General features: G+C 66.9%; 43 protein-coding genes and 1 pseudogene (1 of these 44 running past the window's edge). 10 read left to right on the plus strand and 34 right to left on the minus strand.

Annotated features, from left to right (window positions below; all coding sequences use genetic code 11):
* The 19 genes and pseudogenes from ACIBTM_RS41465 to ACIBTM_RS41555 all read right to left on the minus strand — a co-directional run.
* Positions 1–122: pseudogene (locus ACIBTM_RS41465) on the minus strand (acyl-CoA dehydrogenase); the annotation flags it as partial.
* A 3-nt stretch (positions 123–125) separates the two neighbouring features.
* Positions 126–1,010 carry an LLM class F420-dependent oxidoreductase gene (locus ACIBTM_RS41470; protein ID WP_395882612.1) on the minus strand — a complete coding sequence of 295 codons (885 nt, stop codon included), beginning with the start codon at positions 1,008–1,010 and terminating at the stop codon, positions 126–128.
* Positions 1,007–2,629: a hypothetical protein gene (locus tag ACIBTM_RS41475; RefSeq protein WP_395882613.1), complete on the minus strand. Its 1,623-nt coding sequence runs from the start codon at positions 2,627–2,629 to the stop codon at positions 1,007–1,009. The genes ACIBTM_RS41470 and ACIBTM_RS41475 overlap by 4 nt, the downstream gene beginning before the upstream one ends.
* Before the next feature lie 64 nt (positions 2,630–2,693).
* Entirely contained in the window at positions 2,694–4,172 is a 1,479-nt protein-coding gene (locus ACIBTM_RS41480) for an aldehyde dehydrogenase (protein ID WP_395882614.1), read from the minus strand.
* Complete coding sequence (locus ACIBTM_RS41485) at positions 4,169–5,407, minus strand: CoA transferase (RefSeq protein WP_395882615.1); 1,239 nt, start codon at positions 5,405–5,407, stop codon at positions 4,169–4,171. Before ACIBTM_RS41485 ends, ACIBTM_RS41480 begins: the two co-directional genes overlap by 4 nt.
* Positions 5,404–6,435 (minus strand): alcohol dehydrogenase catalytic domain-containing protein, encoded by a 1,032-nt coding sequence (locus tag ACIBTM_RS41490; RefSeq protein WP_395882616.1) that lies wholly within the window; start codon positions 6,433–6,435, stop codon positions 5,404–5,406. Before ACIBTM_RS41490 ends, ACIBTM_RS41485 begins: the two co-directional genes overlap by 4 nt.
* On the minus strand, positions 6,417–7,799 hold the full coding sequence (locus ACIBTM_RS41495; RefSeq protein ID WP_395882617.1) for an FAD-binding oxidoreductase: 1,383 nt from the start codon (positions 7,797–7,799) through the stop codon (positions 6,417–6,419). Before ACIBTM_RS41495 ends, ACIBTM_RS41490 begins: the two co-directional genes overlap by 19 nt.
* On the minus strand, positions 7,793–11,260 hold the full coding sequence (locus tag ACIBTM_RS41500; RefSeq protein WP_395882618.1) for an indolepyruvate ferredoxin oxidoreductase family protein: 3,468 nt from the start codon (positions 11,258–11,260) through the stop codon (positions 7,793–7,795). The genes ACIBTM_RS41495 and ACIBTM_RS41500 overlap by 7 nt, the downstream gene beginning before the upstream one ends.
* On the minus strand, positions 11,257–12,177 hold the full coding sequence (locus ACIBTM_RS41505; RefSeq protein WP_395882619.1) for a TIGR03620 family F420-dependent LLM class oxidoreductase: 921 nt from the start codon (positions 12,175–12,177) through the stop codon (positions 11,257–11,259). Before ACIBTM_RS41505 ends, ACIBTM_RS41500 begins: the two co-directional genes overlap by 4 nt.
* Positions 12,174–12,575, minus strand: a complete 402-nt coding sequence (locus tag ACIBTM_RS41510; protein WP_395882620.1) for a Zn-ribbon domain-containing OB-fold protein — start codon at positions 12,573–12,575, stop codon at positions 12,174–12,176. The genes ACIBTM_RS41505 and ACIBTM_RS41510 overlap by 4 nt, the downstream gene beginning before the upstream one ends.
* A 5-nt stretch (positions 12,576–12,580) precedes the next feature.
* Positions 12,581–13,753, minus strand: coding sequence for a thiolase family protein (locus tag ACIBTM_RS41515; RefSeq protein ID WP_395882621.1), 1,173 nt, complete (start codon positions 13,751–13,753; stop codon positions 12,581–12,583).
* A 21-nt stretch (positions 13,754–13,774) separates the two neighbouring features.
* Entirely contained in the window at positions 13,775–14,728 is a 954-nt protein-coding gene (locus ACIBTM_RS41520; protein WP_395882622.1) for a cyclase family protein, read from the minus strand.
* Positions 14,725–16,296: a class I adenylate-forming enzyme family protein gene (locus ACIBTM_RS41525; RefSeq protein ID WP_395882623.1), complete on the minus strand. Its 1,572-nt coding sequence runs from the start codon at positions 16,294–16,296 to the stop codon at positions 14,725–14,727. Before ACIBTM_RS41525 ends, ACIBTM_RS41520 begins: the two co-directional genes overlap by 4 nt.
* A 20-nt stretch (positions 16,297–16,316) precedes the next feature.
* Positions 16,317–18,341 (minus strand): hydantoinase B/oxoprolinase family protein, encoded by a 2,025-nt coding sequence (locus tag ACIBTM_RS41530; RefSeq protein WP_395882624.1) that lies wholly within the window; start codon positions 18,339–18,341, stop codon positions 16,317–16,319.
* On the minus strand, positions 18,338–20,449 hold the full coding sequence (locus ACIBTM_RS41535) for a hydantoinase/oxoprolinase family protein (protein ID WP_395882625.1): 2,112 nt from the start codon (positions 20,447–20,449) through the stop codon (positions 18,338–18,340). The genes ACIBTM_RS41530 and ACIBTM_RS41535 overlap by 4 nt, the downstream gene beginning before the upstream one ends.
* Before the next feature lie 87 nt (positions 20,450–20,536).
* Entirely contained in the window at positions 20,537–21,862 is a 1,326-nt protein-coding gene (locus ACIBTM_RS41540; RefSeq protein ID WP_395882626.1) for an MmgE/PrpD family protein, read from the minus strand.
* Between the two features lie 3 nt (positions 21,863–21,865).
* Complete coding sequence (locus ACIBTM_RS41545; RefSeq protein ID WP_395882627.1) at positions 21,866–23,164, minus strand: MFS transporter; 1,299 nt, start codon at positions 23,162–23,164, stop codon at positions 21,866–21,868.
* A 280-nt stretch (positions 23,165–23,444) separates the two neighbouring features.
* Positions 23,445–24,074 (minus strand): TetR/AcrR family transcriptional regulator, encoded by a 630-nt coding sequence (locus tag ACIBTM_RS41550; RefSeq protein WP_395882628.1) that lies wholly within the window; start codon positions 24,072–24,074, stop codon positions 23,445–23,447.
* Positions 24,075–24,338: 264 nt separating this feature from the next.
* Positions 24,339–25,757, minus strand: a complete 1,419-nt coding sequence (locus tag ACIBTM_RS41555) for an FAD-dependent monooxygenase (RefSeq protein ID WP_395882629.1) — start codon at positions 25,755–25,757, stop codon at positions 24,339–24,341.
* A gap of 87 nt (positions 25,758–25,844) precedes the next feature.
* Here ACIBTM_RS41555 and ACIBTM_RS41560 point away from each other — a divergent pair, with 87 nt between their 5' ends.
* The 5 genes from ACIBTM_RS41560 to ACIBTM_RS41580 all read left to right on the plus strand — a co-directional run bounded on the left by ACIBTM_RS41560 (position 25,845) and on the right by ACIBTM_RS41580 (position 36,136).
* Positions 25,845–32,924: an SDR family NAD(P)-dependent oxidoreductase gene (locus tag ACIBTM_RS41560; RefSeq protein WP_395882630.1), complete on the plus strand. Its 7,080-nt coding sequence runs from the start codon at positions 25,845–25,847 to the stop codon at positions 32,922–32,924.
* Between the two features lie 67 nt (positions 32,925–32,991).
* Complete coding sequence (locus tag ACIBTM_RS41565) at positions 32,992–33,801, plus strand: class I SAM-dependent methyltransferase (protein ID WP_395882631.1); 810 nt, start codon at positions 32,992–32,994, stop codon at positions 33,799–33,801.
* 156 nt (positions 33,802–33,957) lie between these two features.
* Positions 33,958–34,812, plus strand: a complete 855-nt coding sequence (locus ACIBTM_RS41570; protein ID WP_395882632.1) for an SAM-dependent methyltransferase — start codon at positions 33,958–33,960, stop codon at positions 34,810–34,812.
* Between the two features lie 71 nt (positions 34,813–34,883).
* On the plus strand, positions 34,884–35,321 hold the full coding sequence (locus ACIBTM_RS41575; protein WP_395882633.1) for a hypothetical protein: 438 nt from the start codon (positions 34,884–34,886) through the stop codon (positions 35,319–35,321).
* Between the two features lie 14 nt (positions 35,322–35,335).
* The gene (locus tag ACIBTM_RS41580) at positions 35,336–36,136 is read left to right on the plus strand and encodes an NAD(P)/FAD-dependent oxidoreductase (RefSeq protein ID WP_395882634.1); all 801 of its coding nucleotides are present in this window, start codon (positions 35,336–35,338) and stop codon (positions 36,134–36,136) included.
* A 202-nt stretch (positions 36,137–36,338) separates the two neighbouring features.
* On the opposite strand, the gene ACIBTM_RS41585 is transcribed toward ACIBTM_RS41580, so the two are convergent.
* The 8 genes from ACIBTM_RS41585 to ACIBTM_RS41620 are packed head-to-tail and all read right to left on the minus strand — an operon-like array spanning position 36,339 to position 43,571.
* Positions 36,339–36,689 carry a hypothetical protein gene (locus ACIBTM_RS41585; protein WP_395882635.1) on the minus strand — a complete coding sequence of 117 codons (351 nt, stop codon included), beginning with the start codon at positions 36,687–36,689 and terminating at the stop codon, positions 36,339–36,341.
* Between the two features lie 24 nt (positions 36,690–36,713).
* Complete coding sequence (locus ACIBTM_RS41590; RefSeq protein WP_395882636.1) at positions 36,714–37,667, minus strand: pyruvate carboxyltransferase; 954 nt, start codon at positions 37,665–37,667, stop codon at positions 36,714–36,716.
* 13 nt (positions 37,668–37,680) lie between these two features.
* Positions 37,681–39,297 carry an AMP-binding protein gene (locus ACIBTM_RS41595; RefSeq protein WP_395882637.1) on the minus strand — a complete coding sequence of 539 codons (1,617 nt, stop codon included), beginning with the start codon at positions 39,295–39,297 and terminating at the stop codon, positions 37,681–37,683.
* On the minus strand, positions 39,294–40,316 hold the full coding sequence (locus ACIBTM_RS41600) for an LLM class flavin-dependent oxidoreductase (RefSeq protein WP_395882638.1): 1,023 nt from the start codon (positions 40,314–40,316) through the stop codon (positions 39,294–39,296). The genes ACIBTM_RS41595 and ACIBTM_RS41600 overlap by 4 nt, the downstream gene beginning before the upstream one ends.
* Before the next feature lie 10 nt (positions 40,317–40,326).
* Positions 40,327–40,791 (minus strand): PaaI family thioesterase, encoded by a 465-nt coding sequence (locus ACIBTM_RS41605; RefSeq protein ID WP_395882639.1) that lies wholly within the window; start codon positions 40,789–40,791, stop codon positions 40,327–40,329.
* Positions 40,784–41,773 carry an Ldh family oxidoreductase gene (locus ACIBTM_RS41610; protein ID WP_395882640.1) on the minus strand — a complete coding sequence of 330 codons (990 nt, stop codon included), beginning with the start codon at positions 41,771–41,773 and terminating at the stop codon, positions 40,784–40,786. Before ACIBTM_RS41610 ends, ACIBTM_RS41605 begins: the two co-directional genes overlap by 8 nt.
* A complete protein-coding gene (locus tag ACIBTM_RS41615) occupies positions 41,770–43,059 on the minus strand; it encodes an MFS transporter (protein ID WP_395882641.1) in 1,290 nt (429 codons plus the stop codon). The genes ACIBTM_RS41610 and ACIBTM_RS41615 overlap by 4 nt, the downstream gene beginning before the upstream one ends.
* A gap of 32 nt (positions 43,060–43,091) precedes the next feature.
* The gene (locus tag ACIBTM_RS41620) at positions 43,092–43,571 is read right to left on the minus strand and encodes a flavin reductase family protein (protein WP_395882642.1); all 480 of its coding nucleotides are present in this window, start codon (positions 43,569–43,571) and stop codon (positions 43,092–43,094) included.
* Between the two features lie 78 nt (positions 43,572–43,649).
* Here ACIBTM_RS41620 and ACIBTM_RS41625 point away from each other — a divergent pair, with 78 nt between their 5' ends.
* Together ACIBTM_RS41625 and ribB are read left to right on the plus strand one after the other, a co-directional pair.
* Positions 43,650–44,171, plus strand: coding sequence for a MarR family winged helix-turn-helix transcriptional regulator (locus ACIBTM_RS41625; RefSeq protein ID WP_395882643.1), 522 nt, complete (start codon positions 43,650–43,652; stop codon positions 44,169–44,171).
* A 38-nt stretch (positions 44,172–44,209) separates the two neighbouring features.
* A complete protein-coding gene (ribB, locus tag ACIBTM_RS41630; protein WP_395882644.1) occupies positions 44,210–45,427 on the plus strand; it encodes a 3,4-dihydroxy-2-butanone-4-phosphate synthase in 1,218 nt (405 codons plus the stop codon).
* A gap of 1,726 nt (positions 45,428–47,153) precedes the next feature.
* Here ribB and ACIBTM_RS41635 read toward each other — a convergent pair.
* The 7 genes from ACIBTM_RS41635 to ACIBTM_RS41665 form a co-directional block, all read right to left on the minus strand.
* On the minus strand, positions 47,154–48,128 hold the full coding sequence (locus ACIBTM_RS41635) for a carbohydrate kinase (RefSeq protein ID WP_395882645.1): 975 nt from the start codon (positions 48,126–48,128) through the stop codon (positions 47,154–47,156).
* A gap of 333 nt (positions 48,129–48,461) precedes the next feature.
* Complete coding sequence (locus tag ACIBTM_RS41640) at positions 48,462–49,499, minus strand: class I mannose-6-phosphate isomerase (RefSeq protein ID WP_395882724.1); 1,038 nt, start codon at positions 49,497–49,499, stop codon at positions 48,462–48,464.
* 129 nt (positions 49,500–49,628) lie between these two features.
* Positions 49,629–50,828: a sedoheptulose 7-phosphate cyclase gene (locus ACIBTM_RS41645; RefSeq protein WP_395882646.1), complete on the minus strand. Its 1,200-nt coding sequence runs from the start codon at positions 50,826–50,828 to the stop codon at positions 49,629–49,631.
* 32 nt (positions 50,829–50,860) lie between these two features.
* Complete coding sequence (locus ACIBTM_RS41650; RefSeq protein ID WP_395882647.1) at positions 50,861–51,442, minus strand: DUF4916 domain-containing protein; 582 nt, start codon at positions 51,440–51,442, stop codon at positions 50,861–50,863.
* A 4-nt stretch (positions 51,443–51,446) separates the two neighbouring features.
* The gene (locus ACIBTM_RS41655; RefSeq protein WP_395882648.1) at positions 51,447–52,148 is read right to left on the minus strand and encodes an NTP transferase domain-containing protein; all 702 of its coding nucleotides are present in this window, start codon (positions 52,146–52,148) and stop codon (positions 51,447–51,449) included.
* Positions 52,136–52,690 (minus strand): hypothetical protein, encoded by a 555-nt coding sequence (locus ACIBTM_RS41660; protein ID WP_395882649.1) that lies wholly within the window; start codon positions 52,688–52,690, stop codon positions 52,136–52,138. The genes ACIBTM_RS41655 and ACIBTM_RS41660 overlap by 13 nt, the downstream gene beginning before the upstream one ends.
* The gene (locus ACIBTM_RS41665; RefSeq protein WP_395882650.1) at positions 52,678–53,562 is read right to left on the minus strand and encodes a hypothetical protein; all 885 of its coding nucleotides are present in this window, start codon (positions 53,560–53,562) and stop codon (positions 52,678–52,680) included. The genes ACIBTM_RS41660 and ACIBTM_RS41665 overlap by 13 nt, the downstream gene beginning before the upstream one ends.
* Before the next feature lie 656 nt (positions 53,563–54,218).
* Between ACIBTM_RS41665 and ACIBTM_RS41670 the strand changes: the two genes are divergently transcribed.
* From ACIBTM_RS41670 to ACIBTM_RS41680, 3 genes are all read left to right on the plus strand, one after another.
* A complete protein-coding gene (locus ACIBTM_RS41670; RefSeq protein WP_395882651.1) occupies positions 54,219–55,274 on the plus strand; it encodes a zinc-dependent alcohol dehydrogenase family protein in 1,056 nt (351 codons plus the stop codon).
* Between the two features lie 1,371 nt (positions 55,275–56,645).
* Positions 56,646–57,449 (plus strand): NAD(P)/FAD-dependent oxidoreductase, encoded by an 804-nt coding sequence (locus ACIBTM_RS41675; protein ID WP_395882652.1) that lies wholly within the window; start codon positions 56,646–56,648, stop codon positions 57,447–57,449.
* An 8-nt stretch (positions 57,450–57,457) separates the two neighbouring features.
* On the plus strand, positions 57,458–57,671 hold the beginning of the coding sequence (locus ACIBTM_RS41680; protein WP_395882653.1) for a condensation domain-containing protein. It continues 1,727 nt past the right edge of the window; the window shows 214 of its 1,941 coding nt (coding positions 1–214); the start codon lies at positions 57,458–57,460; its stop codon lies off the right edge, out of view.

The raw sequence follows: 57,671 nt of genomic DNA on the forward strand, positions 1-57,671 counted from the left end.
GTGTCGGAGTGCTCGAGCTCCTGCGCGCGCGGGATGACCTCCTTGTCCACGAACTGGCGGACCGTGGCCAGGATTTCGGACTGCACGTCGGTCAAACCGGCGGTGCGTGCCAAACGGAACATGCTTCAACCTCTCAGTGCGGTGACAACACGGGCGAATTCGCGCATCGCGGGCTCAGACACCGTGAAGTAGGTGAACCCGAACTCCTCGCGATACCGCTGAAGTCTTTCCGCGATTTCAGCGGGGTGTCCCGAAAGGACGGTGGGAACCCGTGCCAGGTCGCGGTCGGACAGCTGGTGATCGAACCGGGGCAACCGGTCGACCGCTTCCCGGCGATCACCGTCGATCGCGACTGCATGGACGAGCAGGTTGAGCTCCAGGTCGGCGAATCGGTGCGGCGCGGCTTGCCGCACGTGTGCCACACGCCGGGCGAGCGCGTCCGGGCCGAGGAACCGGAGCATGCCAGGGTTCCGGCCGGGTGCGGCACCACTGAACGCGACGATGTCGGCGTGCGTCGCGGCGATCCCGAGTACCCGGTCCCCGTTGCCCGCGATGCTCACCGGCGGCATCGGCTCTTGGACCGGTCGCGGCCGGTGCCGGGGATCGGCGAGCAGCCGACGCACCTCGAGCACGGTGTGCTCGAGGTGGTCGACTCGCTCGGCCGCGCTGCGCCAGGGAATCCCGGCTGTGTCGAACTCGGTTTTGACGTAGCCCGTCCCGAGCGCGATCTTGAGGCGTCCGTTCAGCAACGCGTCCGTGCCGGCGAGGTCGCGGGCGAGCACGGCCGGGTGGTAGAACCCGGTGTTGAGGACGAAGGCCGAGAGACGAGGGCGGGTCGTGGCTTCGGCTGCCGAAACGAGGGCGGACAGCGGTGCCGGCATGCCGAGATGGTCGGGCACCGCGATGACGTCGTAGCCGAGGTCTTCGGCTTCCCGGCAGCGCGCTTGCCATTCGGTGCGTGACGATGGGGTGAGGAGGTTGACGCCGAAGCGGAAAGGCCGTTGGGTCATCGATCCGTTTTCTGGATCTTGTCGATGGCGTTGTCCCGGTCCGCTGCGATGTAGACAGTCCCGTCGGGGCCGACCGCGATTCCTCCGGACCGGGCATACGGCACTGTCAGGTAACCGGTCGCGAGGCCGTCGGCCAGCACGCGCTGCTCTCCGCGCGCGTCGACCGAGATCGCCCGGCCACCGGCAGCGTCGAGGACGACCACCGATCCGTCCGGCCGGACGGCAATCGCCCGGGGTGCGCCGAGTCCACGGGCGATCTCGGTGACCGCACCGGTCGTGGGGTCGACCTCGAGCAGCCGGCCACCTGTGGTGTCGGTGGCGAGTATCCGGCCCTGCCGGGTGAGGGCGAGACCGGCCGGGGCGCCGAGCTTCTCGGCGAGCGGGCGAGGGGTGTCGCCCACAACGTGGAGTATCCGGCCGTTCGAGGGCTCGGAGACCACGAGACTGCCGTCCGCCAGCTCGACGGCGTCGGAGGGCGTGGTCAGGCCGTGTACTTCGCGGACAGGGTGGCCGGTCGTGCGATCGATCACCTGGATGGTCCCGATCAGTTCGGAGGTGAGCACGATGTGGCGGGCGGTGACGCTGATCCCGGACGGGAATTCCAGTTCGGAAGACAACCGCCGCGCGATCTCGCCGACCTCGCCGGTGGCCGGGTTCACCGTGCGCAGCGCCGTGCTGTCGGCGACGAAGAGGGTATGCCCGTCGAAGTCGATGTCTTGGGGAAAGGCGAGTGGGCTCGACGTCAGGGTCTTGGTAGCGCCGGTGGTGAGGTCGACGTCGGTGATCGCGCTGTCGGCCATATTGCTGACGTAGGCGTGGTCTCGCGGCCCCATGACCATGTTGTCCGCGGCGGCGGGCAATGTCGAGACGGTGTCTTTCGTACCGGTCGCGGGGTCGATCCGGATCAGCTGTCCGGCCGCTCCGTCGAGGGCGTAGAGGCGATCGCGGGAATCGAAGCGGACCGACACCGGTTGCCGGAATCCGGTGGCGATGGTCGAGGCAGCACCGGTCCTCGGATCGATACGGGCCACTTGCCCGCGCTTGCCGAGCGGGCCGTAGATCATTCCGTCCGGTCCGAACGCGAAGGCGTTGAGCGAACCGAGATCGCGCGCGACGAGTCGAGGCACGGCGTCACCTCGCGGGTCGATCTCCCAGAGCGCGTCGGCGAAAAAGGTCTGCCCTACATACAGATGCTGCCGGGATCGGTCGAAAGCGATGGAGTTGACGCCGGGAAGGTCGCGGGCGACGGTGCGGATCCGGCCGTCGGGGGTGCGTCCCTTCACGGCTCCGGCCAGCGGGTCGGTCCAGAAGATCTCGCCCGAGGGGCCGACGACGAGGTCGTCGGAGCGGCCTTCACGCGGGCCTACCAAGCCGCTTGTCGTTCCCGTCTCGGGATCGAATGTGGAGATGGTTTCACTGGCGAGGCCGGTGGCGAGGAAGTCGCCATCGGGGGTGAGAGCGAGGCCGTTGATCGTGTGCAGGGCGGTGCCGTCGACGAGTCGCTCGACTCGGGAGGCGGCCGAATGGTCGGCGGTGGCACGGTTGTCGGTGGCGCAGGCCGTCGTCAGAGCGAGTGAGGCGATGAGCCCGGCGGTGGTCACACGTCGGTGGGTGAGCACGATTCTGTCCTCCAGGGTCGTGGGTCTCCGGGGCCGCGGGGGAGCGGCCCCGGAGACGTGGTGCTCAGTGGTCGAGGTGGTCGGCGCTGGCGTAGATGGACTGGAATTCCAGGTAGTTGCCGAGTGCCTCGGGTCCGAGTTCGCGGCCGATGCCGCTGCCTTTCATGCCGCCGAAGGGCGCACCGAGGTCCTGCAGGTAGTAGTTGACTCCGATCGTTCCGGTCCGCACTCGGCGGGCGAGCGCGAGGCCACGGTGCTCGTCGGTGGTCCAGACCGAGCCGCCGAGTCCGTATTCGCTGTCGTTGGCGATGCGGACCGCCTCGTCGTCATCGTCGTAGGGGGTGATGGTGACGACGGGGCCGAAGATCTCCTCCTGCGCGATCCGCTCGCGGTTGTCCACGTCGGCGAACACGGTGGGTTCCACGAACCAGCCACGGGAGAGGTTCGCGGGACGGCCGCCACCGGTCACCAGGCGAGCGTCGGAAGCGCGTCCGAGGTCGAGGTAGCCGAGGACTCGGTCGAGCTGTGCCTTGCTGGCCATCGGGCCGCAGGTGACAGCCGGGTCGAGCGGATCGCCCACGACCATCTCCCGCGCGAACTGCGCGACCGCTTCGACCACCTCGGCATAGCGCGAACGCGGGGCGAGGATCCGCGACTGCACGGTGCAGGTCTGGCCGTTGTTCTGGAAGCAGGCGTTGTCCAGACCGGCGACGAAGGTGTCCAGATCGACGTCGTCGAGCACGATGGCCGCGGATTTTCCGCCCAGCTCCAGCGTGCACCGTCGGATCAGTCGTCCGCATTCGGCGCCGATGATCCGACCGGCCGCGGTGGACCCGGTGAACGCGATCTTGTCCACCAGCGGGTGGGAGACCAGTGCGGCACCGGATTCCCGGCCGGCGACGACGATGTTGAGCACTCCCGGCGGCAGCCCGGCCTCGACGGCGGCATCACCGAGGATGTAGCCGTCCAGCGCGGTTTCCGGCGAGGGCTTGAGAACCACAGTGCAGCCTGCGGCCAACGCCGGGGCGATCTTCATCATCGCGAGCGCCTGCGGGTAGTTCCACGGCGTGATCGCCCCGACCACACCGACCGGAGCGCGGCGCACGACCGTGGACCCCGAGGGGCTCGGCCGGGTCTCTTCCAACGGCATCGTCTCGATCTGGTCCGCGTACATGTTCAGCAGGCCGGCCGGAGCTTCTCCGTTGAAGGCGTTCGACAGCCCGATCGGCATGCCGTTCTCCCGGCTGACCAGAGTCGCGGTGTCGGCGCCGCGGGCAGCCAGCGCCTCGGCGAAGCGGCGCATGGCTGCCGCACGTTCGGCCGGGGTAGTCCGGCCCCACGGTCCGTCGTCCAGGGCACGGCGGGCGGCGCGGACCGCGGCGTCGATGTCGGCGTCGGTGCCCAAGGAAGCAGTGCCCAATGGGGCCTCGGTGGCCGCTTCCAGGGCCAGATGGGTCTCGGTTCCCTTCGGCGCCACCCAGGCGCCGTCGATGAAGAACCGGGTCCGGTCCAGATCGGTGCTCGAATCTGCGGCGATAGTCAACGTAGCTCCTTGTCCTGGTGTTTCGTGGTGTCCGGCGTGGCGATGACCCGCCGGTCGTGCAGGCCGCCGAGCTCGGCGGCGGTGAGACCGAGAACCTCGGCCAGCACGGAATCGGTGTCCCCGCCGAGCACCGGGCAGACCCCGGCGGGACCGCGCTCGCCGGAGAACCGCAACGGGGAACGTGCGGTGATGGCGGAGCCGCCGCCCGGCAGCCGCAGATCGGCGAGTACCTCGTGCAGCTGTTCGCGGTGGTCGGCCACGAGGTCGGCCATGCCGCGGTAGCGGCCCCACAGCACCCGTGCGGCGTCCAGTTCCTTGCCCACCTCGTCGAGATCGCGCGCCGCGAACCAGGGCCGCAGAACCGCCTCGATCGTCTCGCGCAAGCGGTACCGCTCGGCCTCATCGCGCAGATCCGCGTTCAACGCCTGTTCCAGCGCGGCGAACACCTCCGCGGTGCCGGTCGCGGACTGCAACGCCCGCCACTGGCCGTCGGTGAGCGCCACGACCATCACCCGCGTGTCGTCCCGGCAGGCGAAGTCGACGCCGAAACTGCCGTAGACGTGGTTGCCGTGCCTCGGCCGTTCCCCGTGCCGGTCGGCGGCCTCGGAGAGCCAGCCGAGATTGGCGACTCCGGCGAGCGCCACATCGGAGAGAGCCAGTTCGACGTAGGCACCCGCCCCGGTACGTGCGCGTTGGTTCAGTGCGGCGAGCACCCCTGTAGCGACGCTCAGCCCGGCGACCAGGTCCCAAGCCGGCAGCACGTGATTCACCGGAGCCGCCCAGTCGTCGCCGCCGGTGATCCGCGGGACCCCGGTTTCGGCGTTGACGGTGTAGTCCACCGCGGGCCGCCCGTCCGGATAACCCTGTACGCGCACGTGGATCACGTCGGATCGGCGTGCTGCCAACCGTTCGTGGGCCAGCCATGGCCGCCCGACCACGTTGTCGATCAGCACTCCACGATCGGGTCCTGCGGCGGTCGCCAGCGCGAGGACCAGCTCGCGGCCCTCCTGACTGCGCAGGTCGATCGCGACCGAGCGTTTGCCCTTGTTCAGCGAGGCCCAGTAGTAGCTTTCGCCCGTCGGCGCGACCGGCCAGCGAAAGTGGTCGCTGCCGCCGCCGATCGGATCGACGCGGATCACGTCGGCGCCCAGTTGCGCCAGCGTCATGCCGCCGGTCGGGCCGGCGACGAAACTCGCGCATTCGACGATGTGGGTGCCGGTCATGGGTCTGGTCATCGGTGACCTCCAGGTCGGGAACCGGGAATGAGGACGGCGCGCCCGGTCACCCGGCGTTCGTCGAGATCGGTGAAGGCGCTGACGACGTCGTCGAGGGGATAGGCGGTGACCAGAGGGCGCACCCTTCCCTCGGCGACCAGGTCCAGCGCGTCGGCGAAGGTGGTCATCAGGGTGGATCCGGAGCCGGTGATCACGGCTTCCTTCGCGAACACGAAGGCCGGATGGACCCGGATCGGCTCGCCGCCGACCTGCCCGGTCAACACGTAGCGCCCCGCATGGGCGAGAGCACGGAAGGCCTGCCGGAACACGGCCGGATGCCCGGTGTTGTCCAGCACGACGTCGGCGCCTCGCCCCTCGGTCGCGTCGAGGATGTCCCGCCACGCGGTGTCCCCCGTGGTCACTACGTGCGCGGCACCGTATTTCCGCAGCCGCTCCGTCTTGTCCGGATCACCGGTGAGCGCGAGCACCCTGGTCCCGAGTGCGACGGCGACCTGTACGGCGTGCAGCCCGAGCCCGCCACCTGCCCCGGTGACGAGCACCGTCTCGCCGGGTTCGACGCGCGCGATGCGTCGCAGCGCTTGCAATCCGGTCCCTACCGCGCAGGCGGCGATTGCGGCCTCGGCCAGGTGTACGCCGGGCGGCACCGGCAGCAGAGCCGACTGGGGGAGCACCGCGTACTCGGCGAAGCCGCCGTACAGGAACGCGCGTCGCGCACACCGTAGTTCGTCGCCGTTCGCGCATGGTCCGCATCGGCCGCAGGTTCCGAACTGCTTCGCGGCGACCCGGGTCCCGACGGCGAATCGGGTCACGCCGGGGCCGACGGCCACGACGGTTCCGGCGATCTCGTGTCCGAGGACCGCCGGCAGCGGGATGCTCAGCAACCCGGAGCGGTCGGCCTGGTCGTGTCCGCACATCCCGCAGGCCGCGACCTCGACGAGGACCTCGCCAGGGCCTGGCTCCGGGCGATCCAGCTCGGCGATCGTCATCGCGTTGGGGCCGCCCGTACGGGTCAGGACCGCGGCGCGCATGACGCGATCACCTTGCCCGGATTGAAGATTCCCCGCGGATCGAGTGCCTGTTTGACCGCCGCGTGCATGGCCAGCACCGGTGCTGAGAGCTCCCGGCTCAGCCCGCCGCGTTTGAGCAGCCCGACGCCGTGTTCCCCGGTCACCGTGCCGCCGAGCGCGATCGCCTCGTTCAAGATCTCTTCGAAGGCTGCCTGTGCTCGCACGCGCGCGGCCGGATCATCGGCGGGGACGACCAGCACCGGATGCAGGTTTCCGTCACCGGCGTGCGCGACGTTGGCGATGCGAACCTCGTGGCGCGTCCCGATCCCTTCGATTCGCCGCAACATTTCCGGCACTGCGGCGATCGGCACGCAAACGTCCTCGGTGAGCACCGGGCCGAGCCGTTCGAGCGCGGGATAAGCGAGCCGCCGCGCGGCGAACAAGGCCTCGGATTCTTCCGCGTCGGATGACGTGGCGACCCACGTGGCCCCCGCGGCGGTGAAGCAGTGTGACATGATCTCGGCTTCGTGCTCGCCGGCCTCGCCGGGTGCGTCGGTGCGGCCGAGCAGCACCACCTCGGCTTCGGCGGACAGCCCCATGTTCTTCCAGGCGTCCACCGCGGCGAGGGTGTGCCGGTCGATCAGTTCCAGAGCCGACGGCACGACGCCGGACGCGCCGATGGCCGCGATGGCGTCACCGGCGTCGGACAAGCCGGCGAAGTAACCGGCGACCGTACGCTCGCTCGCCCGCGCCCCACGCAACCGCACGGTGATCTCCGTGACCACGCCGAGGGTGCCCTCGGAGCCGACCATCAGTCCGGTGAGGTCGTATCCGGCGACGCCCTTGGCCGTTCGGCGACCGAGCCGGACCAGCTCCCCGGTGCCGGTGACGATCTCCAGCGCGAGCACGTAGTCCCGGGTGACCCCGTACTTGACACAGCACAGCCCACCGGCGTTGGTGGCCACGTTGCCGCCGATCGTGGACCACGGCGCGCTCGCCGGATCCGGTGGATACCACAGGCCGTGTTCCGCACACGCCGTCCGGAGCGTCTCGTTCACGACGCCGGGTTCGACCACGGCAAGCCGTTCGGCGGTGTTGATCTCGCGGATCGCGGTCATCCGTTCGGTGGACAGCACGATCCCGCCCGCCACCGCGTTCGCCCCACCGGAGAGACCGGTACCGGCGCCGCGCGGCACGATCGGGGTCCCGTGTCGCAGACACACTCGTACCGTCTGCTGGATTTCTTCGGCGGTGTGGGCACGCACCACGGCCAACGGCAGCTCGCTCGGAGCCCACACCGCCTCGTCGTGCGCATACGCGGCAAGGACGTCGGGATCGGTGAGCACCCGGCCGGTGGGCAGCGCGTGGCGCAGTTCTTTCAGCATGGCGCATCGGCTTTCGTCGCACGGACCTCCGACATCCGCCGCGCGAGTTCGCCCCGATATTTCGCGACGGTGCCGAGTTTGACGTCCTCATAGCCGCGCACCAGGTCGGGCAGAAGGGCCACTTCCACTGCCAGCGCATGAGTGTCCGGGTCGAGCCGCTCGGCCAGTTCGCCGATGACGCGTTCGTATTCGGCGACCAGATCGCGTTCCAGCCTGCGGATCGCCATGCGGCCGAACGGATCCAGCCGAGTCCCGCGTAGCCGCCGGGCCGCGACGAGGATGCGGAAGACCGATTTGAACCAGGGGCCCAGCTCGATTTTGCCGCGAATGCCGAGCGCCTTGAGCACCGGCGGGTGCAGCCGGTACCTGATGCGGGCGTCCGCACCGAAACGCGCGCGGACACGGCGTTCCTGCCCCGGATCCAGGGAAAGACGCGCGACCTCGTACTCGTCCTTGTAGGCCATCAGCTTGTGCAGGTTCCGTGCCACGGCCTCGGTCAGCGCCGTCGCGCCTGGGACCGCGCCGGTTTCGGCACGACGCGCCCGTTCGACGTGCTCCAGGTACCGGCGCGCGTAGGCGATGCTCTGGTAGGCGATCAACTCGGGCACGCGGATGCGGAGCAGCCTGCCGAGTTCGGAGCCGTCGTCGGCACCGACCTCGGCCAGCAGTTCACGCGTGGCCGGCGACAGCGCGGGTTCGGGTTCGGGCTCCCCGCGCAGGGTGCTGAGCAAGGCATCCAGCGCCGCGCGGTCGGCTACCCACTGCCGCCCCCTGCGGAATGCCTGCACATTGGTTTCGACGCGGACCCCGTTGCGGGAGATGGCTTCCTCGATCGCCTCCGCCGGAAGAGGGAGCGCACCACACTGGTAGGCGACCCCGGTCAGCAGCAGGTTGGCGTACTGATCCTGACCGAACAGTGATTCGGCCAGTTCCCGGGCATCCAGGTCGGTCACGGTCGCGGTTGCTTCGCGGAGCCGGTCGAGCAGCGCCGCTTCCTCGGGGAAGGTGACGCTGGTGTCGGTGACCATCGCCCCGGTCGGGACCTTCGACGTGGAGACCACGGTGGTGGTGCGGCTCGGATCGGCGACGGCGAGGTAGCGGGGATCGGCAGCGACGAGCACGTCGGCACCGAGGTAGAGATCGCACTCGCCGTCGCTCGCTTTGTTCGCGTGCGCCGTACCGATCTTGACATCGGAGACCACCGCGCCGCCCTTTTGCGCGAGCCCGGTTTGATCCAGTGACCGCACGGGCAGACCGGCGATGCTCGCCGCGGTCGCGAGGATTTGCGAAAGGGTGACCACGCCCGAACCGCCGACCCCGGTCACCCGCACGGTGAACCGCTCGGCCGAGACGATCCGGGTGGGCTCCGGCAGCGTGTCCGGTAGCGCGCCGGCGAGCGGCCGGGATCCGGCGTCCTTGCCGGGAAGCACCGTGAGGAACGACGGGCAATCTCCTGCCAGGCAAGAGAAGTCCTTGTTACAGGAGGACTGGTCGATGCGGGTCTTGCGGCCGAACTCGGTGTCGACCGGCTGCACCGAAAGGCAGTTCGACTTCTCTCCGCAGTCGCCGCAGCCCTCGCACACCCGCTCGTTGATCACCACCCGCTGCGGTGGCTCCGGTGCGAGCCCGCGTTTGCGTTTGCGCCGTAGTTCGGTCGCGCATTCCTGGTCGTGGATCAGCATCGTCACGCCCGGGACGCGTGCGAGCGTCTCCTGTGCTTCGGTCAACCGGTCGCGGTGCCACACCCGGACGCCGCGTCCCAGGCGGACGCGGCGGTAACGGGCCGGATCCTCGGTGGTGACGATGATCCGGCCTACCCCCTCGGCACGCATGGCATCGATCACCCGGGGGATGGTCAGCACCCCGGTCGGCTGCTGTCCGCCGGTCATGGCGACCGCCGAGTTGTACAGCAGCTTGTAGGTGATGTTCACGCCGGAGGCCACGGCCGCGCGCACCGCGAGGCTGCCCGAGTGGTGGAAGGTGCCGTCGCCGAGGTTCTGTACGAGGTGTTCCTTGCCCACGAAGGGCGACATGCCCACCCACTGGGTGCCCTCGCCGCCCATCTGGGTCAGTCCGGTGATCTCCCCGGTCTGTTCCTGGTCCGTCATCAGCACCAGGCTGTGGCAGCCGATGCCTGCGCCGACCAGCGAACCCGCCGGGGCCTTCGTGGACGAGTTGTGCGGGCAGCCCGAACAGAAGTACGGAGTACGGGCGGCCAGGGGGAGAGCGATGGTGCGCCGGGGTGGTCGCCAGGAATCGACGGACGGAAAACCGCCGTGCGCACGCAGCCGGGGCGCCAGCGCTTCCGCGATGCGATCCGGGTCGAGTTCGCCGTCGGCGGGTACCAGTGCGGCGCCGTCGGGGCCGCGTTTGCCGCTGACGACCGGAGCCTCGGCCCGGCCGTAGAGCAGGTTCTTGATGGCGGATTCGACGAAGGAACGTTTCTCTTCCACCACGATGATTTCGCGCAGTCCCGCGGCGAACCGGCCGACGATCTCCGGATCGAGCGGATGCACCATCGCCAGCCGCAGCAGCCGCACGCCGCGGCGGTCCAGCTCCGGCTCGTCCAGGCCCAAGATCTCGAGCGCCTGCCGAAGGTCGGAAAAGGTCTTGCCCGCAGCGACGATCCCGACCCGGGCCTCGCCGCCGAGGATCGTGTTCAGACCGTTGGCCGCGGCGTACCGGCGCGCGAGTTCGAGGCGGACGCCGTCACGGCTGCGTTCCAGCCTGCCGAGATCCGGTTGCAGCATCCGTGCGGTCATCTCGTGGGCGAACGTCCGGCCGTCGACGACCGGGTCCGGGGCGACCGGGCGGATGCGGTCCGGTCGCACCACTACGGTTCCGGTGCCGTCCGCGACGTTGGTGGCGATCTTGAAGCCGACCCAGAGCCCGCACGCACGGGACATCGCCACCGCGTGCTGTCCGAGGTCGAGTACTTCCTGTGGATCGGCCGGGTACAACGTCGGCATGCCCAGGTCGGCCAGCAACAACTCCGAGCTGCCGGGCACCGTCGAGGACTTCGCGCCCGGATCGTCGCCGACCAGGGCCAGCGCCCCGCCGAGCCGGTGGGTGCCCATGAGGTTGTTGTGTCGTAAGGCATCCGAAGCGCGGTCCAACCCCGGTGACTTGCCGTACCAGTAACCTGTGACCCCGTCGACACGCCGATGCGCCGAGTCTGCGGCCAGCTGCGCGCCCTGCACCGCGGTCGCCGCCAGTTCCTCGTTGACGCCTGGCCGGAACACCACATCGTGCTCGGCCAGCAACTCCGTTTGCCTGCCCAGTTCGAGGTCGTAGCCGCCGAGCGGGGAGCCCTCGTAGCCGGATACGAACGCGGCGGTGCGCAGGCCCGCGCGCTGGTCGGCACGGCGGACGTCGATCGGCAACCGGGCGAGCGCCTGGACGCCGGTCAGCTGGAACCGTCCCTCGATCGCACGGTAGCGGTCGGCAAGTCGGTCGGTCACGGGGTGGTTCCTCCATGCGGTACGAGTGTGGGAGCCAGCGTCCGGAGCTGGTCCAGTACGGGTTCCGTGCCGTGGCTCCGGGTCAGTGGGTGGAGCGCGACGTGGTCCGCACCCGCGTCCAGGTGTTCGCGCACCCGGGCGGCGACCTGCGGCGCGTCACCCCAGGCGACCAGCGTGTCCACCAGGCGGTCGCTGCCGCCGCCGTCGAGGTCGTCGTCGCCGAATCCCAGTGCGCGCAGGTGGTTCACGTAGTTGCGCAGAGCGAGCCGGCTGGCGATGTGTTCGCGCGCGATCGCCCGTGCCCGGTGGGGATCCGGGTCGACGACCACGGCCTGCTCGGGAACGAGGAGTGGGCCGGGGCCGAGGCGTTCGCGGGCCGCCGCCGTATGTGCGGGCGGCACGAAGAACGAGTGCATCCCGGCGCTCCTGTCGCGGGCCAGGTCCTGCATCCTGGGCCGCAGAGCGGCCAGGACCCGGGGCACCGGCCGGTCGGGCCGCGGTCCACGGTAGGGGCCCGCGTCGAGCTGGTCGAGGTATTCGCGCAGCGCCGTCAGCGGCCGATCGTGGCCATGTCCGCGCCCGGCCTCGGCGTGGCTGGTACCGAGGCCGAGCACGAACCGTCCGGGGAAGGCTTCGCCGAGGGTCTGTGACGCGGCTTCGGCGGCGATGGCGTCCCGCGCCCAGATGGTGGCGACGCCCGTGGCCACGGGCAGCCGTGTGGTCGCACCGAGCAGGAGTGCGGCGTGGGTGAAGATTTCCTTGTGCGCGGGGGATTCCCCGATCCACAGGGCGCCGTAGCCGAGGTCCTCGACGACGCGGGCCGCGTTCGCGGCCTCGGCGGCGGGGACCTCCGCCAGCACGGACAGCCACACGCCGACCGGTCCGATCCGGGCCGCCAGCTCGCGGGACGTGCTCACTTGTGGTCACCTGGCCCGAATTCCGGCAGCCAAACGGAATCGCCGACCTCGCGGAAGGACACCGTCACCGGTTCCCCGAGCACCGGATCGGCCGCACCGGTCCAGGTGGTGGTCAGGTTCGGGCCGCTGTCCAGCCGGACCTGCACGACGACGTAGGGCACGTCGTCCCCGGCGAAGTACTGCTTGTGGAACCGGACCCAGCTGTGCACCCGTCCGGTCCCGGCGTCGGTCACCCACTCGACGTCCCTGCGGAAATCGCGTGGGCACACCGGGGAGGGCGGCCAGAACCGGTGGCCGCATGAACCGCACACCGGTACGCGCAGCTCGCCGCGGGCCGCGCCGTCGAGGTGCTCGACGTCCTCGGGATAGCGGACGGGAAGGGGTCGCGCAGTGGTCATCGTGTTCACCGGTCCTTCGTGAAGACAATCGAGTCGCCGAACGGGGTTGCCCATTGGACGACCTCGCAATCGGGCACCTGCCGGTCACCGGCCTCCCCGCGGATCTGCCGGGCGGCTTCGGCCAGATGGCCCCAGCCGCAGATGTGCGCCTCGGACAACAGGCCGCCCGCAGTGTTCACCGGCAGCTCGCCACCAAGTTCGATCCGGCCGTCCTGCAACCAGTCGAGGGCTTGCCCTTCGGCGGTGAAGCCGAAGCGCTCCAGCACGAACACCACGTTGGGCGAGAACGCGTCGTAGAGCTGCAACGAGTCCACGTCGCCAGGTCCGTTCAGCCCGGCCATCGCGTATACCGGGTGCTCTTCGATCCGGCGTGTATCGCCCTGGGTGAAGACCCCCAATCCGGGAGGCGCGAAGATGAACTCGTCCCGGCCGGCGCGGAGGCCCTGCATCCCGGAGATGATCACTGCGGGCCGGCGCAGATCACGCGCGCGTTCCACAGTGGTCACGAGCAGGCAGGCGCCACCATCGCTGAGCAAGGCAAAGTCCGGTCGGCGCAAGGGCTCCACGATGTAGGGCTGGGCCTCGTAGTCCGCGAGTTCGAGAGGTTTGGTCATCTGAGCGTTCGGGTTGAGCCGGGCGTGCCGTCGCATGGCCATCGGCACCGCCGCGATCAGCTCCGGGTCGGTGCCATAGCGTTCGCAGTACCGGCGGAAGGCCATCGCGGCTCCCGCGCCGGGAGCGGTCATGCCGTAGTGCGGCAATTCCCCGTGCGATCCGCCGCCCTGGCGCATCCCTTCCATGTCATCGGCACCGCCCACCATGCCCAGTCCGGAGAACGACACGCCCGCCAGGCAGGCCGCCACCTCGGTGGTGCCGAGCGCCACGGCCTGGGCCGCGGCTTGCAGCGCGGGACCGACGAACCGTCCGTGGCTCCAGGTCTGGACGGCGGCGCGGATTTGCAGCCCGAACGCTTCCGCCATCCGGTCGTAGTCGATCGACAGCGGGTAGCCGACATTGGTGAACAGGCCGTCCACGTCACCGGCGGTGAGGCCGGCGTCGTCCAGACCCGATCGGAGCGCCTCGGCGGCAAGGTCGAGACCGCTGCGTTCAGAAGCCCTGGAGAGCTCGGTGATGCCGATCCCGACGATCGCCACCTGGCGTACAGGCCCAAACGGCATGTTCTGTCCTTTCTCGACTTGTCAGAGAATCGCGTGGGCGTTGGCGGGGCTGCCGACCCCGCGCGGCAGCGGCAGCACTCCGGAGACGAGCAGGAACTCGTGGCTCCCGCGTTCGGCGCAGGCCCGCGCGAGCCGATCCAGCAGCCAGAGTTCGCCCAGCGGCATGCCCTGCAAGGCGATCAGCCGCCGGTGCAGGAAACCCTTGGCGCGGTTCACCGGGAAGACCTCCACCCCCACGTTGTCCACCACGACCGCCGCGAACTCCCGGTCCCAGAGATAGCCGGCCATCTCCTGCGCCGACTCCAGACCGGGACACGCGAACCCGTTGCCGATGGTCCCGCGCATTCGGGTCCGCTCCGCCGCCGGCAACTCCAGGTACCACTCCGTCCATCCGGTGCGGACGACGAGGATGTCCCCGGACCGGAAGTCGGTTCCCTGTTCCGCGGCGACCTCATCGAGCATCGCCGCGGTGATCTCCACCGGCTCGTCCGGCGGGAGTGGCACGCCTCGTGCCTTCCGGTGACCGGCGACGTCGACGAGCACGCCCCGGCCGCCGAACCCGTGCTCGGCCCACCGGTCCACCCCCAGCACGTCGCTCGTCGCCAGGTCGGTTTCGTTCCGGCCACCCCAATAGCCGTGCCGTCCGGCGTTGATATGCCGCAGCCCGTCCCACTGCGAGGAACCCTGCAGATAGAAGCCGTTCAGTTTGTCGTCGTGGCCGGCCGGGGTGTCCTCCACGACGTGCTCGAAGCGGCCACGCTCGTCGAACAGTCCTGGATCGGGCTCGTTCAACGGCAACGTCAGCGAGATCATCTGCCCGCTGCGCACCGTCCGCACGGCGGCCAGTCGCTGCGCGGGCCCGATCAGGTTGAGCGTGCCGATTTCGTCCGTCCGCCCCCACACGTCCCAGGCATACCGCTCGTCCCGGTCGGGCAGGGTGGGCAGCGCCGCGAACGCCGGGGTGCGGCGGGTCATTCTGCCGCCTCCAGCATCTCGCGCAACTTGAGCTTGCTGACCTTTCCGGTGTGGGTCTGCGGCACCGAGTGCGAGCCCATCACCACGACCCGGGCCGGCACCTTGTAGCTGGCGGCGCGGTCCCGGATGTACTCCCGGAGCCGGTGCGCCAGCCCGGCCTCGTCCGCGACCCGGCGCTCGTCCGGGACCACCACACAGGCCATCTCCTGGTCACCGTCCGATGTGGACAGACCGATGACGTAGGCCTGGTCGACTTCGGCGTGCTCGCCGAGAATGCCTTCGATCTCCAGCGGTGATACGTTGATGCCCTTGATCTTGAGCATTTCCTTCCAGCGTCCACCGAACGCCAGCCGCCCGTCCGCGTCGATCGAACCGAGATCGCCGGTGCGGAACCAGCCGTCCGCCGAATGCGTGTCTCCCGGTTCCACGTGGCCGAGGTAGCCGTCGATCACACAGCCGCGAACCTCGATCTCGCCGCTGGCGCCGGGAGCACACACCGCTCCGGTCTTGTCCACGATGCGAATGTGCTGAGTGGGCAAGCAGGTGCCCTGGGTGTGCAGCTTGACCTCCAGCGGGTCGTGCGCGTCGGTCATGGTCACGAAGCCGTACGACTCGGTGAGCCCGAAGGCACTACACGCTTCGGTGATGCCCAGCCCTTCGATCGCCAGGCGCTTGTCCTCGGAGTTGAACCCGACCGGGCCGGTGCGCAGCGAGGAGATGTCCCTGGTGCCGAAACTCGGCGCGGCGAGCAGGGCACGCACCGCTGTGGCGAGGCCGTAGGAGACGGTGCAGCGCTCGCGCTCGATGAACGCCAGCGACGCGTCGCCCTCGACCTTTTCCTCGATGCACAGGGTGATTCCGTGACTCAACGCCACCGGAAGCGCGTTGCAGGCCCCGTAGCCGAAGAACAACGGCATGGCGAACCACAGCCGGTCGCCGGGCCCCACACGCATCCGTGTGCCCATCGCGTGCCCGTTGCGCAACAGTTTGCCGTGTTCGAGCGGCACCGCCTTGGGCAGCGCCGTACTGCCGCTGGTGTAGAGGATCATCGCGATGTCCTCCGGTCCCGCGCCCTGTGCAGGAGCCGGGCCGTTCTCGATGCCGGGCGGAAGCTGCTCGGCGGCGGGCCAGAGCAGCGCACCCAGGTACCCGTCGGTGCGGGCACCGGTGGCGAAGACTTCGTCGTACCCGGCAGCGGCGAGCTCGGCGAGCATGTCCTTGCCGAACACCTTCTCCTCGGTCACCACCAGGCGCAGCTGTGCGGTGCCCAGGAGATGGGCCAGTTCGGCGGAGCGGTACCAGGTGTTGATCGGCACCGCCACCAGCCCGGCCCGCTGCGCGCCGATCATCGTCACCAGCCAGCGCAGCCCGTTCGGCAACAGGATCCCGACCCGGTCACCCGGTCGTAACCCGGCGGCGGCGAACGCGCTGGCCAGCTCTTCACACCGCCGGGTGAACTCGGCGAAGGTCATCCGGCCTTCGGGTGCGACCACAGCTTCCTGGTCGGGGAATCGCCGTGCCAGCGCCGCCAGCGCCGCGGGGAAGGTGGTTTCGGTCGGTGCGGACACGTCATTCCTTTCGCTGTGGCTCATTGCTCGCCGTCCCAGTGCACGACCACGTCCGCGCGCAGCAGCGTCCCGGTTTCGGGGTCGGCGAACTCGGCGAGTTCGACACCCGCGCGCGGCTGGCACCACTGCCCGCGTTCCGTGAGCCGCTCGTGCGCGGGACCGCGGCGCACCGCCAACCCGTTCTCACGAGGCCACTCGCGCCGGTCCGCGCGGATGCGTTCGCGCTCCTGATCGGTCGCCGGGAGATCGGGATGGCCGGTGGAATCGAGCACGACGCCGTAGGAAACCCTCGCCGCCGCCACCGTGACCACACCCGCACGCACATCCGCGGCGACCAGCTCCGGCTCACGCTCCAGCGGGTCGCCGTATCCGCCACCGCCGCCGACTCGCAGCACGACCACGTCGCCGACCCCTACCGAAAGCCCGAACTGCTTTCCCTGCAAGGGTTTCGGAGCAGCCGCGAGGTCGTCCACCCCTCGGGGGACCTCGCCCTGGTCGAATACCGCGTCCGCCTTGGCTCCGGACACCAGCGCTGAACCGCTTGTGGAGCCGGGATAGCCGCCGAAGACGCCGCACGGCGGCACCTGCCAGCACGCCGCCATGACGTGTTCCTGGCCGCCTGGCGTGTACCACGGCATGAATGCCAGATCGATGCCTGCCCCGCCCCGCGTCCGGCCCGGTCCACCCGAATTCGGATTGAGCTTGCGCCACAGGTACAGCACCGGGTAGGCGAGTTCGTTGATCTCGATGTCGGGGATGCTGTTCTGTGGCTGGGCGAGCACCCCGCTGACGTCCATGCCGTCCGCGATCGCCTGTGCGCCCGCCCCGCTGCCGCCGCCGTTCATATCGGGAAACGGCACCAACCGGCCCGCTTCGTCGGGAGCGTAGAAGAAGCTGGCGCTCCACGAGTCCTGCCACGGCGCCATCACATGGTCGCGGACGAAGGCGTTCTCGCTGCCCGCCTGAAGATCGGCGAGCAGCCTGGTGACCACCTTCCCGATCCGGAACCCGGTCTCGATGTGGCCGGCGCCCATCGGCGCGGGCATTCGCGCGTCACAGATCGTCCCGGGCCGGGTCACCACCTCGATCGGGCGCAGCGTGCCCTGATTGATCGGCAGGTCCGGCAGCAAGGTGATCAGCAGCGGGGACACGACCGCCCCCAGCGCGGTCGCGGCGCTGACGTTGATGAAGCCGTCCGTCTGCGGCGCGGACTCGGTCAAGTCGAACCGCAGCGCGTCTTCGCTGACCGTCAGTGTGCAGCGGATCGGATACAGCTCGTCGCTGTGCCCGTTGTGCTCCGCGAACTCCTCGGCGGTGTACACGCCCTTCGGCAGATCCGCGATCCGGCGCCGGACCGCGTTCTCGGCGAGGTTCTTCGCGGCTTCGATGTACCGGTGGAAGGTGTCGACACCGTACTGTCCGATGAGGACTTGCAGCCGCTCGTCGCAGCGGTGGCAGGCGGCGATGAAGCAGCGGATGTCGTTGAGCACCAGTTCCGGAACCCGGATGTTCGTCTCGACGATCCGCCACACGTCCTCGACCGGACGTCCCTGATCGACGATCTTGACGCCGGGTAGCCGCAGGGCCTCGCCGTAGACCTCGGTCGCGACCGGGTCCATCCCGCCGGGAGCGGCTCCGCCGAAGTCGTTGACATGTGCTTCCGCCCAGCACCACGCCACCAGCTGTTCGCCGAAGAAGATCGGCCGGACCACCCCGACGTCCACGGCGTGCGCGTTGCCCGTGGTGAACGGGTCGTTGCAGAGGAACATGTCCCCGGTCCGGATTTCCGACCGGGGGTACGTGGCGAGGATGTGGCGGACCGCCTGGCGGGCGGCGCCCAGATACATCGTGATGTATCCGGCGTAGCTGATGATGTCGCCATCGGCGTCCGCGATGAAGGTGGAGAAGTCGACCGCCTCCGCGATGGCGGGGCTGCCCGAGGCACGCATCATCACCACGCCCATCTCCGCGGCGACGTTGTCCAATGCCTTCGCGAGAATTTCGACGTCCACCGGATCGAGTCCGGTCGCGCTGACGGCGGTCATTCGGTTTCCTCCGCGGTTGCCCGTTCGGTGTCGGTCAGCAGGTAGTTGCCCCAGCGGTCCACGCACAGCTCCCAGCCCGCGGGGAGTGCGACGGTGGTGAGCGAATGTTCGAGCAGGGCCGGACCGGAAACCCGAGCCCCGGTCGTCAGCCGACGCGCGTCGTGGACGTCCACTTCGATCTGCCCGGCCCCGGCACGCTGAATCCGCCTGCGCCCGATCGGTTCGACCGCGCCCGCTTCCGCCGGTTCCTGCTCGGCAGGCTCGATGAGATCCGCCCTGCCGGTGGCGGTGACCCGCACCGACATCAGCACCGCCGGGGTGCCCACCCAGGCCGTGCCTTCGCCGTACTCCTGTTCGTAACGCGCCGGAAAGCCCTCCTGGATCGCGACCAGGTCCGCCTCGCCGAGGTCGGCGCGCCGGGGGATCGGTACCCGCAGTTCCCATTGCTGTCCAAGGAACTTGAAGTCGCCCTCCCAGCGCACGTCGATCCGTTCGTCCGGATGACCCGCGGCGTGCAATGCTTCGACCAGCTCCGCGTCGAGTTCTTGGAGCGCGGCGAGCACCGCGCCGGCATCGCCGCCTTGCCACATGGCCGAGCGCGTGCGAGTGCGCATGTCGTCACTGGAGAGCAGGCCGCGAGCGGAGAACACGGCCGCCTCGGCCGGGATCACGATCCGCTGGATCCCGACCGTGCGGGCGATGTCCGCGGCGAACAGGCCGAGTGCCCCGCCGAAGGCCACCATCGCGAACCGCCGCGGATCGTGCCCGCGTTCCACCGTCACGGCGCGGACGGCGTTGGCCATGTCCGCGACCACCATCCGGTGCACGGAGGCGGCGGCCTGGACCGCGTCCACCCCAAGCGGGTTCCCGAGCTCCCGCGCGATGGTCTCGCGTGCACTGGCCACATCGAGTGCCCGGCGACCATCCAGGAAGGCTTTCGAATCCAGCAATCCGAGCACCGCGGACGCATCCGTCACCGTAGGCCGTATGCCTCCCTTGCCGTAGCAGATCGGACCCGGATCCGCTCCCGCGCTGTGGGGCCCCACCTGTGGAACCCCACGTGAGTCCAGCCACGCGACGCTGCCTCCGCCGGTGCCGATCGGGAGAACGTCGATTTTGGACAGCGCCGTCAGGAACCGTTCGCCAAGCACTACCCGCCGGGTGACCTGCGGGGTGGCATCACGCAGCACCGAGACGTCGAACGAGGTTCCCCCCATGTCGGCGGTCACGATGTCCTTCAGGTCGAGCCGATCGGCCAGGGCACGTGCCCCGATCACCCCGCCTGCCGGACCGGAGTCGATCAGCGTGATCGGACGCTGTCGCGCTTCGGCCGCGCTCAGCGTGCCGCCGAAACCCTGCATGAACGCGACCGGTGCGCGCAGCCCGCGCGCGGCGAGTTCGCGCTCGATACGTTCGGTGTACTCGGCGACCCGGATCCCGGTGAACGCGTTGAGCACGGTGGTCATCGTCCGCTCGTATTCACGGATCACCGGATGGAGCCGTGACCCGACGCTCAGGAACAGCTCCGGGTGCTCGGCTTCGACGATGGACGCGAGTAACTCCTCGTGCACCGGATTCGCGAAGCCCCACAACAGAGACACGGCGATCGACTCCACCCCCGCGGCCACCAAGGCTTCGACCGCGTCACGCGCTCGCCGCGCGGTCAGCGGGACGATCACCCGTCCCTTGCGGTCGATCCGTTCCGGTACCTCGATCACGTGCTCACGGGCGACGATCTGCGGCAGGTTGAGTTGTCGGTGGTGGTCCCGGTGGGCATTGCGGGCCGAACGCGCGATGAGCAGGTTGTCCCCGAAGCCCTGGGTCGTGATCAGGCCGACCGTGGCGCCCCGCAACTCTGCGACCGCGTTGGTGACCACAGTGGTTCCGTTGACGAAGCGTGTGGTCGAGGCGAGCAGTTCGCCCAGTGGCATGCCCACGCGGGTGGCGAGATTCCCCAGCGCCGCGAGGAGTCCGGCCGCGAGGTCGTCCGGAACGGTATCAGACTTGTCCACATAGGACTGTCCAGTGGAGGCCAGTGCGACGACATCGGTGAAAGTTCCGCCGATGTCGCAGCCGATCTGGAACGTGACTTCGGAACGCAACGTCATTGTCCTTCCGTGGGGAGGCGCTCGGCCTGCGATCCACATTAGACACGACATAGTGTCGAGTCAAGCAACAATGTGTTGTCTGATTGCTCAGTGCAGGTGAGCCGCGAAATCCGCGGTGTCGAGGCAGGATTCGGGCGCTCGAATGGTTCGGACGACCGCGGAAGTTTCATCGCCCAGCGCCGGATCCGCGTAGGTGTGGAACTTTTCGACGATCGACGCAGGGGTCAGGTTCACGTTGTCGCGGCTTGTCGCCGAGAGGGTGCCGCCATCAGCGAACCGCACGGTCACACGCGCGTCCCTGCGCTCGGGAAAGGCGCGGTCGGCGGCCGGATCGACGACGACGGAGGTCCGCGCGGCCAGCCTCGCGAGCCCGGGGTCGAGCGGTCCGGTGTACCGCTCCGGCCGGAGTGCGCCGTCCGTCAGTGCGGCCGCCACCGCGAACTGCAGACTCATCTGGCGCGAGATCGGCGTCGCCAGAGCGCTTCCGTTGTCGCAGCCGGGATATCGCGCCGCGGCACCGGAGGTGTGCACCGTCGCCGCGATGACCGCGTCCTGGTCGACGCCTTGGGAGGCAAGCTGTCGGGCGGCGTCGATCGCTTCTTGCGTGAGGGCGCACGAGGGATGGGCCTTGAAGAACGTCGCTGTGACCGCCATCCGATCCAGCCGGATCCGCGGCTCGCCGACGTCGCCCTGGGCGCCACCGAATGCCTGGCGAAGGCCGATCGCTCCCTCGATCGCCGATGCGGAGCCCGTCGCACCTTCCTGTGCCAGAAGGGCGGCGACGAGCCCCGCGCGGCAGGCGTTCGCGTTCTGGAAGAAGACCTCCGTGGTCCCGTCCCGCGCCCACTGGCACACGCCGGACGACGAACTCGCCGCCATACCGAGCGCATGCGCGGTGGCGGTCTTGTTCAAGCCCAGCAAGTGGGCTGCGGCCGCCGCGGCTCCGAATGGCCCGAAGACGCTGCTGGCCCGCCACCCGCGGGCCACGAAGTCCTCGGTCAGCACCACGGTGGCGACCTGCGCGACCGCTTCGTAGCCAAGGACGATCGAGCGCAGCACGTCGAGCAGGGGAGATCGGAGCCGCTCGCCGATCGCGAGCGCCGCCGGTATCACCACGGTGCCAGGATGCACGCGGCTCTCGGCATGCGTGTCCTCGTGCAGAAGTGCGTGACAGGCAACGGAATTGGCGAACACGGTGTCCGTCAGCCCGCTTCGCTGTCCGCCGCTCGCCCAGATCGTGGCGCCGTCACCGTCGCCGGCGATCGTCCTGGCCTGTGCGGCCCAGGGCATGTTGCGGCCGCCGTATGCGCAGGCGAGGGCATCGAGCAGGCAGGTGCCTGCCTGCTCGATCACCTCGGAGGTCAGGCGCGGAGCGACGGCGGCGAGTTCCTCGGAGAGATCGGCGAGGAACACGGGTCAGACCCCTTCGGGAGACCGCTCGTTCGTCGCCACGGCGATATCCGGTGCGAGGACCCGTGGCCGCATACGCCGCACGAACAGAGCCGCCGCCATGCTCACCAGGGCTCCGAACATCAGCAACAACGCGGGAGCACGACTGTCACCGGTGATCTGCACGAGGGTCTGGCTGATGTACAGCGCGGGGCCGCCCAATAGCGCTGCCGCCAACGCGAAGCCGACTGCGAACACCGTGGCGCGCACCCGGGCCGGGAGGACCTCGACGTAGGTCGCCGGTGCGACCGAGGTGTACAGCGCGGGAAGCACTCCTAGCGAGACGGTCATCAGGATGACCGTGCCAAGGCTTGTCGCGGAGGACAAGCCGATGAAGATCGGGTAGGCGAGTACCAACGTCCCGGCGGAAAGCCCGAGGAGCATGGGCCACCGTCCCCATCGGTCCGACAGTGGGCCGCCGATCGCGACGAGCACCACTGCCACAGCGATGCTGATGACGGTCGCCAGCGTTGCCTGTGCCTGTGTGAAACCGAGCTGGATGATGTAGGACTGCGCGTAGGTGAAGGCGACGTAGTAGCCGATTTGCTGGAACGCGGCGACTCCGAAGATGAGGACGATGAGCCGCCAGTGTTTCGTGAACGACTCCTTGGCAGGCGATGACGTGACCTCGGCCTGTTGCTCCAGTGCGCGGAACTCTGGCGACTCGTCGAGCCGGGCGCGGATGTACAGGCCGACAAGCCCGAGCGGCAGCGCCAAGAGGAACGGAATCCGCCAGCCCCAGGACGCCATCGCCGCAGGGGACAGGGTCGCGCTCAACAGGAGAACGATTCCTGCGGCCAGCAACAAGCTGACCACGCTCCCGATCTGCACTCGGCTCGTCATCGCGCCTCGCCGACGCTGTGGCGTGAACTCGGCGGCATACGTCATCGCGGTGCCGTACTCGCCACCTGCGGCAAGCCCTTGCAGCAATCGGCACGCCACAAGCAAGATCGGCGCCCACACTCCGATTGAAGAGGCCGTGGGCAACAGGCCGATCGCCACGGTGGCTCCCGCCATCAGGACCAAGGTCGCCACCAGCGCGGGCTTCCGTCCCGCCCGGTCCGCGATGGAGCCGAACATCAGCGAACCGAGCGGCCGTATCACGAAGGCGACGCCGAACACCGCGAACGCGGAGAGCAGGGCGATTCCCGGCTGTGAGGCAGGGAAGAACAGCTTCGAGAGCATCACCGTCAAAAAGCCGTAGACCGCGTAGTCATAGGTCTCGACGGTGTTGCCGATCGCGGCCGCCAAGGTCACGCGTCGCATGAGCGCCGGGGGAGGGGGGACTACGCCGGGATTGGAGGAGGTCATTCGGTGCTCCCAAGTCGTCGTTGACATGACGGCGAAGGCCAGCGTGCTGAGGCACCTTCCCTGGTGACACCTCGACCGCCGACGACGGAGCGAGCCGTCCCGCACAGGGTTGCGGTACGTCCCGCCTGACCAGCGCACTCGCGACGAAGCACGGTGGCGCAAGTCTCAGGAGCAGAGTAAAGACGACACTATGTCGAGTCAAGCATCAGCATGTTGATCAAATCCTTTCGGGGATTCAGTCCTCCAAACCGAGCGCGTCGACCCACAGCCCGGTCACGACATCCAGCAGTGCCTCCCTTTCGATCGCGAAGACCTTCTGCACGATCGCGCGGAAACACAGCTGATCGAGTTGCACCATGAGCAGCTCGACACGCAGGCGCTGCTGCTCCCGTCGCTCTTCGGGAATCGTGGCGAGGTAGCCGCCCAGCTCTCCGGCCAGCTGATCGAGCTGGTCCTTCCAGCGGGTCGCGACCTCCAGATCGCTCGCCATCGCCTCGTGGATGGCCGGCAGCAGTGCCGCCTGGTCCTCCCACCAGGCCAGCGCCTTGTCGAGCCATCCGCGCACGCTCGCTGCCTTGCCCTCGGCAAGCGCCTGCCCGAGTAGCGACCAGTACTGCGCGCTCTGCTCTTCCCGGACGGTGCGGTAGACCTCGGTGAAGACCTCGGCCTTGTTCGTGAAATGCAGATAGAAAGTCGCTCTGTTGACCTTTGCCGCCTTGGCGATGTCTCCGATCGAAGCCTGCCCGTAGCCACGCTCCTCGAATGTCCGCCGCGCCGCGGTGATGATCCGCTGACGCGTCATCAGCCGCTGCTCCTCGCGTACCGAAAGCAGCTCCGTCGATTCATTCGACACCTTGTCGCCCACAGGTCGATGGTAGCGCCCGAGGACGGGCTGAGGTCTTCACCGGCCTTGGCCACGGCGGTGACCTGGTTCCTGTCGCTTACCCAGATACCGCCGGAGCAGCCGAGGCTTCGGGCATGTTCGAACGGCCGGCCGCACTCGACGCACACCTTGCCTGCGCGGAACTCGCCTTGCTCGCCGGCGCGCTGACTACCGGCGCGACGTGTTGATCACCTGTCGAGACGAGAATGGGCAGTCGGACACGTTGAGAACACCAACCCCGCGAACTCAGGCTGAGCCGTCGGCCACTACTGGTGTAGGGCCCGCGATCGGACCGACGATATCGGCGTTCTTGGCCTTGACGATCTCGTCGACCCGTATCACCCGATCGACGAGTCGCTTGCCGAGCCGGAAGCGACGCAACCACGGTGCCAGCCGCCAGAAAAGGATCTCCAACCGGTTCTCGGCGACGAAGATCTTGCGGTCGTCGAACACTTCCTCCAGGTAGCGGTCGACATGGGGGCGTAAGGCCTGCTCCCAGGCGGCCAGTGCGGCATCGAGGTCGGCAGGATGCCGCTCGAGCATGACGCCGAGAAGGTCGGCTCCGGCAAGGCCCAGCGAGACACCCATGCCGACGTAGAAGGTGACGCACCAGGCAGCGTCGCCGACGAGGACCACGCGGTCCTTCCGCCAGGCATCCATCCTCACCTGTTCGACGGAATCGAACAGGATTTCGTCGGCGGCGTCGGCCGCGTCGATGACATCGCCGAGTGTGGTGCCCAGTGGCCGTGGGCCGAAAACGGACCGGAGTCGTTCTGTGGGTGATCGACGGAACTCTGCGTCGACGTCGTCGGTGCGGTAGATCAGCGTGGCCGTCGGGTCGTGGTCGCCGTACGCGAAGATCCACATCGACCGGTCCCGTTCGATCAACGTCGCGGACTGACCGGGTTCGAGACCGGCCGGCGTGCCGTGGAACTGGAACGCGGCGAACATGTAGTCCAGGCGCCGCAAGTACTTCTCGGGCGGGCCGAACACCAGTGAGCGGACCGTCGAGCGCAGTCCATCGGCGCCGACGACCAGGTCGAATCGTTCGGTGACCGATGTACCGGCCACGGTGTCGAGCAAGGTGACGTCGGCTCCGTCCGGGCTCTGGTCGATCGCGGTGGGTGTCGTCGAGTACCGGATCTCCAAGTTGTCCGGCAGTGCGGAGAACGCCGCGTTCTCGACGTCGCCGCGCAGCAGCGTCCACGGTTCACCTGGCAGGTCCGAGAAGTCCACTCCCGGCCGACTGGAGCCATCCCGATCGATGTCGATTTTCTGCGGCTTCGCGGCACGGTCGTGGATCGCGTCGAGCATTCCGAGCCGGGCTGCGGCAGCCTTGCCAGAACCGAACAGGACAACGAAATGGCCATCGGAGCGCCGGGTCGGAGCCTTTTCGATGAGCACGGTCCGCCAGCCGGCCTCACTCAGCCGCGCAGCTGTCGCGAGGCCACTGACACCCATTCCGACGACGAGTGCTCGCTTGGCCTCGGCGCCGATCGCACTGCCCATGGCCTCCGCCTTTCCGGGAAATTCGAGAGAGCGGCGTACCGTCGCGAATCGCGTCGATGTTCCAGTGTCATCGCATCGGAACCGCGTTTCAAGGTTAATTCGGGCAGAGATTGCCGCAAAAATACTCACTCGTGCCCTTTTGGGCACGTTGGTCATAAAAAGGGACGAACTTGACGGGTTGAAATAATGACTCGAATGATTCAGTGCACAATACGCCTCAGCGAGTCGGAGAGGATTGATTCGATGGTGTCGGCGTTGCAAGATTCTGATTTTCCGGAAAATGGACACGCTGTTCGCAGGTGGTCCGAGCCCATTGCTATCGTTGGCATGGGCTCTCGTTTTCCTGGTGGCATCAAAGATTCGCAGAGTTTTTGGGATCTGCTGGTCGCCGGGGTCGACGCGATCGGCGACATACCGGCCGATCGATGGAACGCCGACGCTTTTTACGACCCCGATCCTGCTACTCCTGGTCGGATGTTCGTCCGTCAGGGTGGCTTTATTCGCTCACCTTTGGATGCTTTCGATGCGGGCTTCTTCGGCATGGCGCCGCGCGAGGCGGCAGCGTTGGACCCGCAGCAGAGGGTACTGCTCGAAGTCGCCTGGGAGGCGTTCGAGGATGCGGGTATCCCGCTGAGTTCGACCGCGTCCGCCAACGTGGGCACGTTCGTCGGTGGCTTCACCTTCGACGCGGCAAGCCTCGCTTTGACCGATTCGAATCAGCACCTGCTCGGGGTGTCCACCCCGACCGGCGTGATCATGACCATGTTGTCGGCGCGGTTGTCCTACATGTTCGACTGGCACGGACCGTGCTTCACCGTCGACACTGCGTGTTCATCGTCGCTGGTGGCCTTCCATCAGGCTTGCACCGCCCTCGACCGAGGCGAGTGCGAGCTGGCCGTGGCCGGCGGGGTGAACGTGATGTTCGCCCCCGCCGCCACGATGGCCATGGCGAAGGGCCAGTTCTTGTCACCCGACGCCCGCTGCAAATCGTTCGACCACCGCGCGAACGGGTATGTGCGTAGTGAGGGCGCAGGCATGGTCGTCCTCAAACGGCTTTCCGCGGCACAACGCGACGGTGACCGTATCCACGCGGTGGTGCGGGGCACGGCGGTGAATCACGACGGTCGGACCGCGGGTGCCGCGGTCCCCAGCGCCGAAGCGCAGGGCATGTTGATCCGGCAAGCGTGTGACGTGAGCGGTGTCCGGCCCAGCTCGATCGGATATTACGAGGGGCACGGTACGGGGACTCCGGTGGGCGATCCGATCGAGGTGGCCGCGATCGGCGGCACGCTCGACGGTTCGCCGCGCACACACTGGATCGGCTCGGTGAAATCCAACTTCGGCCACACCGAGGCGGCGGCCGGGATCGCGGGTGTGATCAAGGCGAGCCTGTGTCTGGAACGTGGTCTCATCCCGCCGAACCTGCACTTCGAAAAGCCCAATCCCAAGATCCCGTTCGACCGGTTGCCGCTGAGGGTGCCCACGGAGTTGGTCCCGTTCCCTGAGTACGACGGACCGAGGCGGGCGGGAATCAATTCGTTCGGCGCCGGCGGCACGAACGCCCATGTCATCCTCGAGCAAGCTCCCGCGATCCAGCCGCCCGAAGTGGACGTGAGCGATGGTGACGGACCACGGCTGCTGACGCTGTCGGCGCGGAGCCCGGAGGCCCTACGTGTGCTCGTCGACGACTACGCGACTCTGCTCGAACAGCCGGACACCCCCGTGCTCGCACGGGTCGCCCGCGCCGCGGCCACGCAACGTGACCACCATCCGGCACGGACGTTCGTGGTGGCCGCGGACAAGGCGGAGGCCGCGGAGCAACTGCGGCAGCTGGACATCGCGGGCCGGCGGACTGCGCGACCGCAGGTCGCCTTCGTCTACACAGGAATGGGTCCGCAGTGGTGGGGAATGGGCCGGGAGCTGTTGCTGGAAGAGCCACGCTTCGCCGAGGTCGTCGCAGCGTGCGACGCGGTTCTTGCACGGTTCGGTCTGGCGATCGGCGAAGAGCTGCTTCGCGAAGAAGATGAGTCGCGGCTGACCTCGACGTTGTATGCGCAGGTCGCCAATTTCGTGGTGCAGGCAGGGCTCACGGCGTTGTGGCGGGACTGGGGCATCGAACCGGCAGTGATCGTGGGGCACAGCGTGGGCGAGGTGGCGGCGGCGTACGCGGCCGGTGTGTACTCGCTCGAGGACGCGCTGACGGTGAGTTTCCACCGCGCGAATCTGCAGTCCCGGCTTGCGGGCCGCGGCGTCATGTCGGCGGTCGGCCTGCCTGCCGCCGAGGTGGGCCCCTATCTGGTCGACGGCGTCACGGTGGCCGCGATCAACAGCGCGTCCGCGACCACTTTGGCCGGCGACCGGGATGCCATGGACGTGGTGTCCGAGCAGTTGAAGGCCGCGGGCGTGCCCGTTACGGCGCTGCGGGTCGAGGTGGCGTACCACAGTCATCAGATGGACGAAATCCAGGAACCGCTGCTCGCCGCGTTACGGGACATCCAGCCGCGCAAAGCCGGGATCACCCTGTTGTCGACCGTGACCGGCCGCAGGGTGGACGGCTCCGAACTCGACGCCGGGTACTGGTGGCGGAATGTACGCCAGGTCGTGCGGTTCGCCGACGCGGTGCGGCACCTGCTCGGACATGCGCCAGGGGCGGTGCTGGAGGTCGGACCGCATCCGGTGCTGGCCACAGCGATCGACGAGGCCCTGAGCGAACGCGGTACCGAGGTGGTGCGGCTGGCGTCACTGCGGAGGGACCGGCCGCAGCGTCGGCACCTGCTGGAAACACTCGGCTCGCTGTACGCGGCGGGAGTCGATCCCGACTGGGAGCGAGTCCATCCCGGCCGCCGGGAACACATCGACCTGCCGCTGTACCCGTGGCAGCGGGAACAGCACTGGGTCGAGTCGACGACGTCCCGGCAGGCACGCCTGGGGGCTGACGGCCTGGCACTGGGTGGGCGGACCGTCCGCGCGGCCACACCGATCCGGGATGTCGACTTGTCTCCGGTCGAGCTTCCCTACCTCGTCGACCACAAGATCGGCGAGGAACTGATTTTCCCTGGAGCCGGATACGTCGAGACCGCGTTGGCGATGTTCCCGGACGACGATCCGTGCTTCTTCGACGATATCGTCTTCCACCGCCCCCTCGTGATCACGCCGTCTTCGGTCACCACCCTGCGGGCCGGTTACGATCCCGCGCGGAGGCAGGTGACGCTGCACAGCCTTACGAAGCCGGATGAGCCCGACTGGACATTGCACGCCGAGCTGCACCGGACATACCTCGCCGGAGCTCAGCGGCCGGCCCCTCGCATGGAGTCCCTCGCTGAGCTGACGCGGTCGTTGCCGGAAGTCGGCCGTGACGAGCTGTACCAGCGCCTGGGCGTGGGCAATCTCAACTACGGGCCATCCTTCCGTGCCGTTGACCGGCTGTGGTTCCGGGCAGAGACCGGAGAGGTGTTCGCCGAGATCGACCTCGGCACCGTCAGCCGGGAGGGCCACCGCCTCCATCCGGTACACCTGGATGCCGCCCTGCAGTCGGTGTTCGCGGGTGGCCTCCTGCTCGGCGGGGAAGCCGCGGACGGCACCTATGTGCCTGCCGGAATCGCCGAATTCCGGTTCTTCCGCTCACCGGGCCGGCGGCTGTGGGCGCACGGGCGCGACCGGCACAGTGACGTGCCAGGACACTACGACTGCGACATCACCCTCATCACGGATGGCGGCGAGGTGGTCGCGGAGGTGATCGGTCTGCGTGCCCAGCGACTCGCCGAGGACAGCGCCGTGATCGCGGCCCATTCCCAGGACCTCTACTACGAGCACGCCTGGCACCCCGAACCGCTCGACCACGCCGTCGATGCCGAAGGTTCGTGGATTCTCGTCGGCTCGTCGCTCATCACGACGGAACTGGAGAAACGAATCGTCGCGTCGAACGGGACGGTCGTATGCGCGGATCCGACCGAGGAAAATTGGCTGGAAGGTGTCACCGCGGCCATCGCGGGCGACTCGACCCCGACCCGCGTGGTCCACGTCGCTGAGACCACGACCAGCGCCACAGGCGCACCCGCGTGCGCACCTGCCGCGGATCCACTAACGCTGATGCAGGCCCTGCCGGACACCGGAATACGGCTTTTCCTGGTGACCACCGGAACGCAGAGCGTCTCCGCCACCGACGCTGTGACAGACCCGTTCGCAGCCGCCATCTGGGGGTTCGGCCGGGTCGTCAACGCCGAACGACCGGAGTTGAGCTGCCGGCTCATCGATCTCGAGCCGAATACGGGGCGATCCGATGACCAACTGCTCGACGGGCTGCTGGCCGAACTGACACACGACGGGCAGGACGAAGTTGCGCTGCGCCGCGGCATCCGTTACGTCCGCCGGATCGAACCCGCCGGCGACCTGTCCCCGCTGCACCAGGTGCGCACCCGGACCGATGTCACTCCGGTAAGTCTTGGTGTCGTCCGGACCACTGCCGACAACCTTCGGTTCACCGCGACCGCCAGGCGGACGCCGGGCCCGACCGAAGTCGAGGTCGAGGTCGCCTACACCGGCGTCAACTTCAAAGACGTGCTGAGGGTGACCGGTCTGCTCACACCGCAGGCGATGGAAGGAAGTCACTCGCGTGGGGCATTGGGGCTGGAGTGCTCGGGAACCATCGTCCGGGCCGGGCGAGAGGTGGCGGACCTGCGGCCTGGCGACGACGTGATCGTGCACAGTCGCGACCTGTTCGCTTCCTATGTCACGGTCGACGCCGTCCGGGTGGTCAAGAAACCCGTCGCGCTGTCCCCGGCTCAAGCCGCCTCGCTGCTCCCAGTCGTTACGGCGCATCAGTCATTGGTGCGACTTGCCGGTGTACGTGCCGGAGACCGGGTCCTGGTCCACTCGGCAGCTGGTGGCGTCGGGCTGGCCGCGGTCCGCATCGCGACCGCGCTCGGGGCCGAGGTCTACGCCACCGCGGGCAGCAGGCAGCGGCGAGAGTACTTGCGCGAGGCGGGTGTGGCCTACGTGGCGGATTCCAGGTCCACGACATTCGCCGACGAAATCCTCGAATGGACCGGCGGTGAAGGCGTCGACGTCATCCTCGACTCGCTGCCCACCGACATGATCCACCACAGTCTCAGGGTGCTGCGCACGTTCGGGCGGTTCGTCGAGTTGGGCAAGCTCGACGCCGGTGCCGACTCCGCCGTGCGGCTGGCCTCCGCCAAGAAGGCGATGGCCTTCTACTCCTTCGATTACGACCAGATGAGGTTGCTGGACCCGGCAAAAGTCCGCGAGTGCATGCGGGAGGCGGCAGACCTCTTGGAGAAAGGTGTCATCGACCCGCTGCCGGTCACCGAGGTACCCGCCGAGAAGGTCGACAAGGGGTTCATGACGATGGGCGGGCCCGATCACCTCGGCAAGGTCGTGGTCCACATCGCCGGCGAACCGGTCACCGTTCCGGCGTCCTCGCTCCCGGAGACGCCGATCCGGCGCGATGCCACCTACATCGTCACCGGTGGACTCGGCGGACTGGGACGGACGGTGGCCCGATTGCTGGCGGCCCGGGGCGCCCGGCATCTCGTGCTCGTAAGCCGCCACGGCGTGACAACGGCGGAGGCCGAGCGCATGGTGGCCGAGCTGACCGCGCAAGGTACCGAGGTCCGGGTCGAGAAGGCTGACGTGGCAGACCGGGATCAGGTCGCCGCGCTCCTGACTCGCATTCGAGGGCAACTGCCGGCGATCTCGGGCATCGTCCATGCCGCGGCCGACTTCGACGATGTCGTTCTCTCGGACACCGACGCGGCGCGCTTGGTCAAAGCGACCCGGCCGAAGGCGGACGGCGCCTGGAACCTGCACCTGGAGACCCAGGCGGACACCCTCGACTTCTTCGTGCTCTTCTCGTCGGTAGGCGCACAACTCGGCTCAGCCGCGCTAGGTGCCTACGCGACCGCGAACGAGTTCCTCGACGCCCTCGCACGCTTCCGGCGCGTCAATGGATTGACCGCCACCAGCATCGGCTGGGGGTTGATCGACGAAGTGGGAGTGGCCGTCAAGGGCAAAGGCGAGGTCGGTACCTTCCTCCGCCGCAACGGTCACGTCGGGATATCGCCCGCGCGGTTCGCCGCCGAACTGGACACGCTGCTGCGGACCCGGCCCGTGGAGGCCACTGTGGCCGACATGGACTGGCCGCGCTGGGCGAGGTCCAATCCCCAGCTCGCCTCCTTGCCCCGCGTCCGCTCCATCGTGCCTTCAGGCGCCTTGGACGGCGGAGACGCGTCATCCGGAGGGCTGCGTCTTCAGAACATCAGTCCTGAAGAACGGACCACCCTGCTGCCCACTCTCTTGGCTCCCCTCCTGCAGCAATCGACGGGGCTGACCGAAGGCCAGCTCGATGACGACCAACCTGTCGACGTCGATTCGTTGACCGCTGTCGGGTTGCGTGTCTTGGTGCAGAAGGAACTCGGTGTGTCGATCCCGGCGGTCAAGCTGCAACGAGATCTGACCATGAGCGGGCTGGTCGGTCTGCTCGTCGATGAGCTCGACCGCGCACCTGCCGAGACGTTCGAGCCGACCAGGGACCTCGCAGTCCATGAATTCGTGTCGGGTGACGGCCTGACCGTCTACGGTCACCTCAGCCTGCCTCCCGGACCGGGACCGCATCCAGCCGTGGTGGTGTGCACTTCGGGACAAGGCGGGGCCTTGAACGCCGACGGCGATTATGTCCAGGTGGGCGAACACCGCCCACTGCAAGCGGCGGGGTTCGCGGTCTTCACCGTCGACCATCGAGGTACCCCCGGGCACGGTATCGACTTCGACGCTCTGGCGGAAATGGGCGGACGGGAGGTCGATGATGTGATCGCGGCGGCGAGCTACCTGAGTGGCCTTCCCGAGATCGACGACGCACGGGTGAGCATCTTGGGAACCAGCCGGGGCGGGTACACCGCCTTGTCGGCGCTCGGGCGAGAGCCATCCCGTTGGCACCGCGCAATCCTGCTCATGGGCCTGTACGACCCGGCGTTGCTGGTGGCGGCCGAGCGGACCGAACCGGGTTCGTTCCTCCCCGCCCGTCCCGAATTCGGGCCGGAGGAAGTTGCGGCTTACTTCGCCGCCCCGGAACGGCGACCTATGACTTCGCTCAGCAAGGTCACCGCGCCCATGCTCGTGGTGCATGGCGATGCCGACGAGATCATTCCCGTCGAGCAGTCGCGCGAACTCGTCGCCAAGGCGCAGGCGTGCGGCCTGCCCGCGCGTTTGGTCACCCTGCCGGGGCTCACGCACGACAGCGGGTACGCCGCTGACGACTGGGACGAGCTTTGGCCCGAAGTCGGCGATTTCCTCCAAGAAGACGACTGACCGGACTCGACGCAGTGTGTGCTGCCGATCCCGCTCGATACGTGCCGATCAGCTCAAGGAAGTGAACATGTCCGACAGTTATGCGATGCCGCGCAACGTGGCCGAGAGCGAACGGCTCCAGTTGCAGGCGAAGATCATGGGCCCGCACAGCGCCCACCTGTTCCGCTTGGCCGGCATCGTTCCGGGAATGCGGATACTCGACGTCGGCTGCGGCACGGGTGACGTCAGCATGTTGCTCGCTGAGCTGGTCGGCCCCACCGGTTCGGTGATCGGCGTCGACGTCGATCCGGGCGTCCTTGAAGTGGCCAAGTCCCGCGCGCACGAAGGTGAACTGACCAACTTGTCGTTCGTTCAGGCGGATCTGAGCAATCTGCGGCTGGACGAACCGATCGACGCGCTGGTCGGCCGCCTGATTCTGATGCACCTGCCAGAACCGGCCGCGACCGTGCGGGAGCTGAGCCGCCACGTCCGGCCTGGAGGCGTCGTATCCTTTCAGGACTACAACGTTTCCCGTTGCCGATCGGTGCCGCCAACTCCGTTGATCACCAAAAATACGCGTTGGGTCATCGATGCGATGCGGGCAGGCGGCATCAATCCGGACATGGGCGAGCAGCTCGTGTCCACCCTGTTCGAAGCTGGTCTCGATGTGCGGGGCGTGGCTGCCGCCGAACCCGCCGGGGTGGCCGATTCGCTCGTTCCCGATTTCCTGGCGGCCACAGCCCGCAGTCTCCTGCCGCTGGCGCTCGCGCACGGCGTGGTCACCGAAGCCGAGGTGGCCATCGACGGCATGGCCGGCCAGGTGGCCGACGAGCTCAGGGCGGCGAGAGCGACGGCTTGGACAGCCGAGCTGGTCGGGGCCTGGGCCCAGGTGTCCTAGATTTCTCGCGGTTGCCGGCCGCTGTCTTCGCCGCGCCGTTTCCGTGGTGTCGCGGTGGGCGCGCTGACCAGCGCGACTGGCGATGTCGCGGGTCGTGTGCGGTCCACTACAGTGGGGAGTTGAAGGTTCGTGTTCGTTCCCAAGGGGGTTGTCCCGATGCCGTCGAATTCAGTGTATGGGGCGCCGAGCTCGGTTCCGGTCGGAGTGGACCCGACCAGGGCGAGTATCGCTCGGGTGTATGACGCGGCGTTGGGCGGCAAGGACAATTACGAGATCGACCGCGAGGTGCTGCGTCAAGTCGCCACGAAGGCGCCTGAAGTCCGGGATCTGGCCTGGTCGAACCGGAACTTCCTGACCCGTGCGGTCCGGTTCCTGGCCCAGCAGGGCCGTATCACCCAGTTCCTCGATTGTGGTTCCGGGCTGCCGACGGCGGAGAACACCCATCAGATCGTGCATCGTGTCGCCCCGGACGCCACGGTGGTCTACATCGACAACGACCCGGTCGTGCTCGCGCACGGCCGGGCCATTCTCGAGAACGACCCGCACACCCACTTCGTCGCCGAAGACATCTTCGAACCCGGCAAGTTACTGGCCAACGAGGAGATCCGCGAGCACATCGATTTCGACCGCCCACTGGCTCTGCTGCAGGTGGGCACCCTGCACCACTACACCGCCGATAACGGCGCCGACCTCATGCGCGAATACATCGAGGCCCTTCCGTCTGGCTCGTTCGTGGTGATCGCCCACTTCTTCGACCCGGAAACCCCGGGCCTGAGCGAGCTGGCCCAGAAGATGGAAGAGCTGTTCATTCACAGCCCCATGGGGTCCGGCCGGTTCCGCACCGCGAGGCAAATCCTTTCCTTCGTCGACGGCCTCGAGATCATGCCACCGGGCCCCGGCAAGGCGCCGGGTTTGGAGCTGTGCGACTACTGGTGGCCGGACGGCCCGAAACTGACCCCGCTCAACCAGGTCGAGCGGTGCATCGGCGCCGTCGTCGCCCGTAAACCCTAGTCGGGGCAGCCCTGGGCCGAGGGGTTCGCCTACTGCTGAGTCGCCTCCCGTACGGATGCGAGCAGCTTCTCGTGCAGCCGCACCAGTGTGTCCCGCTCATCCTGTGTGAGGCCGCTGGTGAGGCGTTGCAGATGCTGCCAATGCTGCGGCAGTTGGGTTTCGAGGGAACCGTCGCCATCCTCACCGACGAGTGCGATCTGCCGTACGAGTGTCCGCCGTTGACCAAAGAGTACCTCTCGGGCGACAAGAGGGACCTCGCGCGGACTCTGATCCGTCCACCGGAATTCTGGCCGGAGCGGGCGATCGACGTCATCCGACAGATCCGGGTCTCCCGGGTTGATCCGGTGCGCAAGCTCGTGATGACGACCGGTGGCCGCGCTGTCGAGTACGGCTCGCTGATATGGGCAGCCGGAGGGCGCGCGCGTCGACTGTCGTGTCTCGGGGCGGAGGCGAGCAACCTGTTCTGTGTTCGCGGTCGCGGTGACGCGGACGCCGTCGTCGCGCGTTGAGCGAAGTCGAGAACGTGACGGTCGGCGGCGGCGGATACATCGGGCTCGAGGCCGCCGCCGTGCTGAACTCGCTCGGTAAGTCCGTCGTGGTCCTCGAAGCAGCCGACCGCGTCCTGGCCCGCGTCGCCGGGGAAGAACTCTCCTCGTTCTATCAGGCGGAACACCGCTCCCGCGGGGTGGATGTCCGCACCGACGTCGAGTTGGCGGGCCCCGACTTCGACAACGGACGGGCTGTCGCGGCCCAGCTGCGCGGCGGCGAGCGTATCGCCACCGACATGGTGATCGTGGGCATAGGGATGGTTCCTGAAACAGCCCCGTTGACGGCGGCCGGCGTGCGCGGGTCGAACGGGGTCGACGTCGACGAGTACTGCCGGACGACGCTGCTAGACGTGTACGCGATCGAAGATTGTGCCGCCCACGTCAGCAAGTTCGCCGACGGCGCGCGGATTCGACTGGAATCGGTGCAGAACGCCAACGACCAGGCCAAGACGGTGGCGGCACACATCGCCGGTGAGCCGACACCTTATGCGGAGATCCCGTGGTTCTGGTCGCACCAGTACGACTTGAAGCTGCAGACCGTCGGGTTGTCGGCCGGTCATGACCAGACGATTGTCCGGGGGGCGTCACGTCGATTCTCGGTGCTCTACCTGAAGGAGCGCAGGCTTGTCGCACTGGACTGTGTGAACTCGATCAAGGACTACGTCCAGGGGCGGGTGCACGTGATGTCCGGGGCCGTGCTCGACCAAGCGCAGCTCGCGTCGAGTGAGATCGCGCTCAAACATGTCGCCGAGCAAACCAGCGGCTCGCCTGTATGACCATCGGGCGCGACGCGAGGGCGCCCAGCGGTGCTCGCCATGCGCGCGGACGACGGGCTCCGAGCTGCGTGGGTCCTCGCAACGTCTCGCATGACGGCGTGACCGCCTTCCCGAGTTGCTTCCTTCGCTTGAGATCGCTCGGCCGGGCAGCATCCTCACATCAGGTACGCCCCTGAGGTGCTCCCCGTCAATGTCAATGCGCTCAAGCATTTCTCGGCGCTCCTCCTGTCCGTTGATCAATAGATCGATTCTGTTGGCCTTCATCTTGCACTCGGTCGAGGCCTTTGTTGACCTCTCGGAGATACTTCAATTCCTGCTGGATTGCGCTCAGATGCGCAGCACGGTGTCCAGTGAGCGTTCCGCGAGCGCTGCCACGAGCCCCAGGGCGGCCCGTCGTAGCGGAACAGAACAGCCCACCCGAGAAGGTGGCGTTCCCGCCCACGTCCTCGCTGCCGCCCTTCACCAGCAACGTCACAGCGGCTCCGGCCTCCCGGGCGGAGATCGCGGCGGCGAGCCAGGTCAGGCCGGCTCCGGCGACGACAACGTTCGGCATGGGTCCTCCTTGACCTGTCGTCGTTCAGTTCCCGGTGAGATCGCGCCGGTTCCACGCGAAGTCGAACGGCTTTGCCAACTGGCCGCCGCGCGGCGCCGGCCCGGTCTGCCTGACGAACCCCTTGCACGGGACGCCGACTTCGGTCGCAAGCCAATTCGCCGTGTCGATGAGGCGGGACAGATCGATTCCGGTGTGGACTCCGGATAGTTCGAGGAGCTGGACGGCGTCCTCGGTGCAGACGCCGCCGCCCTGGGCACCTGGCATCGCGGGATGACCGCCACTGCCCGCGAGCGCGGTGTCGATGGTGCCGACGCCGAGGTCGAGCAGGGTGAGCAGGGCAGCAAGGCCCATGCCACGCGCGTCGTGGATCTGGACGGTGATGTTCTCGGCCGGCACGTGGCCACGGGCTGTGGCGACGAGGTCACGGATCTGCCGCGGCGCTGCGTAACCGGATGAGTCGGCGAGGATCCAGTGGTCTACCCCGATGTCGAGTAGCTTTCTGGCGAGTGGTTCGAAATCGTCGCCACCGCGCGCGGGTCCGGTGGGGCCGCCCCAAGCGAAGATCACGTAGGTGCCGAGCACGATGTCACGGTCCGCGGCGTAGGCAGCCATCCGTTCGAGCTCGGCGAGAGAGTCCGCCGTGGACCGTCCGATGTTGGCGCGGGCGAAGTCCTCGTCGGCCGACAACAGGAACGACGCGGTGTCGGCGCCGGCGTCGACGGCCCTGGCCAGGCCGCGCGTGTTGCCGACGCAGCAGCTGAGGCTCAGTCCCGGCACGCGGGGAACGCGCGCGAACACGTCCTCGGCGTCGGCGAGTCCCGGGATCAGGTCGGGCCGGACGAACGACGACAGCTCGAACGCGCGCAGGCCGGCATCGACGAGGCGTCGCACCAGTTCGATCTTGACATCGGTCGGAACGGGGTGGGCCTGGAACGTCAGGCGTGGCGCGATCTCGCGGATGCGCACATCGACAGTCATCGTGGTGTCCTCATCAGGCATGGCGGGTAGGGGTGAATCCTGCGGCGTGCGCGTCCCAGGCGTCCTGGCGGCCGTGGTCCCGGAGGTCGGTCTTGCGCACCTTGCCGGTCGGGGTCGCGGGCAGCTCGTCTACCACGCGGTAGTAGCGAGGCACCATGAAGTGCGGCATGGACCGGTCGCAGTGCGCGAACAGGTCCGCGAAGTCCACGTGCCATCCTGGCTCCACCTGCAGCACGGCGAGCACCTCGTCCTCTCCCAGCTCCGACGGCGTGGCGACGGCGGCCGCCGCGACTACGCCGGGATAAGCCAGCAGCACCGATTCGACCTCGTGGGAGGAGATGTTCTCGCCGCGGCGGCGCAGCGCGTCCTTCTTCCGGTCGACGAAGTAGAAGTACCCGTCCTCGTCGGTGTAGCCGAGATCCCCGGTGTGCCACCACAGATCGCGCATCGTGGCGAGGGTTGCCTGCGCGTCGCGGTGATAACCGGAGAACATGACGTCCGGCTCACGCGGCCGGTACACGATCTCCCCGGCCTGCCCCGGCGCCACGCGCCTGCCGGAGTCGTCGTGGACCTCGAGGATGGACGTTTCCGAGGGCAGTCCGATCGAACCGACTTTGCGTGCACCCAGCGGGTTGTACAGCACGTTCTTGATCTCGGTGAGTCCGTAGCCCTCGACGATGTGCACCCCGAACCGGTCCTCGAAGGGAAACAAAACCTGCGGGGGCGCCGGCGCGGCGAACACGCGCCGCACCTGGTGGTCGCGATCGGAGCCGGACGGTGGCTGAGCGAGCAGCGCCGGGAGGATCGAACCCAGCGCGTTGAACTGGGTCACGCGGTGTGCACGCAGCTCGTCCCAGAACCGGCTGGCGGAGAACCGGCGGCCCAGCACGACGGTCGCGCCGGCGTAAAGGCCATGCAGGGTGATGTTGACCTGGGCGGCGCCGTGGAACAGTGGCAGGCACGTGTAGAGCCGCTCGTCGGAAGCGGTACCCATCTGCATGGCGCACTCCCGGGCGGCGACGACTTGCATCCGGTTCGGGTACACGACTCCCTTGCTGCGGCCGGTGGTGCCGGAGGTGAGCATGATGGCCACCGGATCGGCCGGCCCGAGGAGGGGTAGCTCGCGCTCCGGGTCACCGGCCGCGAGCAGTGCACGCCAGGTAAGTACCCGGACTCCCGGCGGGATACGGCCGGGCACGGCGTCGTCGAGCAGAACCACCGTGGTCAGCGTGGCCGGTGGCTCGGCGAGCGCGACGACGAGGTCGAGCAGGGCGGACTCGGTGACGAGGATTCGCACGTCGGTGCTGCGCAGAGCGTGGTCGAGGAACTGCCCTTTGTAGGCTGTGTTGACGGGTACCTCGACCAGCCCGGCGCGGGCGGCGCCGAACCAGGTGAGCACGTACTCGGCGCGATTGGGCAGCAGGATGCCGATCGAGTCGCCGCGCTCGGCGCCAGTGGCGAGCAGGCCGCGGGCCACGTCGGACACGGCACGGTCCAGCTCGCCGTAGGTCAGCTCGGAGCCGTCGACCACCAAGGCCGGTTTCCCCGGGTGCTCCGCGGCTCGCGCGGCGATCAGCCCGCTGACGGTCTCCTCCGCGAGGTTCCGCGGCTGCGCCAGTGTTTCGGTCACGCCAGCTCCTTCTTCGCCCGGGCCAGGAAGCTTTCCAGTGCCGGGTCCCACGCCGCCTCCGCGCCGGTGGTCACCAGGAACGTGTCGACGCCGAGGTCACGGTAGGTGCCCAGCGTGTTCAGGATGCGCTCCTCGGTGCCGACCAGCGCTTGCGAGTTGGCGAAACCGCCGAGCAACTTGGTCAGGCCGCTCCAGAAGCAATCGTCGTGCAGCTCCTCGTCGGTCAGCGCGAGGGCCCGCCGGCGGCCCACCGAGGTATCGGTTGACGACGAGCGCAGGAACTTGCCGCTGCTCTCGCCGATCTGCCGCTCCGCCGAGCGTGCTTGAGCCCAGGCGTCGTCGTCGGTGTCGCCGACGAACAGGCGCAGGCTCAGCGAGAACCGCATCGTGCGGTCGTAGCCCTCGGCGGCAGCCATGACCCGCTGGATGCGCTCCTTGGTGCCCGCGAACGGTTCGCCCCACAGCATGTACAGGTCCGCGTGGCGCGCGCCGAAGTCCACCGCGTCCGCGCTCTCGCCGCCCATGAAGATCGGTACCTGGCCCTGCTGGGGCTTGGTCAGGATCTTCACTGCCTCGGCGGCGTAGTAGGCGCCGTGGTGGTCGAACGGCTCCGGTGAGGTCCAAGTGCGGCGCACGATGTCGAGGTACTCGATCGCCCGTCGGTAGCGCTCCGCTTTCGGCAGGTCGTCGGACTCGCGACGCAGGTCCTTCTCGGACCCGCCGACGACCACGTTGATGGCGAGCCGGCCACGGGCCAGCACGTCGAGCGTGGCGAAGTAGCGGGCAGCGGCCACCGGGGACATGACTCCCGGCCGGTGCGCGATGATCGGCGAGAACTTCTCCGTCAGCGCCAGAGCGAACGGCGCGGTCGCGTGGTTGTGCGGCCAGGTCGAGGAGTACCCGACCAGAACGCGATCGATCACCTCGGACCGATCCAGTTCGCGGACTCGCTCGATCAGCTTCTCCGGGTCGGTCTCGCCGGTTTCGAGGGGCTGGAGCCCCGTGAAGAACTCGACCATGTCGTCCTCCTCAGTGGTGTGCCAGCCAGGCGCGGTGCCTGGCGTAGTGGTCGGGGCGGCGCGTGCGCAGTTCCGCGCGCGCCGCGGCCAGCGGCGGGCTGCCACCGGCGAGGGTCATCCGCGCGGAGACTTCCCACCGCCTGCCCGTGTGGACGTCGATCCGCGCCAGCACCTCCAGTGGCGTTTCGACGGGAACCGGTCGCTGGAAGGAGACGTGCAGGGACTTGGTGACCACACGAGCCTCCAGTCGAAGCGCGGCCATGTTCAGCACGTCGTCGAACACGGCAGCCGTCCAGCCGCCGTGCGCGACCTTGGGACCGCCCTGCCAATGCAGCGGACAGACCACGTCGAAGCGCAGTGGATGCTCATGTGCCTCGACCCCAAGCCGGCAACGGTCGTCCGGGGCGCAGCCGCCGCAGAGCAGGCGCCCGGATGGCGAGGGAGCGATCACGAAGTCGTCGGGGTTCTCATCCACACGTCGCTCCCCTCAGTGTCGCGACCATCGCGTCGGGCACGTCGATCACACCGCGCCGCAGCGTCTCCTCGCGGCACGCGACGGACCGGTCGAACGGCACCCGGACGGCCACGCCGTCCTCGACGGGCCTGGTCGCGCGGATGGACGCGGCGAACTCGGTGACGCGGCGGTGATAGTCGTCGGAGTCGGTGAGCACGGCCGGATCGAGCAGCAGCACGAAGAAGCCGCAGTCGGAGATACCGGGCGGAGCGGCCGCTGCGCCGCTCATCATCCCGAGCAGTTGCACCACCATGGCCAGCCCGGAGCCCTTGTGGCCGCCCCACACGCCGAACGCGCCCTCCAGCGCGGCGGCGGGGTCGAGCGTCGGGGCGCCGTCGGCGTCGTGGGCCTGGCCTGGCTCCAGCTTCTCGCCGAGCCTCGCCTTCAGCACCACTTCGCCGTACATCACCGCCGACGTGCCGATGTCCCAGATGACCGGCGTCGGCGTGGCGGGGAAGGAGAACGCGATCGGGTTGGTGCCGAACCGTCCCTCGGTACCGCCGTGCGGGGCGACCACGGCGGGTCCGCTGCCGGCGATCATCCCGGCGAGGCCGGCCGTCGAGGCCTTCTCCAGGTAGTAGGAGAACATGCCCGTGTACCAGGTGTTGCGGGCGCCGACCACGGCCATCCCGTGCTCGCGGGCCTTCGTCACGGCCAACTCGAGCGCCCGCATGCCGACGAGGTAACCCACCTGGTCGCCGCCGTCGAGGGTGGCCGACACCGGCGTCTCGGCCGTGACCTCGATCGGTCCGGGCCGCTCTGCGGTGGCGCGGATACGCTCCACAATGGATACCGCACGGGCTAGCCCGCCGAACGAGAGCCCACGCAGTTCGCAGTCGAGCAGATGATCGGCGATGATGCCGGCCTCATCCTTGGTGTGCCCGGCATCGGTCATCACGGCGACGACGAGGGCATGGGCATCGGCGATGGTAAGGGTGGTCATGAACCGGCCTCCACGGACGCGGGCGGGGTGGACGGTGCGGGTTCGCGGCGCCGGACCAGGCCGAACGCCGCGGCGGCACTGGCGGCGGCCGCGGCCAGCAACAGGTACGCGGGCGAGCGCCGGTCACCGGTCAGTTCCACCAGCGCCTGGCAAATGAAGACCGCCGATCCGCCGAGCACGCCGACGGTGACGTTGTAGGAAATGCCGACCACGCTGCCGCGCCTTTGCACGGGAATGAGCTGGACGTAGGTGATCGGCGCGACGCCCGAGTAGAACGCCGGACCCGCCGACAGCAACACCGTGCAGACGACGATCAGCCACAGGGGCGGCGCGCCGGCCAGCACGGCGAACAGCGGATAGGTCACCACGAGTACGACGAGCGAGGACGCCAGCAGCACCTTCGGCCGGTCTTTCCGGTCCGACGCGCGACCGCCGGCGACCACGAAAAAGACCCCGGCCAGTAACGCGAACACGATCACCGACGTGGCGGTGAAGGCGGACAGCCGCAGCTGGATCAGGTAGCTCTGCACATAGGTATAGACCATGTAGATCCCAACGATGTGCAGCACGGACACGCCGACGAGCAGGAACACGCGCGCCCACTGCCCGTCCGGCGCGGCGTCGCCCGGGGAAGGCCGGCCGCGTGCGGCGAGGAACTCCGGGGTCTCACCGAACCTGCTGCGCAGGTAAAGGCCGATCACGCCGATGGGCAGCGCCAGCAGGAACGGCACACGCCAGCCCCAGGTGGCCATCTGCGCCGGAGTCAGCACCGCGGTCAGGGAAAGCACGACGACGGCGCCCAGCAGGAAACCGGCAAGGCTGCCGACCTGCACGCGGCTCGACAGCGCGCCACGCCGGTGTGGTGGCGCGAACTCCGCGACGTAGATGATCGCCGTGGTGAACTCGCCACCGGCAGCCAGCCCCTGCGCGAACCGCAGCAGCACCAGCAGGATCGGCGCGGCGATGCCGATCATGGCGGTGGTCGGGAGCAAGCCGATGAGCGTGCTCGCACCGGCCATCAGAAGCAGGGACGCGACGAGCGCGGGCCGTCGGCCGAGCCGGTCCGCGACCGGGCCGAAGACCAGCGCGCCCGCGGGGCGAGCGAGGAAGGCCGAGCCGAACACGGCGAACGACGACAGCAGTGCCGTGCCGGTGCTCGCGGCGGGGAAGAAGACCTTGGCCAGCACGGTCGCGAGAAACCCGTAGACCGCGTAGTCGTAGGTTTCCACCGTGTTGCCGATGGACGCGGCGAGCGTCGTACGCCGCACTTCCGCCGGTGTCGTCATGACATGCCTCTCCATTGAGGTGGGTTCGCGGCTCAGGCGGCCGCGAGGTGGTGGTACTGGCTGCGGAAGAACAGCAGCGGCTCTGCCGTGGTGTCGGCGGACAGGTCGTCGACGCGGCCCACGACGATGTGGTGGTCGCCCGCTTCGTGCACGGCCTCGATCGTGCAGCCGACCCAGGCCACGACCCCGTCGAGCACGGGATCTCCGTGTGGCCCGGGGCGCCAGTTCAGACCCGCGAACTTGTCCCCGCCCGATACCGCCAGCGCGCGGCAAACGTCTTCCTGGCCGGCGGCGAGGACATTGGCGCAGAACGTGCCGTGCCGGGCGAGGACGGGGAACGTCGAGGACGTCTTCCCGGGCAAGAACGCCACCAGCGGCGGGTCGAGTGACACCGACGTGAACGACGAGACAGCCATGCCCGCGGGCATGCCGCTCGCGTCGCGCCCGGTGATCGCCACGACCCCGCTGGGGAAGTGTCCCAGGACCGACCGGAACTGAGCTGATGTAAGCATGCTGTCACCATAGAAGCCTCCGTACATCATTGCAAGCATGCTGAGGACATCAAAGGGAGCTGCCTCTACGCTTCGGGGGTGACCAGTTCGCTGCCTTACATCGATCCGTTCGATGACGGTCGTTCGCCCCGGCGTGCGGAGACCGATATGGACGAGGCTTCCTCCTTGATCGACGCCGTGTTCCGGTTCGAGCGCGCTGTCTCAAGGATCGGAAACACGCGGCTGCGGCCGTGGAACATGACGTTGTCCAGCTACACGGCGCTGCGGATCCTGGCCAACCGTCCGCGTCTCACGCTCGCCCAGCTGTCGCGGCGCTGCTATGCCCGGCCGCAGACGATGACGCGCATTGTCAGCCAGCTGGAGAAGCGCGGTTTCGTTGCTCGCGGTGCGCATCCGGAGAGCGAAAGGGCGGTCTCTCTCGAGGTCACGAAGGCAGGCCTGGCCGCATTGGAAGAGATGGGCTCCGAGGTGCTCAAGATCAGCGGCACCCTCAACGCCGTGCTCGGTCGGAGCGAGATCGTCGCCGCCGACCGCCAGCTTCGGCAGGCCGCGCTCGTGGTCGAGGGGGAGTTGCGGGAGATGGAGCGCAGCGAAGAGTAAGCATGCGCATATAACGCAAGCATGCTTATACTTGTGTCATGGATCGAGTGACCATGGCGCTGGCCGCCCTGCGTGAGGGCCGGCCGGTGCTCGTGACCGACGCCGCCGACCGCGAGAACGAAGGCGACGTGGTGCTCGCCGCACACGTCGCGACCGCGCACTGGATCGCGTGGACCGTCCGGCATTCGTCGGGGCTGCTGTGCGCGCCGATAACGCCGGGCCGTGCGGCCCAGTTGCGCCTACCCTCGATGGTGGACCACAACGAGGACCCACGCGGCACGGCCTACACCGTCACCGTGGACGCGAAAACCGGTGTGACCACCGGGATCAGCGCCGCGGACCGCGCTCGCACCCTGCGGTTGCTGGCGGACCCGGCAGCGACGGGCGCGGATTTCGTCCGGCCCGGGCACGTTCTGCCGCTGCGCGCGCGAGCCGGCGGTGTGCTGGAGCGGCCGGGGCACACCGAGGCGGCGGTCGACCTGTGCCGGCTCGCGGGTGTACCACCCGTCGGGGTGATCGCGGAACTGGTGAACGACGACGGGTCGATGCTGCGCGGTCCCGGCGTGGAAGCACTCGCTCGCCGGGCCGGCCTGCCGACGCTGACCATCGCCGAACTGATCGCCCATCGACGAAAGAATCCCCTGCCCGGCACGGATGAACCACGCGTGGTGCGAACCGCGGAAACCGTACTGCCCACGCGGTACGGCCGATTCCGGGCGTTGGGCTACCTCGACCTGCGGACCGGCGCCGAACACATCGCGCTCGTCCGTGGCGAGTCTCGCGACACGGCAACCGTGCGCGTGCACTCCGAATGCGTCACCGGCGAGGCGCTCGGCTCCCAGCGCTGCGACTGTGGTCCTCAGCTCGACGCCGCACTGGAGTGCATCAGCCGTGACGGCGGCGTGCTGATCTACCTGCGGGGGCATGAAGGCCGAGCCATCGGGCTGGGGAAAAAGCTGGCGGCGTATGGACTCCAGGACGGAGGCTTGGACACAGTGGACGCGAATCTCAGACTGGACGCACCGGTCGACGCGCGCGAGTACGGCGCCGCGGCGGCCATCCTTCACGATCTCGGCGCCACCTGCGTCCGGCTGCTGACCAACAATCCCGACAAGGTCCGTGATTTGCGCGCTCATGAGGTTGCTGTCGTACAGCGGCTCCCACTCACCGTTGGTGCCACGCCTGTGAACCTCCGGTACCTGCGCACCAAGGAGCAGCGTATGGGCCACCTGTTCGACGAACGCGATATCAGCTGAGCCTTGACATGCTCCAGGCCGGTTCGGACTCGATCACTCCGCGATCGATACCTCCGGGGCTCGGTGTTCACGCGCGTGGGCTGGCGGATCTCCCCGGCGCACTCCGGGATCGCGGACAGGAGCTTAGTGGTGACCGCACTGAACGGGTGGCGCTTCCTCGCTGTCGAGCACGAGCTGGCGGCGATGTGGAAGCGTCCAAGGTTGGCGAGGTTTGGTTCGGACGGCCGCGGCGCGGTGTGCCGGGCCAGGTGACGCGGGTCCTCGGCGAAGCAGACAATCCGCGCGCAGATTGCCTGCTCAGCGCACCGCTGCGGCCAGTCCGTCAGCAGGCGAGGACTCCGCGTTCGCGAAGGTGTTCGGTTTGCGCGCTGCACGCCTGAACTGAACGGACGTCCGAATAGCTGGCAAAGCGGGCGTCCCGGCGGTGTTTTTGTACAAGATTGTCTGCCCGCATTGACATCGAAAGTAGGCCTAGGGTGATTTATGTGGCCCCTGCAGAACCCGCCAGGGGCGCCACTAGAAGGCAGCGGCCCGTTCCCGCCGGAAGGTCCCGGCTGGTCGAGCGGGCCGCTGCCGTGCTTCACCGATCGGGCCACAGCTGTTTGCAGCGTGCCGACAGAGTTGAGCGTTCGTCGGAACGACGCGGGTCGATTCGGAGCGGCTGACCCAAGTCGCTACTGCGTTCTCGATAGCGGGCGGCTCGTGCCGACTGCTGTCCGGTGCCATCGCATCCTGTCGGCCATGTCGAGGCCGACTGGTCTTGTCCGGATGCCGAGGTGCATTCGGTCGAGTGGAGTCCAAGCATCGCGATCAAGGTGGCATGGTCCTCTGCAACCCGTGGTACTCCCGGCGAGCGGTACCGTGAATCCTTCCCCGAACACACTCGGCAGCCGGTGTATAGGTACGCGCCGAGGCGTGTCCGCCGTGGCGCGGGTCGAGTCACTCGCCATCCTTGTCGCTCTGCAGAACAGGGCAGGCGGCGGCCGGTGGGCGTAAGTCGAGGTGCAGGGTCGCGGGGGGTCCCGTATGCCCGCCCCGCACGAGAACCCGCGATCCTGCCGCCGCTATGCGTTGCCCGAACGTACAAAATGGGCGCCTGGGCTACTCTAATGGTCGCCAATGGACTTTCGTGACTGTCACACTGGACATCCTGTTTTCCTGAACCGCCGCGTTTGGCCAAGAGGCACATATGGCTAAGAAGAACTCGTCCCGGACCAAGGTTTCCCTCATCAAGCTTCCTCTTGTGGACGGGGATGGCATAGGAGTTGCACGCTCCCTGGACGGGGCGATTCGTGCTCGTGCCGTCCGGACCGTCCGCCGCATGGCGCACGATGAGGCCGACTGTGCCGCCTTGCTCGCAATGCTCGGGTTGGACACGACCGAGACCGCTACGGCGAGCCGGAACGACCGCCAAGACGGCTACGCTGCTTAGCAGTGCGACTGCGCTCGGAACAGTCGCGCAATGCTGCAGGGCGGGTCATGGGTGGATTGTCGGCCCACTTGGCCGCGATCGAAGAACCTTTGGGGGCCAGAATCGCTTTCAGTGGTAAGCCCGCCACTGCGGATCCCGAACGGGGCTGGCTGGTGTTGACGAGTACCTGTGCAGGGGGCCGCGTTCTCCATTTGGTCGGTTGCGGGCCGGGCATTGACCGTCGCGCGGCTCTACGTCTCGCCAGTGCACTACCTTGTGGACGCACTGTGCGATCACCACACGATCAGGCCTCCATCAGGCCTGGGCAGCCCAGTCCAGTACATTCTGGTACTGCTGGATTTCCGTAGGGCGGGGCGACTCAGCACCTGACCGGGTACAGGTGATTCCGGCAGCGGTCGCCGCGAATCGCAACGCGTCAACCCAGTCGTCCGCTGCGAGTTCGCCGAGCCCCTGTGCGGACAGCCGGTCATGTCGGTCCAGCCAAGCAAGCAGCGCGGCCTGCACCGTGTCTCCGGCTCCGATCGTGTCCACCACGTTCACCGTCACCGACGGTACATGGACCAGTTCACCGGATCCAAACACCGCGGTCAACCCGTCGGTGCCACAGGTCAGTACCACCGCGGCGGGTCCTTGCCGCTGCCAGCGGCGTGCAGCCAGCACCGGATCCTGCATGCCACCGAGCCATTGCGCATCCTCGACGGACAGTTTGAGCAGGCCGACATCCGGCAACCAGGATTCGAAGCGCCGCCGGTACTCGTCCGCATCCGGGATCAACATCGAGCGCACGTTCGGGTCCAGCATGATCAACTTGCCGGACTCGGCCTCCCGGTGCAGCACCGCTTCGTAGACGCTTGCCGCCGGCTCCAGCACGAGCGACACGCTTCCGAAAGACAAAGCATGCACATCCGCAGAAAGCTGCCCCGGGTCAGCCACCAGCCGGTCTGCTGTGCCTGCCAGATGAAAGGTGTATCGCGCGGAACCGTCAGGCTCCAGGCCCACCACGGCGAGCGCCGTAGGCTCCGCACTCCGCTGCACCAACGAGGTGTCCACCGTCGCCTCCCCGAGTTGCCGAATCATTGCGTCGCCGAAGGGGTCGACCGACAAGCGAGACAGAAACCGTACCGGAACGTCGAGCCGCCCCAGCGCAACAGCCACGTTGTATGGGCTACCCCCCAGCCGTGGACATAACGGCCTCAACGCCTCATTGGTCGCGGACGCGCTGGCGCAGGGCACTAGATCGACCAGCGCCTCGCCACAGACGACAATCATCGAGAACTCCGGTAGATTGATTCGGAAAGGCTTGGACTGGCATATGCAGCGCTCACAGTATCCGAATATCTCTACAAGCGAGTGTGGATCTACACCGAATAAATGGTCAGGCTGCCGACCTGTGACCAGACCCTATTCTGAGCAGGCGCTTCGATGAGTCGCTGAGAGCGTGTTCGACGTGACAGGCGCCGCTGGACGAACTGCGGCCTGGATCACCGGCTTCCGGCGCCTGACCCTGTTCTCCGAACGGAAAGCTGCCAACTTCCCCGCCTTCCGCAGCCACCTTACCTGCTACAAAAACTCTGCAACATGCCGTATGCGACAAGCTCCGAGTCACGCCAGGGCCGCAGCCAGCGGTGGGCGACAGTGCACTGCCACTAGCTCCCCTTCGAGATGCACCGCACCGGCCGCGTGCGGAACCACGACGGTCATGCCGCGCTTTAGCGCCAGTTCGTCGCCTCTGTCCGAGCTTAATCTCCCGAAGCCGTCCGTCACCACTAGCACACCGAACGACGGCTCCAAGTCGGCCACGTCGTGCAGACGGTCGGCGCGGAAAAACGGTGCGGCGCCCTCTGACAGTAGAGGGACCCGTCCATCGCATCGGCTTGCAGTCCGTTTGATCAGCGAGGTGAGCACAGATTCGTCAATACTGCGGCGCTGAACGGCTTCGAGCGCGGTCTTCTGGTCCATGCCAAGAAAAGCGCTCTCCGCGTCTGCCAGGAAGCCGTCCCACTCCAAGGTGATCGAGAGGTCGGTAGGCTGTTGCAACTCGATCATGAAAATTCCCGGACCGAGTGCATGAGGAACGCCGGCGGGCACGTGCACGGTATCACCCGGCTTCACCGGAATCTCGTTGAGCGAACCCAGAAGTGCCGAGGAATCCTGGGTCGCGACCCAGCGGTCTACAACGTCCCTCGTGACATCGTCACGAAAGCCTAGGTAGGCTTTCGCGTCCGCTCTGGAGCTGCCAAGCACGATCCAGGCTTCGGTCTTACCGAACCGGGAACCTAGGTGCCGCCTCGCGAAAACGTCCGATGGATGGCAATGCACGGGAAGTCGCTGTCCGGCGTCGATCAACTTGACCAGTAGTGCCGTGCTATCGCCGAAGAAAGCCACGTGCTCGGGTCCCAACCAGTGCATCGGCTCGGCGCGTACCGCGTCGCGCAGCCAACGCCCATCGGGTAAAGGGGTCAGCCCCGTCTCGGCATGCCCGAACCGCGTCGTGGTCGAGGCGATCCAGTCTTCCGGGCCGAACTCACGATGCTCGCCATTATCCCGCAGTTCAGCGATCGATGCGCCACCCCGGTAGAACTGCCGGGGTTGATTAGCAGGAAGAACAATTGCTTGAGGAAATTGCCTGCTGTGCGTCATGCTCAACACATCACCTTTGTAGAACCATGGTCAGTAATCCGAGGAATCCACGCGATTGCGCGACCGGAGCGGGGGACTCACATCATTTCTGTGCGGCCCGGTGGGATGGCGCGGCTGTAGGCCGGCCGCTCAGTCTGTCGTGCGGACACGCTCGTCCGCGTCCAGAAGGTCAAACATCTGCGCAGCCGCTTTCCCGATCTCCGGGTAGGTCAGATCGTTGACGAAGGTAGCGCTTCCGATTCCATTCATCAGGGTCAGATTCTGATGACCGTCACGGTGGCGCACGGTGTCGGCAAGCGCGACGCTAAGAAGTTCCGCGTCGCAGAACATCGGGTGCGATGGCGCGAGTCCGATGCCGCGTGTAACTGCGATGACCCGGTCGAGATCGCAGGGGGACAACAATCCACGGTTCATGGCCAAGAACGCGGAGAAGACGCAGTCCAGTGCAACGGCCTCTCCATGGAGCAAGTAAGGCAATGCCTGCATTTCGATCATCGGAGAAAAGGTGTGACCGTAGTCGACGATGCGGCGAAGATCGGTTTCCCACAGGTTATCTTGCAGTTCCTCGACCATGCCTGAGATGGCCTGTTTGATCACGACCAGGCCAGGTTGGACTTGCCTTGATTCTTCCGAGGTGTCTTGCAAGTGCTCGGCGACAAGTCGATCGCCGTGACGTTCCAGTATTCCAAACAGAAATGGGTCCTTGATCAAGGCCAGTTTCAATGCTTCGCCCAGGCCGCTGCGCACCTGGCGTGGAGGCAACGAGGCGATGAATGTACGATCGATCAGCGTGCGTGGTGGTGGAGCGAAGGTGCCCAGCCGGTTGCGGAAACCGCCGTGGTTCACACCGTTCTTCGCAGCCACGCCGCCGTCGATCTGAGCGAGCAGTGTGGTCGGCACGCGAATGTAGGGAATCCCTCGTCGATAGAGGCTGACTGCCATGCCAACGACATCTTGCAGCACTCCGCCACCGATGCCGATCGGCGGGGTGCCCGCCCGGTAGGTGCCTATCTCGTTGAGGCGGTGCGCAATAAGCTCTACTTGATCCAGTGTCTTGTGTTCGTCTCCTGCAGTCAGGCTCAGGTATTCTACGGGGATACGGTTAACGTCGAAGTATGACCTGACCTGATCGTCGTACAGTGCTTCAATCGAGTGGTCGAGGATGACGAGCCTGGTTCCATTACTTTTCCGTCCGCCCGGCAATCGTCCGAGTGTTGGATTTTTAGGGTCGAGCAGATTCATTGCTTCAATGATCTCGTAACTGACCTCTTGTCTTGTTTTGACGACCCACTTTGCCCTATGTCGCTTCTTCAATTTGTTGGTAGTCATGCCGTGCTCCCAGCATTTCATGTTGAGTACACTTATTTCGAATGTGCGCCAGCTTGCCGGTCGTGTAGACTTGAACTTTCTTCGGTCGTTGTCTGCGATTGTGTGTCCTGATACAGAGAGTTCAAGAGTCGCGGCAAGAGTTGCCCTTGACCGAAGCCGATCAGATTCGACTCAGGAAGCGCGTCGCGCGCGAACCACTTGAAATCAATCGCCTTTCCTTGCGGTTCGGGTCGGCCGGTCATGATGCATGTGTAAGTAAGCGCAACGGCATGCTTGCGCGGATCGAAGAACTCGCCAGTGTCCGGTTCCGGGAAATACTCTACAACATCTCTTAACTGAAGAGTTGAAAGATCGAGGGAGACGCCGTCGCCGAGCGACCAGTGGAACGCTCGCTGGATGGCGGTCACTATCGGTTCGCCGTGTTGAACACCTATACCTACCAGGCACCAGCGGCGAAGACGCCAGTAGGTATCGCGGAGCATCAAGCCTACCATGTTGTCCGTACCCGGCTTGAGGGGAAGTACATCAATTCCTAAGATGGGGATCTTCTTGGTGATCTCGTCGTACTCCTGCTCGGGTATCCATTTTCCCTTGTCGGCGGTTCGGTCGCGCATGAGATCATCCCTCCGCGGTCGGCTTCGTCATAGTCCATGCCGCGGGAACGCCAACGTCCACCGCGGCGACTTCAACCAGCGTTGCCGGGCCCAGTTGATTGAGTAACGGCCCAATGGGCACCTCCTGGTCAGCTTGCTCTGACGGTTTCGCTCGAGACTCCCTGATCCAGCGCTCAAGAGCGGCGCGGATGGTCTGAGTCCTCAGCTTCAGGGGGCCGACCCAGCAAGGTCGGTGCCCGTCTGCGTTCTCTTCCGAATGAGCGACCTTCTCCACCCAGCGGTTCTCCGAAGTCAAGTAGGTGAAGCGTTCAACCTCGGCAAGGGGCATGGGCACGACGCCGACGGCGGGTGAGGTCGCCTGCGCGACCTTCTCCGCATCCAACGGAGAGACAACGTTGTCACCTAGCAGCACATACACCTCCGGCGAGGTCACCAGTCGCAAGCCTGTGAGAAGTGCGTCTCCCGGACCTCGCGGTTCGCGTTGAACGACGACCTCAGCAGGGATGCCAGCGAGTACCTGGCAGAGAAGCAGCGTATTCTCCGGTGCGGCCACGATTACGGTGCGCCCTCCCACTACGTCCGCCGCTGTACGGGCGATTGCGCGGATCAGAGGCTCACCGTCGACTATGAGCAATGGTTTGAAGTACGGGGGAGCGATACCCTCCAGGCGACTGCCGCGGCCGGCGGCAAGAATTATTGTGTCCATGGTGCCGTGATTTCACGCGTCAACGTGCCCTCGTTTTGGTTTCGAAAATGCACCAGGCGCCAGCGGGTGTCTTTTGTGATTTCGCAACCGAGGGCGTAATTGTCGTCAATGTACACTCCGCCACTTGGCGATATATGTTCCAGTGCTCTCCGCTTGCCGGTGGGATCGAGGTCAGTTCCGGCCAGTAATCCGATCCATGACGGGTTGACCGACGAGAAAGTGCTGTGCACAACTTCACGCGTCCCGGCGGTAATGAGCTTAACGGTCCAGCCGCTAGAACGCAGACTCTCCGCAACTTTAGCCCCTGAAAGTGTGTTGACCGTGACCCGGTTCAGTAGATCGAGATGTGCTTCGGTTTTTCGATCGTGCAGGGAACGTGCACGATCGAGGTCATCGTCACAGTACTCCGGAAGCCACGTTTGCCATGCAACACCCCAGCGCCGGTCATGAATATCGACGCCAACTCTGGCATACGCCTGGCGAACGATCTCATAGGTATCGACCAGAACGCCATCGACGTCGAAAACGGCTACAGATGACACGTAGCTTCTCCGATCAGTTGACCGACGCACTCATCCAGAAGGATCTTTGCCGTACTTGTGGGCACATAAACCATCGCACGTAGGACGCTCATGACCGCGAAATACAAGGATGCGATCATGTCGGCTTGCGTCAGGGATGCCATTGAGGCGACAGAGTCAAGTGAAACCTCAATCGATGCCGGCAAATCGTAGGTCAGTCGTTCGTATCCTACGCAGGACATAAATATATGTGCAACGTCTACCGCTATGAGATCCGGAACACCTGGAGTTGCCGGGATGGGATCGACCAACACTATGGCACTGTCTTGCCTGAAGAGGACGTTCTGAAATACGGGATCGCCATGCGTGAGACCGCCAGTAAGATTGGCCCAATCGATTGCCTCGAAAAGTCGATAAAAGATCTCTCGTTCACGTCCGGATAGAGGGCCAGTGATCGGCGCAAGTCGATGTTCATGCGCCTCTCTGTCGAACTCGACCTCCGACGGCTTGTGCCAGAAGTGGTCGTGGAGGAGCTGGACCATGGCTGCAACCAATTTCTGCCCGTCCAGTAGTTCAAGGGGGACTGTGTCGAGTATTTCCATGGTGTATCCCCACTGCGTATCGGTCTTAAAGACGTCATGAACTCGAGGCAGTGCTGGATTGCTGTGCCGCTTTATCCATTGTCCCTGTGAAACCACTCGGGCGCCCAGTACGGTATTTGGCGGGCCAGTCTTCCGGGCGTGGCAGTCATGAGTTATCGCAATGTCTGCTCCGGAATTCCCGCGTTTCGCCGCCGTCTGCGATAGGTAATCTGTCACAGTGTCTGGCAGGTTTGAATTGCCGTATGTATTTAATATCGTCTTCATCAGTTCGGATTCAGGTGCAGAATTCATCGGGCGGCTCCCCGTCTTCGCAAATGCAGAAAAGCTTTGCCTCAAAGGTCTAGGCTGAGTTCCAGCCAGGCCTCCTTCATGGGTCAAGCTGCAGCGGCTGGCGCGTTGCTGAGGGCCGGTCGGATCTACTGAATCGACCCTAGCAAGGCTGCGCGGACGGAGGGCAAGTAGTCGAACTGTCACTATGGCAGGCTCGTCACCCAAGCCTAACGGTCTGGTATGAGCCCGGGCAGCCGCGACGAAGGTTTAGTTGCCGGCTTTCGGGGCAACTGTCGGATGACCGTTACCTTTGCCGACTCTTGCTCGGAAGTGAGCTTGGATCAAGCTACCTATTTGGCGGCTTGACGTTCGTATGTCCTTACCGGTTTGCAGCTTTGCGTGGTGGGCTGGACCACACTGGATTCGCGAGTTATCGACGTCGATTACTGCCAGTCGCTACTCTGGGCCGTTCTGCCTATTTGAGGTGTGTGTGGTTCCTCCCCTGGTCGGTGTGAGGTAGCCTGGAGAGCGGAATGCGACCCGGTGCGGCGGAGTTCAAGCGCTGAGCGCCTGTGCTCGATCTCGCGCTCTTGTGCGCGGATTCGACATCTTCAACATTTCCGTGCCTGACGCAGCGAATTGCCTGATGTTCTTTCGCAGTACCTGGAGGATGAATCTTGCGAGCAGTCACTTACCGTGCGCCACGCGAATTCCTTGTGAGCAATGAACGAGAGGTGCCACTGCGCTCCGGGGAACTGAGGCTTCGCGTGCTCGCGTCGGGGCTGTGTGGGACCGACTTGCATATTCACGAGGGTGGTTTCGGTGCGAAGTTCCCGATTACGCCGGGGCATGAGATAATTGGAGAGGTCATTGAGAAGGGAGCTGAGTCAGGCGCTCTAGCGGTCGGTAGTCGTGTTGCTGTCGACAATGTCATGCCGTGCGGCCATTGCTCCCAATGTCAAGACGGACGTTCCGAACTCTGTGCACACCTGTCGGCGCTCGGTCTGACCCACCCCGGTGGTGCGGCTGAGTATGTGATCGCGTCCGCCGAGAAATGCGTCTCCATCGGTGACCTCGACCTGAACACTGCGATCCTGGCTGAGCCCACCGCATGTGTGGTTCACGGGCTTGATGTCCTGCAGTTGAAGCCCGCCTCGGACGTGCTCGTCATTGGCGCTGGGCCGACGGGACAGATCCTGTCTCAGCTTCTGGTGCGCGGGGGTGCCAGCCGAGTTACGGTCGCCGCGCCTACGCAGTTCAAACTGGATGTAGCCAAGCGCAACGGCGCGAGCATGACCCTGCGGACTCAACGGTCCGACTTCGGCGCAAGTGTACCCGAACTTCGAGATGTTTCCCCAGATGGGTTCGACGTCGTCATCGACGCTACCGGTGAAGGTTCCGTGCTGCGCCACTGCGTCTCCTTGGTCAGAGGCGGAGGTACTCTCATGGTGTACGGGATGTCGGATGAAAACGTTCGCATCGACATCAACCCCTACGAGATCTTCCGCCGGGAGCTGACCATCAAGGGATCGTTCGCGCAAACGAACTGCGTGGCCCGAGCTGTCAGGCTTCTCCAAGGCGGAGGGGTCGTCAGCGATGGAATCGTGACGCATCGTTTCGGACTTGACTGCTACGGCGAAGCCCTTGCTGCTCTCCGATCCCGTTCATGCCTCAAAGCAGTCATCGTCCCTGAGATGCTCGCGAGCGACACGTCCGATGGAGAACTTCGGTGACTACCTTCCAGGGTGATCCGTGCGGGAAGATGTTGGAGACACCCGTCCGCGCTGATGCGCCGCGGAAGGTGGTGCGGGCGCGGTCCCGGTCGAGTTTCCGTAGAGCATTCTGAACGCTGTGGATCAGTCCGGCGGTGTGCTGGCGGCGGGCCTGAACTGCGGTTGTGGCTCGGTTAGCGGTTTCGTTGCCGTCGGCGATGGGTGGAGGCCAGTTCGGCAACGCGGTAAACGGTGCTCCACAGTCGATTGAAATGGTCCTACGGTCGGCGCAGGTCGAGCGCAAACGCTTGGCCAAGCCTCTCGGCGACGCACGGGCCTTTCTGGACTGTCGAGAGCGCGAGTAGTGGTTTCGGCACCTTGTGCAGGTAGTCGGCGGGAGTGTGCTCGGCGATCGGGTCCATTGATCTCGCTTGCGGCGCCAACAGAGCAAGTGAGCGTCGGTGAGAACGACGTTCTGGTAGCCGAGGTTGCGGCGCCCTGGACGACGAGGTGGAACGTGCAGAACCCGCCTTTGGCGGGGTGCCGCGGCGGGCGGGCCCAAGGTCGAACCCTTCCCGCCGGGCCGTCCCCAAGGTCTGATGGATCGGGAACTTCGCAACTGCGTGGAGATGAGCGGTGCTGCTCACGCATGTACTGATGGAGCAACGTTCCTTGGTTGCAGGCTCATCCTCGACCGCTGGGATGCTCCACCGCCAGGCCGCAGCCACCGGTCGTCCGCGCACCCGGTCGCGCCGAAAACGCGACGCCCGCTCTCTCGGCGGATCGATGTGCGGTAATCGACCTTGTCCAACCCGAGCAGCCGCGCCTGGCCTAGGCGTGCGCGGCCAACTCGTCGCCTTTCGCCTGCCTGTGCCCGTCACTGTGGTCGTCGTCGGGTCGTGACAAGGCTTGGGTTCACCCGGGCCCCGACCGTAACGGATCTCCGCTTCGGATCCCGGCCTCACTCTCCAGCAGATACGCCACCCGCAGCCGCATCAGCTCGCGCTGCCGCGACGTCAAGTCACCCTCCGCCGGGAGTTGGCGTTCCCGGCGCGAGGCCGTGCCACAGTCCAGCGAACGGACCGTCGACAGGTGAATGGTTGAGCAGAAAACGTAAAACTCAGCCGCATTCGCTCGCTACCTGCTGCCACTGGCATCACGTGACCTAACCGCGCTCGACCCGCTCCACGCCTGGCCTCTCGAGCACCACACCCGCCCAGACAGCGTGTGATCACTCGGCGGCTGGGGGCAGATCCATCCCGAGACGGCGGTGGCACAACAAATGCAGCAGATAGGCCCGTGCCGTCACCGGAGCGACGGTGTCCTCAGCGCCGGCGAACCCTGGTGCTGGACAGCGGGCGTCCGCGCAACGCTCCTGCGGGCGAGATGCACATGTATCTCACTCGGGACGGCTTCTCGCCTTCGGAGTTCCGCGCCATCGGTCGTGCTGAGCTCGCGGCCTACGGAACCGTAGAGGTTCGTGAAGCTGAGGCGGTAGCGGCGAAGGCCACCGCCAACGGCTTCGAGGTACGGCTGGCGGACGGGACCCGTGAGGAAGCCCGGAAGATCCTGCTGGCCACCGGACAGGTGGACACCTTCCCCGCGATCGACGGGCTCGTGGAACGGTTCGGCAAATGCGTGTTCCACTGTCCGTTCTGTCACGGTTTCGAATCCAAGGGCAAGCCGCTCGCCGTGCTGGGCGGCGATTTCGTCAGCGGTGTCCTGTCGCTCTACCTCGCGGACCGGTTCAGCGCCGATGTGGTGTTGTGCACCAATGGCACCGCCGCATTGCCGAAGGAACTCATGGAAAAGCTCCGCACCCGGGGAGTGGCTGTGCGGGAGGACCCGGTCACGGCTGTCAGGGGTGTTCTCGACGACCTCACCGTGGTCTTCGAGAGGGGCTCGGAACTGCGCCGCGGGGCGCTGTTTCACAAGACGGCCATCGAACAGCACTCGGCTCTCGCGGCCGACCTCGGCTGCGAAAGCTTCGAGGACGGCTGTGTGCGGATCGACGAGTTCCAGCAGACCACGGTTCCCGGCGTGTTCGCTTCCGGTGATCTCGCGCGACAGGCTTCGTTCCCCGAAGCGCTCACCTTCGTAACCCTGGGGGCCGCCGATGGGGCACGGGCGGCGATCAAGATCGACAACGAGCTCTTCCGCGCCGACGCGGACATCACACCCCCGGCGACCCGATGAGCGGCGCGATGACGACCGGCAACGCACAACTGGCGCAGATCTGGGCCGAAGTGCTCGACGTGAACGTCGCCGAGATCGGTGAGGACGTCACCTTCCTCAGCCTCGGCGGTGACTCGCTGCTCATCGTGCGGGTCGCCACGCTGATCAGGCAGCGGCTGGGTATCCGGTTGGCGATCACCCAGATCCAACCGACGCACACGGTCGCCGAACTCGGAGAACTGG

It is taken from the genome of Amycolatopsis sp. NPDC049868, assembly GCF_044461365.1.
GTDB lineage: Bacteria > Actinomycetota > Actinomycetes > Mycobacteriales > Pseudonocardiaceae > Amycolatopsis.

What these genes read in the sequence shown, in the direction of transcription:
- ribB (WP_395882644.1), top strand. Translation starts at nt 44,210, where the DNA reads ATGGATCGAGTGACCATGGCGCTGGCCGCCCTGCGTGAGGGCCGGCCG.
- ACIBTM_RS41635 (WP_395882645.1), bottom strand. Translation starts at nt 48,128, where the DNA reads ATGATTGTCGTCTGTGGCGAGGCGCTGGTCGATCTAGTGCCCTGCGCC.
- ACIBTM_RS41675 (WP_395882652.1), top strand. Translation starts at nt 56,646, where the DNA reads ATGTATCTCACTCGGGACGGCTTCTCGCCTTCGGAGTTCCGCGCCATC.
- ACIBTM_RS41490 (WP_395882616.1), bottom strand. Translation starts at nt 6,435, where the DNA reads ATGCGCGCCGCGGTCCTGACCCGTACGGGCGGCCCCAACGCGATGACG.
- ACIBTM_RS41555 (WP_395882629.1), bottom strand. Translation starts at nt 25,757, where the DNA reads ATGACCAACGTGCCCAAAAGGGCACGAGTGAGTATTTTTGCGGCAATC.
- ACIBTM_RS41610 (WP_395882640.1), bottom strand. Translation starts at nt 41,773, where the DNA reads ATGACCACCCTTACCATCGCCGATGCCCATGCCCTCGTCGTCGCCGTG.
- ACIBTM_RS41600 (WP_395882638.1), bottom strand. Translation starts at nt 40,316, where the DNA reads ATGGTCGAGTTCTTCACGGGGCTCCAGCCCCTCGAAACCGGCGAGACC.
- ACIBTM_RS41495 (WP_395882617.1), bottom strand. Translation starts at nt 7,799, where the DNA reads ATGCTGAAAGAACTGCGCCACGCGCTGCCCACCGGCCGGGTGCTCACC.
- ACIBTM_RS41485 (WP_395882615.1), bottom strand. Translation starts at nt 5,407, where the DNA reads ATGACCAGACCCATGACCGGCACCCACATCGTCGAATGCGCGAGTTTC.
- ACIBTM_RS41560 (WP_395882630.1), top strand. Translation starts at nt 25,845, where the DNA reads ATGGTGTCGGCGTTGCAAGATTCTGATTTTCCGGAAAATGGACACGCT.
- ACIBTM_RS41650 (WP_395882647.1), bottom strand. Translation starts at nt 51,442, where the DNA reads ATGCGCGACCGAACCGCCGACAAGGGAAAATGGATACCCGAGCAGGAG.
- ACIBTM_RS41645 (WP_395882646.1), bottom strand. Translation starts at nt 50,828, where the DNA reads ATGACTACCAACAAATTGAAGAAGCGACATAGGGCAAAGTGGGTCGTC.
- ACIBTM_RS41615 (WP_395882641.1), bottom strand. Translation starts at nt 43,059, where the DNA reads ATGACGACACCGGCGGAAGTGCGGCGTACGACGCTCGCCGCGTCCATC.
- ACIBTM_RS41520 (WP_395882622.1), bottom strand. Translation starts at nt 14,728, where the DNA reads ATGACCCGCCGCACCCCGGCGTTCGCGGCGCTGCCCACCCTGCCCGAC.
- ACIBTM_RS41530 (WP_395882624.1), bottom strand. Translation starts at nt 18,341, where the DNA reads ATGACCGCCGTCAGCGCGACCGGACTCGATCCGGTGGACGTCGAAATT.
- ACIBTM_RS41640 (WP_395882724.1), bottom strand. Translation starts at nt 49,499, where the DNA reads ATGACGCACAGCAGGCAATTTCCTCAAGCAATTGTTCTTCCTGCTAAT.
- ACIBTM_RS41620 (WP_395882642.1), bottom strand. Translation starts at nt 43,571, where the DNA reads ATGCTTACATCAGCTCAGTTCCGGTCGGTCCTGGGACACTTCCCCAGC.
- ACIBTM_RS41590 (WP_395882636.1), bottom strand. Translation starts at nt 37,667, where the DNA reads ATGACTGTCGATGTGCGCATCCGCGAGATCGCGCCACGCCTGACGTTC.
- ACIBTM_RS41510 (WP_395882620.1), bottom strand. Translation starts at nt 12,575, where the DNA reads ATGACCACTGCGCGACCCCTTCCCGTCCGCTATCCCGAGGACGTCGAG.
- ACIBTM_RS41565 (WP_395882631.1), top strand. Translation starts at nt 32,992, where the DNA reads ATGTCCGACAGTTATGCGATGCCGCGCAACGTGGCCGAGAGCGAACGG.
- ACIBTM_RS41570 (WP_395882632.1), top strand. Translation starts at nt 33,958, where the DNA reads ATGCCGTCGAATTCAGTGTATGGGGCGCCGAGCTCGGTTCCGGTCGGA.
- ACIBTM_RS41655 (WP_395882648.1), bottom strand. Translation starts at nt 52,148, where the DNA reads ATGGACACAATAATTCTTGCCGCCGGCCGCGGCAGTCGCCTGGAGGGT.
- ACIBTM_RS41665 (WP_395882650.1), bottom strand. Translation starts at nt 53,562, where the DNA reads ATGAATTCTGCACCTGAATCCGAACTGATGAAGACGATATTAAATACA.
- ACIBTM_RS41535 (WP_395882625.1), bottom strand. Translation starts at nt 20,449, where the DNA reads ATGACGTTGCGTTCCGAAGTCACGTTCCAGATCGGCTGCGACATCGGC.
- ACIBTM_RS41470 (WP_395882612.1), bottom strand. Translation starts at nt 1,010, where the DNA reads ATGACCCAACGGCCTTTCCGCTTCGGCGTCAACCTCCTCACCCCATCG.
- ACIBTM_RS41545 (WP_395882627.1), bottom strand. Translation starts at nt 23,164, where the DNA reads ATGCGACGCGTGACCTTGGCGGCCGCGATCGGCAACACCGTCGAGACC.
- ACIBTM_RS41585 (WP_395882635.1), bottom strand. Translation starts at nt 36,689, where the DNA reads ATGCCGAACGTTGTCGTCGCCGGAGCCGGCCTGACCTGGCTCGCCGCC.
- ACIBTM_RS41515 (WP_395882621.1), bottom strand. Translation starts at nt 13,753, where the DNA reads ATGCCGTTTGGGCCTGTACGCCAGGTGGCGATCGTCGGGATCGGCATC.